The following is a 54,831-nucleotide window of genomic DNA, read 5'->3' on the forward strand; positions in this document are numbered from 1 at the left end:
ACGCTGCGGATCCCCGGGCGTCGGGTCCCGGTCGAGGTCGAGTGGATGCCAGTCCGCCGGCCGATACCCCGCCATGTCCCCGCAACCCCCGTCGCGTAAGCACCGTCAACACGCCTGTGCACAAGCGAACTTACAAGGAACGGCCGTTCGAGGTGAAGCCCCGGTCCGCGAAGCGGAACGTCGACGTGATCGCGTCGAAGATGTCGAAGAAGGAGTCGGCCAGGTCCAGGACCTGGCTGCTGCCGGCGACCAGCGCCACCTTGCCCTCCTGCCCGGGGACCGGGATGAACGTCTGCATCAGGACCGCGCGGACCGTGCGCCCGAGGCTGTCCTCGGGGATCTGGATGTCCTCGATGCCGTAGGTGCGCGCGGCGGGGCCCACGCCGGGGATGTCGACGGTGGTCACCTTGCGCCAGGAGTCGCCCTCCCGGTGCGCCTCCTTCGGCGCGAGCTGGGAGGCGATGGCGGCCGGGTCGTTGGAGAGCGGCGCGCCCTCGCGGGTGCGGCCGCCGATCAGCGACACCGTGACCGAGCCCGTGACCGGCGTGTCCCCGCCGAAGCTCTCCGCCATGCAACCGCAGTACAGCGCGCCCGACTTCCAGGCGTCGGCAGCGGACTTGCGCAGGAAGGTGACGTAGGTGTCCCGGTACGGGACCAGCTCCGGATGCTGGGCCACGCGCTCGTCCACCATCCGCCGGATCGAGTCGTCCCGCGACTCCGGCCGCACGTCGAACTCCCACCACGACTCGGGCACCTTGATCCGGAAACCGCCGCGCTCGACGGTGAGCGTCTCTATGTAGCGGGCCATGGTGTACGTCGCCCCCGTTCCGGTGATCTGATATACGGTGCGGCCCAGACTACGAGATGCGCGAACGGGGGGACGGTCACGTGGGCAAAGGCAAGAGCGACCTCGCGATACCGCTGAGCGAGCTGGAGGACTACGGCCGCCAGCTGCGCTCCATCAAGGAACGTCTCAACCACACCAAGAAGATGTTCGAGTCCTACCGGGACGACATCGGCAGCGGTACGGTCTACGACGCCCTCGACGACTTCGAGTCCAACTGGCACGACGGCCGCGAGGACATCAGCAAGCAGATCGACTCGCTCGCCGACATGTCCGACACCGTGGTCCGCGAGTTCAAGAAGCTGGACGACGACCTCGCGAAGAAGGCGAAGGACGCGGTACGGCCGGAGGAACGGCAGCAGGGTGGCGGCGGCCCGAAGGTGCAGTAGCGACCGCTCGGGCCTCGTGCGTGAAGCGGGCGGGGTGGCCGAGCGGGATGCGGTCGAGTGCGGGGGCGACCGCGGGCCAGGACGTGACGACGGGGCGGCAGCCCGTCGACTGGTCGCTGCCTTCACCGACCAGCCAGTGCCCCGCCTCGCGTACGAAGGTGATCCCTCCAGCGCCCAGTGCCATCGCGCCTCCCGCACAGGCCACGTGCTCGCTCCGGCGCGGAGCCAGCCGTAGCCCGCCGTCGAGGCCGACGGCGTAGGTGAACGGCTCGGCCGGCTCCGTCGGCGACTGCCGTCCGGCCCACGAGTCGACATCGGCGGCAAACGTGATGCGGGTCCCGGTGCCGGTGGACCCCGGCACCGCGACGGCCGGTTCGGCGGGGCCGACATGGCGGTAGCTCCGCTCCGGTGGACTCGTGAGCGACTCCTCCAGCGCCTCGTCGTGCGGGCGGTGGCCGGCCTTGACGCGGCGGACCAGAGGACGATATCCGGCGGAGACAGCTTGTAGTCCCGGAAGCAGCCCGTCTCGTCGGCGGCCGCCCTCGCCTCGTCCTCGTCGAAGGCGCAGAGCGCGCAGACGGCGGCGAGGAGACGGTCCACTGCTGCCGTCTCTCCGCCAGGAACGCACCGGCCGACACGTCCGCGAGCGACCAGGTGCCGGTGGCAGTCGTGGCGCCGACGGCCACCACTTCCCCGAGCGGCGCCAGGAGTTCGCGGACGTACCTCACTCGCCGCCGGCCACGGCCGCGCAGCAGAGGAACGCGGTCCAGGCGGCGGACGGGAAGGCGAGGCGGGGGCCGCGGGCAGGGGGGTTCTTGGAGTCGCGGACGTGGATGGTGTCGGGGGTGGTGGCGACCTCGACGCAGGAGTCGCCCTCACTGCCGCTGCTGTAGCTGCTCTTGAACCACGTCAGACCGGAGGCGTCCTCGGCCGTGGTCGTGCGGATCATCTCTCCCCCAGCAGTTGTTCGATGAAGGCCGCCGACTCACGCGGCGTGAGCGCCTGCGCCCGGATGACGCCATACCGCAGTTCAAGGATACGGAGCTGCTTCGGATCGGACACCGGTCGGCCGCCCGACACCGCAGGCGAGCGCCCTACCGCCGAACCGTCCTCGGACTTCAGCACCTCGATCCCGCCGTCGACCCCCGCGTGCTCCTCGCGGTCCATCGGCATGACCTGGAGCTCGACGTCCCGCAGCCGGGCCGCCTCCAGCAGGTGTTCCAGCTGCTGACGGAGCACCGCCCGTCCGCCGAGCGGCCGCCGCAGCGTCCATTCCTCCAGAACGAAGCTGAGTTCGGGCGCCGGGTCCCGCTCGAAGACGGCCTTGCGGGCCACCCGCGCGGCGATGAACCGCTCCGCCTCGTCCCCGCTGTACGCCGGGCGGCGCATCAGAAGCAGCCCGCGCGCGTATTCGGGCGTCTGCAACGACCCGTGAATGTGGAGCGGGTCGCAGAGCTGCAACTCGACTGCCTTCGCCTCCAACTGCGCCAGGTCACGTACCTTCTTGGGATACCGGACCCGCCGCACGTCCTCCTTCATCGCCCAAAGCAGCCCGCCCGCGTCCAACACCTCGTCGGCCCTGTCCAGATACTCCGGCCGGGGAATCCGTTTTCCGCCCTCGATCTTGTAGACCATGTCCTCCCCGTAGCCGACCGCCTCCCCGAACTCCGCGGCCCGCATCTCCACCGCCTCCCGCCGGAGCTTCAGCCGGCGCCCGACCGTGGCGATCACCGCGACGCCCCACTCGTCGTCGGGATCCGCCTCCCAACCAGGCTCGTCCGCCTCGCTCCTGAGCCGTTCCGCCACGCCGTCCACACTCATCCCACGCTCCTCCGCCGAACGACCGTGCCACGACGACGCGCCGCCTCCACGGTGCGTGACGACGCCGTCACTCCGCACCGTGGGGGCTCACGGCCATGCCGAGTGACGTGAACCGGGAAATCTCCACCCGGCCCGCAGGCCGATCCGCTTCAGGAAAAGGAAAGGTGAATTCCACGTTATTCGAAGCGGTTGCCGCGCTGAATAACAGCTCGCACCTGCCTGCGAGCGGTCCTTACGGAATATTTCCGCACCCTGTGACAATCTCTGGCCCTGGCTTTACCATCGCCCAATGCGTATTTCCGAGGTCGAAGCAGCCAATGCCCGCATGCTGGCCCACGCACCATCGGTCCGGCCCGTTTCCACCGGCGACATCATCCGCGTGCACCGCAAGAAGTTCCCGTACCGCGGCTACGTCGAGATCGATTCGCCGCACTGTCCGCCGTTCGTGATGTTCTGCGTGAACGACGATGCGGTGGCCATGGACACCCTGTGGAACGGGACGTTCGGTTACGAGCCCGGCACCCTCGCCACCTGGGCCCGGCTGGCGGCGCGGAGCACGACGATCGCGGACGTCGGCGCCCATGTCGGTTACTTCTCGATGATCGCGGCCCATGCGAGCCCGAAGGCGAAGGTGCACTCGTTCGAGCCGGTCGACCAGATCCACTCCCGGCTGTCCGTGAACGTCCGCTCCAACGGCGTCCCGAACGTCAAGCTCTACCAGGCCGGTGTCTCCAGCGAGCCCGGCTGGGCCGACATCAGTGTCCGGTTCTCCGGGAACCTGCTGTCCACCGGTTCGACCCTGGAGGGCGCCGCTCCCGACGCCCAGCTCAAGCGCATCCGGCTGGTCACGCTCGACGAGGTGTTCGCCGACACCAAGCTGGACCTCGTCAAGATCGACGTGGAGGGCCACGAGATGTCGGTGCTGCACGGGGCCCGTCAGGTGCTCAAGCGCGACCGGCCGACCCTGGTCCTGGAGGCCCTGGTCGACGCCTCCCTCGACGAGTTGTTCGCCGAGTTCGCACCGCTCGGCTACGACGCCCACTGGATCACCGAGGCCGACGGCGCGCTGGTGCACTGGCGCGAGCCCCGGCCCGCCCACACCCGGAACCTGCTCTTCGCACCGCGGGACTGAGACACTTCACAGCCGCCGGCTCTCCAGTCGGCCCAGGCAGATCACGGTCAGCCCGCCCGTGTCGATCAGCAGCCGCTGCACCACCACCGTGGGGTCCACCGCCCAGAACTCCAGGCGATACCGCCCGGGCCCACCGTGCGCGGGTACCGTCCGATCGGCCCCGGCCCGCGGACAGGGGACCTGTGAGTCGCATGGGGCGCATGGGGCCCGAGCGCCCCGTCGCGGGGACGGATACGCCCGCACCGTAACCTCACCCGCCGACAGCGGGGTCACCCCGTGCTCCAGCCGGGGCCACGCCTTCCCCAGCCGCCCGTCACCGGCCACGCCGGCGCCCTCGCGCCGGTCCGGCCGACGCCGTGGGGCAGCGGCACCGGCCTTCCCGGCCCGCTCGCGGCGGAACGCCAACGGCGAAGGGGCCCGTACGACCGAAGTCGTACGAGCCCCTTCAGATACCTGCCTGGTCAGCCCTTGCGGGCCGAGATCACTTGTTGATCTTGGTGACCTGGCCGGCGCCCACCGTGCGACCACCCTCACGGATGGCGAACTTCAGGCCCTCCTCCATGGCGATGGGCTGGATCAGCTCCACCTTCATGTCGGTGTTGTCGCCCGGCATGACCATCTCGGTGCCCTCGGGGAGGGTCACGACGCCGGTCACGTCCGTGGTACGGAAGTAGAACTGCGGGCGGTAGTTGTTGAAGAACGGCGTGTGACGGCCACCCTCGTCCTTGGACAGGATGTACGCGGTCGCCTCGAACTCGGTGTGCGGCGTGACCGAACCCGGCTTGATGATGACCTGGCCGCGCTCGACGTCCTCGCGCTTGATGCCACGGAGGAGCAGACCGACGTTCTCACCGGCCTGGCCCTCGTCGAGCAGCTTGCGGAACATCTCGATGCCGGTGACCGTGGTGGTGGTCTTCTCGGTCTTGATGCCGATGATGTCGACGGTCTCGTTGACCTTGAGGACACCACGCTCGATACGACCGGTGACGACGGTGCCACGACCGGTGATCGTGAAGACGTCCTCGATCGGCATCAGGAACGGCTTGTCGACGTCACGCTCGGGCTCCGGGATGGACTCGTCGACGGCCTTCATCAGGTCGAGGACGGACTGGGTCCACTCGGCGTCGCCCTCGAGGGCCTTGAGCGCGGAGACCTTGACGACCGGCAGGTCGTCGCCCGGGAACTCGTACTCGGAGAGGAGCTCACGGACCTCGAGCTCGACGAGCTCCAGGATCTCCTCGTCGTCCACCATGTCGGCCTTGTTCAGGGCGACGACGATGTACGGCACGCCGACCTGGCGGGCCAGGAGCACGTGCTCCTTGGTCTGCGGCATCGGACCGTCGGTGGCGGCGACGACGAGGATCGCGCCGTCCATCTGCGCGGCACCGGTGATCATGTTCTTGATGTAGTCCGCGTGACCCGGGCAGTCGACGTGGGCGTAGTGACGGGTCTCCGTCTGGTACTCGACGTGCGCGATGGAGATGGTGATACCGCGCTGACGCTCCTCGGGCGCCTTGTCGATGTTGTCGAACGCGGTGGCCTCGTTCAGGTCCGGGTACGCGTCGTGCAGCACCTTGGTAATGGCGGCCGTGAGGGTCGTCTTACCGTGGTCGATGTGACCGATGGTGCCGATGTTGACGTGCGGCTTAGTCCGCTCGAACTTCGCCTTCGCCACTGGGGTCCTCCTGGGAGTGGTTCTGTACGCCTTGATTCGATCGGCGCCAGGTGATCTTTGCTGTTGGTTCCCGGGCCCCGGGCCATTCCGCCACGAATGCGGAGGAACGGCCCGTGAGGCTCCGGGGTCAAGCCTAAAGCGTCGTAGCGCGGTGCGTTACTCGCCCTTGGCCTTCGCGATGATCTCCTCGGCGACGTTCCGCGGAACCTCGGCGTAGGAGTCGAACTGCATCGAGTAGCTTGCGCGACCCGACGTCTTGCTGCGGAGGTCTCCGACGTAACCGAACATCTCCGAGAGGGGCACGAGGCCCTTCACGACGCGGGCACCGGACCGCTCCTCCATGGCCTGGATCTGGCCACGGCGGGAGTTGATGTCGCCGATGACGTCACCCATGTAGTCCTCGGGCGTGACGACCTCGACGGCCATCATCGGCTCGAGGAGCACGGGGGACGCCTTGCGCGCGGCCTCCTTGAAGGCCTGCGAGCCGGCGATCTTGAACGCGAGCTCGGAGGAGTCCACCTCGTGGTAGGCACCGTCGAGAAGCGTGACGCGGACGCCCGTCATCTCGTACCCGGCGAGGATGCCGAACTGCATGGCCTCCTGCGCACCGGCGTCCACCGAAGGGATGTACTCCTTCGGGATACGGCCACCGGTCACCTTGTTCACGAACTCGTACGAGGCGTCGCCGCTCTCGATGGGCTCGATCGCGATCTGCACCTTGGCGAACTGACCGGTACCACCGGTCTGCTTCTTGTGGGTGTAGTCCACGCGCTCGACGGCCTTGCGGATCGTCTCACGGTAGGCGACCTGCGGCTTGCCGACGTTGGCCTCGACCTTGAACTCACGGCGCATCCGGTCGACCAGCACCTCGAGGTGCAGTTCGCCCATACCGCCGATGATGGTCTGGCCGGTCTCCTCGTCCGAGTGAACCTGGAAGGAGGGGTCCTCCTCCGCGAGACGCTGGATGGCGACACCCAGCTTCTCCTGGTCACCCTTGGACTTGGGCTCGATGGCGACCTGGATGACCGGCGCCGGGAAGTCCATGGACTCCAGGATCACCGGCTGCTTGTCGTCGCACAGCGTCTCACCGGTCGTGGTCTGCTTCAGACCCATGACGGCGATGATGTCGCCGGCGCCCACCGACTCGATCTCCTCACGCTTGTTCGCGTGCATGCGGTAGATCTTGCCGATGCGCTCCTTCTTGCCCTTGACGGAGTTCAGCACGGCGGTGCCGGACTCCAGGCGGCCCGAGTAGACCCGGACGAAGGTGAGCTTGCCGAGGTGCGGGTCGCTCATGATCTTGAACGCCAGCGCGGACAGCGGCTCCTCGTCGGACGGCTTGCGCTTGACCACGACCTCCGGGTCCTTCACGTCGTGGCCCTCGATGGCCTCGACGTCAAGGGGGGAGGGCAGGTAGCGCACGACCGCGTCGAGCAGGGGCTGAACGCCCTTGTTCTTGAACGCGGTACCGCAGAACACCGGGGTGACCGTGATGTCCTTGGACTTGCCGGACGCGATGGTGATACGACGGATCGCGGCGTACAGCTGCTCCTCGGAGGGCTCCTCGCCCTCCAGGTACAGCTCCATGATCTCTTCGTCGTTCTCGGCGACGGCCTCCAGCAGCTTGCCGCGGTACTCCTCGGCAGCCTCGGTGTGCGTGGCCGGGATGTCGACGACGTCGTACATCTCACCCTTGGTGGCCTCGGCGGACCACACGAGCGCCTTCATGCGGACCAGGTCCACGACGCCCTGGAAGTCGGCCTCGGCACCGATCGGGAGCTGCATGACGATCGGCTGCGCGCCCAGACGGTCCTTGATCATGTCCACGCAGCGGTGGAACTCGGCACCGGTCCGGTCGAGCTTGTTGACGAAGCAGATACGCGGCACGCCGTAGCGGTCCGCCTGACGCCAGACGGTCTCGGACTGGGGCTCGACACCAGCGACGCCGTCGAACACCGTCACGGCACCGTCGAGCACGCGGAGCGAACGCTCCACCTCGACGGTGAAGTCGACGTGGCCCGGGGTGTCGATGATGTTGATCGTGTGGTCGACGTCTTCCAGCGGCCAGTGACAGGTGGTGGCAGCAGAGGTGATCGTGATGCCACGCTCCTGCTCCTGCTCCATCCAGTCCATGGTGGCGGCGCCGTCGTGAACCTCGCCGATCTTGTACGACACACCGGTGTAGAACAGGATCCGCTCGGTAGTGGTCGTCTTGCCCGCGTCGATGTGGGCCATGATCCCGATGTTGCGGACCTTGGCCAGGTCAAGTGAAGTGGTAGCCATAAGGCTTCAGTCTTCTCTCGGTCTCGATGTGGGTAGCGACTACCAGCGGTAGTGCGCGAAGGCCTTGTTGGACTCGGCCATCTTGTGGGTGTCCTCGCGCTTCTTGACGGCCGCACCGAGGCCGTTCGAAGCGTCGAGAAGCTCGTTGAGCAGACGCTCGGTCATGGTCTTCTCGCGACGGGCGCGGGAGTAGCCGACCAGCCAGCGCAGCGCCAGGGTGTTGGCGCGGCCGGGCTTGACCTCGACCGGCACCTGGTAGGTGGCGCCACCGACACGGCGGGACTTGACCTCAAGCGTGGGCTTGATGTTCTCCAGCGCGCGCTTGAGCGTGATGACCGGGTCGTTGCTGGTCTTCTCGCGCAGGCCCTCCATGGCGCCGTACACGATGCGCTCGGCGGTGGAGCGCTTGCCGTTCAGCAGCACCTTGTTGATGAGCGACGTGACAAGAGGAGAACCGTAGACCGGGTCGATGATGACCGGGCGCTTCGGGGCAGGGCCCTTACGAGGCATTCTTACTTCTCCTTCTTGGCGCCGTAGCGGCTGCGGGCCTGCTTGCGGTTCTTGACACCCTGGGTGTCGAGCGAGCCGCGGATGATCTTGTAGCGAACACCGGGCAGGTCCTTCACACGGCCGCCGCGCACGAGCACGATGGAGTGCTCCTGCAGGTTGTGTCCCTCACCCGGAATGTAAGCAGTGACCTCGATACCGCTGGTCAGACGCACACGCGCGACCTTACGCAGGGCCGAGTTCGGCTTCTTCGGGGTGGTCGTGAACACACGCGTGCAGACGCCACGACGCTGAGGGGAACCCTCGAGTGCGGGCGTCTTGTTCTTCTCGACCTTGTCCTGCCGGCCCTTGCGGACCAGCTGCTGGATCGTAGGCACTACTTCTCCGGTTTCTGTGTGCCGAATGGTGAAGCTAACCTGGAACGTCGCCGACCCACGCGGTCGGGTGTGTCGGATTCCGTGGACTCCTGCCGAACGGCAGAAGGGGGCGCGGATCGCGGTGGCCACTTCGTCACTCCGGTGCGGTTTGAAGGCACGCACGAGGATCAGGGCACACCCCAGGCACAAGGTCTGAGCGTACCCAGCGCAGTCACTTCGGTCAAAACCAGGAAGCCGGGACCGGTCACGGAGGCTCTGATCAGCGGTTTCGAGGCCGCCTTCCGATATACCACGAAGACGAACGACACGCGAACGGAACGCGTCGCGAGCTGCCGGTGGCGGGTTTCACAGACGGGCGGGAGTGTGGCGCAAGGCGCGTGGGGACTGCCTGACCAGCCCCCACGCACCCCCGGGTGCCCGCCCGCGCCGAGGCGCACCCCTGGTCGTCACGGACGGCGGGACGCCCTGCGTTCCGCCGCGAAGACGTCCTCCAGGCGGAACAGGGCCGACCGGCCCGCCTTGCCGGCGGCCGTCAGGTGGCCCAGCTGCACCCATTTCCTGATGGTGGCCGGCGCGACGCCGGCCTCCTGGGCGGCGAGCGGCCCGGGAACGAGAGTGGGCGGGTCGGCGTGCGTGGACTTCATCGGCGCCGCCACTCCCCCTCGGCCCAGGCGTGCCGGCAGGCCGGGTCGTCGTGGCAGCCGCAGTCCGGGTCCGTGCAACGGCAGGCCGGGTTGACGCAGAGGACGGCGGCCCGGTCCGGGAAGGCCCGCAGCGAGACGGAGTCGCACCAGGGGCAGCGCCCGGAGACACGGACGACGGTCTCGGTGTCACCGAGGGCACGGGCGCAGCGCCGGGCCATCCGGCGGGCCTCGTCCCGGACGTGGGCGGCGAGAACCGCGTCGGCGGCGATGTCGTCGAGGAGACCGGCGATCCGCCGCAGCCGCTCCGGTACGGAGGCGCGGCGGACGCGGGGCAGCCCCAGCCGGTCCCGTACCGCCTCCTCGAGCTCGACCACGCCGTCGGTGACGTCCCGGATGGTGTCGGAGATGTGCAGCCGCAGCGGGGCGGCGCCGTGGCCGGGGGCGACGAGACCGTGGACCTGCTGGAGCCGCAGGGCCTCGGCGCGCTCCGTACGGAGCCGGCCGGCGAGGTCCGCGGGCGGCGGCGCGGGCGTGGGCCGGTGGTCCGGGGCGGCGCGGCCGGGGGCGAGCTCGACGGACAGCTCCGGGAACTGCCGCAGGAGCAGGCCGATCCACAGGGCGGCGCGCTCGGCGGCGTTGCGGGCGGGGCGGTCGTCGGAGGGAGCGTCAGAAGAAACAGGAGAAGCAGGGGTCGTACGGCGGTCAGGCAACGGAGCCTCCGCGGCGCAGGGCGCCCCGTACGACCGGGCCCTGCATGACCGGCAGCAGTTGGGCCGGTATCGCGACGGCACGGCCCCGGCGCCAGAGGCGGCCGCCGCAGACGCCGTCGAACCAGTTGTCGGCGGGGGCGACGGCCTCCTCGCAGTGACGGCGCACCGGGCAGCGGGTGCAGGCCCGCAGGGCGGGCGCGGCCTCCGTGACCTTCCTGGAGAAGACGATCCGGGGCGGGAGCCCCGCGCAGGCGGCCGCGGCCTGCCAGGCGGGTGGTGGACATGAACCGGTGACGGAGACGGACATGGGGCCTCCCAAGGTGGCTCCGGTGGGGCTGATGTGAGGCGAGCGCCGTCAAGACTTACAGATTGCGCGCGCGCTCGCAACAAATATGCCAGTGGCCCTTTCGGCCGATCATGGAAGAATCAGGACCACCCGGGCGTCGCCCCCCCACGGAATCTCCCCGTATCGCACGGACTTTCCTCGTTGCTTGCACGAGAGCACGTAATTCCGTGCGCGCAAGCAAGCTAAACTTGCCGCACCCCGAAGGAAGCGAGCCCTCAGATGACCAGTCAGGACCTGGAGTCGTTCGCCGCATGGGTCGAAGACCTGCTGCGCGAGCGCGGCTACGACATCGACAGCCCACGCGGCGGCGGCAAGTCGCGCATAGCGGACGAAGCGGGGGTCCACCGGGCCGCCGTCACCCGCCTGCTGCAGCGCCAGAGCATGCCGGACCTGGAGACCACACGCAGGCTCGCCCGCGTGCTGGGCGTCCCGGTCCGCGAGATGCTGATCCGCTCCGGTCGCCTCACGGCGGAGGAACTCGCTGACCCGCACGACCACCTGACCGCACCGGCGCCGAGCGCGGAGTTCGGCCGCCGGCCCACCCTCGAGGAGGTGGCCGACCTGCTGGGAGTGCCGGCGGACCGACGGGAGATGTTCGTGCGCGTGGTGGAACAGTTCCTGCCGGCCGAGGTGGCGACGGCCGTCGGACACGGCCAGGAGGAGGGCCGCCCCCTGGCGGATGCGGCGACCGCCGGCGACTGAGCCCTTCCCCCGACCCCTCTCTCCGACTCCCTCCCCGACTTAGTTGCGTGCGCGCACGCTCTCTGTCACAGTTGGTGCAGCGGCGGAGCTGTGTCCGCAGGCCGGCCGCACTCATCCCGACGCTGCCCCGAGGTGATCCGGCATGACCACACCCACCCCACCCGCCTCGTTCCCCGACATCGAGGCGATGATCGTCGACGTCCTCGACGACGACTCCAGACTCTCCGGCGCCACCGTCGCCGTGCAGGCACCGGCCGGCTTCGACGGCACGACCCCCGCGGTCTTCGTCAACCGCCGCGGCGGCGCCTGGGCCGGCGAGCGCCATGTCGACCAGCCGCTGATCGAGCTGGAGGTGTACGGCCCGACGAAGCAGGCCGCGCACGTGCTGGCCAACGACGCCCGCCAGATCCTGCTGTCGATGGCGGACCACCGCTACGGCACCAACCTCGTCACGGAGGTCGAGGAGCAGGACGGCCCGCGCTGGCTGCCTGACTACCTCTACTCGGCCGCCAACCGCTACGTGACCGTGATGAAGGTGTACGTCGACGTCTACTGACGCCCCCGCCTCACCCCCCACCCCACAGACCGAAGGCCCCGCCACCCCGGCGGGGCCTTCGTCGTACCCGGACAGGACCCGGTACGGCAGCCCACCCCGACAACGACCCCACCACCAAGGAGAACGACCATGGCAGGAACCAACTCCTCCGAGATCCGCATCGCCGGCGTAGGCCGCCTCTACGTCGCCACCGCCGGCACCGACGTGCCGACGACCTTCTCCACCGACACCGCCACCGACTGGGCGAGCTGGCAGAACCTCGGCTTCACCTCGGGTGACGGCGTGACCTTCTCCAAGAAGGACAAGCTGGAGCCGGTCGACGTGTGGCAGGCCGTGAGCCCGGTGCACTTCGTGTACTCGGACCGCGACCTGACCCTGAAGTTCTCGCTGATGCAGTTCAACGAGGACACGCTGCCGTTCTTCATGGGCGGCGGCACGGTGGACGCGGTGACCGGCTCGACCGGTGTCTACAAGTACGACATCGCCGACCGTCCGTTCGCCGACGTGCGGGCGCTGGGCCTGGAGTTCACGGACGTCAAGGCGAGCGACGGCACCGCCGTCACCTACCGCTTCGGCATCCCGCGCGGCCAGGTCACCGCGGCCGACGACATCAAGCTGGCCCGCAAGTCGGCGGCCCAGCTCGGCATCACCTTCACGGCGATGGCCTCGGCCGACGGTTCGGCGCTGGCCGGCTTCGTGATGAAGGACTCGGCGTACGCCGCCTCCTGATCCGCCGGGGTGGGACGGACACCTCGGTCCGTCCCACCCCGGACCCGCCCCCCGCCTCTCACACAAGGAGCACCATGACCCGTTTCGACGTCAACGCCGCCCGCGCCCAGCGCCTGGAGGCCCTCGGCCGTACCTGGTCGTTCGACATCGACGAGGAGAGCTACACCCTGCCGACCGAGCTGACCCGCGCGACCGCGAAGGCCCTGCGCAAGCTCGACGACAACGACGTGGACGGGCTGCTGCGGCTGCTGCTCGGCGAGAAGCAGTTCGCCCGTTTCGAACAGCACGAGGTCACCATGCAGGACATCGCCGCCGTCCTGGAGGCCTACGGCAAGGAGACCGGGCTCGGCCTGGGGGAAGGCTGAGCCTCGTCGGGTTCGTGGACGAACACGCCGAGGCCCTCGAAGCGGACCTGCTCCGCTACTACGGCATCGACCTGCTCGACTGGCATCGCCAGACGCTGTCCGCCCGGCGTCTCGCGCTGCTCGTCAAGCACCTGCCGCGCGACAGCGCCCTGAACCGGGAGCTGCACGGCGAGGCCGCGGAGTGGTCGGTGTCCGACCACCTCCTGGCCGCCGCCGTGGACCATCTGGCGGCCGCGAACTGGATGTTCGCGTCCGTCAACTCGGAGGAGGGCGACCAGCCGGATCCGCCGACGCCGGTACCGAGACCGTCGTACGACGACGCAACACCGCCGGCCGCCGAGAGCGCACCGGGCCCGGCCGCGGCCTCGCCCGCCTCCGACGCGGCACCGTCGGCCGCGCAGCTGGCCCGCTTCTTCGGCTGACCCGCCCCGCAGCCGGCAGGTCACTCGTCCCGGCGCCGGCCGGGGGCCCGGCCCTCCAGCTCGTCCGCGAGGGCCCGGGCCTTCTCCGAGAGCCGCGCCCCGGTCACCGGATCGCCCTCCTCCTGCTGCTCCCCGGCGTCCGGCCGGCGCACCTTGTCCCGGCCGCCGGCCGCACCCTCACGATGCAGCGGAGGCACGCTGGGCCGCCCGTTCCGCCGTACGACCGAACGCCGTTCGGCGGCGGCCGGCACCACCCGCTTCTCGCGCACCTCGCGGGCGGAGAGCAGGGTGTCGGTGCCGGGACCGGCGTCCATGTCCGCGTCCGCGTCCGCTTCCGCCTCCGCGTCCTCGCAGACGCCGGGGTCGGCCCACGGTCCGCCGTCCGCCGTCCGCCGTCCGCCGTCCGCGACGAACCGCTCCCGCTCCCCGCGCTGTTCCACCCGCGTCCATTCGGACGGCGGGTGCAGGAGTCGGACATACGGCAGGTGAATGACCTCACCGCGACCGCCGGGCTGCCCTTCCGGCCTGCGGGCCCGCCGGGGCAGCCGCCCGGTCCGGGCGTCCTCCTGGCCCTGGAGACAGGCGGCCGTGATCCGTTGCTCGTACGCCCGCCGGACGACCGGAAGCTGCTCGTCGGCCACGTCGGCCCAGCCCGCGCTGTGGGCGGCCGTCTCCCGCCGGTCGAGTTCACCGCGCGGCAGGATGACCAGGTCCTGCGGCCGGTGGCCGAGGCTCAGGACCAGCTCGGAGAGACGAGCGATGAGATGTGGCAGATCGGCGGCCTGTTCGAGCCAGTCGATCACCTGCCGTTGCCGCGCGTTACCCGCGTCCGCGTCCCCGTCCACCCCGTAGGCCTTGCTCTCGTCCCTGCCCCATCGCGCCCCCCGCGCGAGGACGGCCGCCCTGTGGCCGTCCACCGTCGCATGACAGGCCCTCAGGTCCCTTGCGAGGCCACACCGTTCACTTTCACTTCACCGACGGGAGAACGGCCGGATCCCAAGCCACGGATCCGACACAACATCCACTGCACCCCCGCATCGCCGCAGGTCCGGCCCCGGTGACGACAGAGAGTGAAACCAATCGGCTTCGGCAAACACGGAGCGACACCACGGGATTACTCGTACACTAGTTCGAACAGACGCTCGAGCGCGTCAGGAGCGCACCTGTACCACCAGCCCAGCGGACAGACCGGAAAGCAGGCCGACAGACATGGCGACTGGCACGAGCAACTTCCCGCAGCAGCCGATCGACACCTACTCCCGCCTCGCCCACCTCCTGCACTCCCCCGCGCCCGACCGCGAGGCACTGCTCGACCGGCTGTACGAGGAACTGCTCACCCGCGAGTCCCGGGCCTACGCGGCCGGCTGGACCGACGCGCTCACCGAAGCCCGCCGCGTCCGCCGCTGACGCCCTCGGGGAACGCGCACCACACCGGCTTCTCGCCATACGCCGCCCGGCGCCGTCCCGACCCCCCGCGACACCGCCTCGACCAGCCGCAGCCCCCTCCCGCCAGCCCGCCAACGGGTCGCTGCTGACCGGCAGTCGAGGCATCCGGGCCGGCTCCCGGTCGAGCGCGCGACCACCCGAAGCGACGGCGGCGCGATCCACCGCCCCATTCCCGGGACCCCGTGGTGCCGCCCGGTTCCCGCCCGGTACGACCGACAGCCGCAGCGAGCACCCGACCGGACCGCGAGGACGGCGAAGGCCGCCGCGCGCCGGCCACGCGCTTTCGGCCGAAGGTCGTCAGAAGAACGGACGGGACAGGGCCACCATCAAAATCCCGGCGGCAAACAGGGCCAACCCGCCGTACCCGAAGAGGAAGACCATCATGCGCTCATCGCGGTAGTCGATGTCGCCGCGGGTGCCGGTTCTCGCCCGCGTCGGCCTTTCCGGGTCATAGATGACGGGCACCTCGTCACCCGGCGATCCGATCGGTTCCAGCATCACCTCTTCGAATTCCTCCGAAGACCCTCCTCCGGACAGGCGGACCTGAAGGTACAGGCGCATCTGTCCGCCCACGGGCTCCCAACGGGCAATGGTTGCCGCACCCTCCACACCACTGCGCTCCAACTTCCTCAGGCGCCGATAATCCCAAAAGCTGTTCAGCTGAAGAATTAGACCGCACGTCCCCAGGAATACGAAAAGTATTCCCAGGAGGTCGACCACACCGCCTGGCCTCACCAGACCCCCCCTTCTGCAATTGAATATCCGCCTGCAATCAAAAAAGCTAACAGGCGCTGATCGGCGGAGTCAACCGTTCATCGACTTTCGAAGTGAGGTGGAAAATGGCCAGCGATTCAAACGCACAGGTCCTGGAGAAAATCGCCGAACTCAAGCAAGACATCAGTACGGTAAGTGTCACACTCAACACACACGTGAAGAACGGCGACAATCTAAATCAAAAGGACAAGAAGGACATCCTTGACGCCATCAAGGAGGGGCCGGACGAGCAGAAGAAGCCCTGGGAAGCATTCCTTGAGTCGATCGGCTTCAAGGACCTGATGGACGCTTTCAAACAATTGAGCGGCTGGAGCATCCTCATCCTCGCGAGCGCCGCCGGGATCACCTTCCTCAAGGACAGGGTCCTCAACTACGGGGCCATTCTCAACGCGATCTCGAATCGTCTGACGGGCAAGGTCTTCACTATCGGGGAGAACGGCCTGCCGGCCAGGCGGACACGCGCCCAGGTCGAGGCGGACAACGCCGTCTCCATCAACCCGCACGGTATCCAGCCGCAACTGCTGAACGACCTCAAGACCGCACTCAGTGGACTCCCGCCGAAAATCCACGCGTTCAACACCGAGATGGCACAGACGAAGTCCGCGAGCACGATCAAGAAGATCTCCGACGCCATCGGGAAGCTGGCTGAAAAGCTGGAGCCGGATCCCACACACACCATCAAGGACGTGGCGGGGGCCGTCGGCGAACTCCACACGAAGCTCCAGTCCTTCGATCACGAAAAGCTTCCGAAAGCGACGACCCTGCGAGGCATCGCCGAGGCCGCCAGGGATCTCAGTCGCAACGCCGACAACGTCAAGAGGATGTTCCAGGACCTGGGGGTCGCGTTCACCGAGACCGCCAACCGTATCGGCGCCTGACCCGGCTCTCTCCCAAGGAGGTGTCCCATGAGTCTCGTTAGTTCCCTGAAGAAGGCCTCCGGTTCGCTGGAGGACTTCAAGTCCAGGGCCTCCGGTGCCGGCACCGCGGCCAAGGGGATCGGCAGTGACAGTCAGAAGAGCGCCGGTCAGCTGAAGGCGCTGAAGACGGCCGCCGACGGGTCCGGGAAGGAGTTGAAGGACCTCAAGACCGCGTCGGACCAGGCCGAGAAGTCGCTCGGCAAGGCCGGCAAGACCGGTACCAGTGCCGGGAAGAACCTCGGGAAGTACGAGTCCGGGGCGAGCAGGGCGGCCAAGGGCCAGGACAAGATGAACAAGTCGATGAAGGGCAACTTCTTCGGCCTGCTCATGCAGTTGCTGCAGCCGCTCATCGACAAGGTCATCGACATGGTGACCAACTCGAAGACCATGCAGAAGGTCCTCAAGCAGGCCTTCGAGGTCATCAAGAGCGTGATCAGCGACGTCATGAAGGCCATCGGGCCGATCATGAAGAACGCCGGCAAGCTGATCAAGTCGGTCTGGAACGGCATCAGGACGGCGATCACCACCATCGTCAAGGCCGTCGCCACCGTCATCCGCACCTACGTCACCATGTGGAAGACGATCATCACCGGCACGCTCAACGCCATCCGCTCGGTCGTCTCCGGGGTGTGGAAGGGCATCAAGGCCGTCGTCTCGCCGGTCGTCAGCTGGATCAGGTCCGCGATCCCGAGCGCCTTCCAGACCGTCAAGAACCGGCTCTCCAGCATCTGGGGCGGCCTCAAGGGCATCGCCGGCCGTGCCTTCGACGGCATCAAGGGTGCGGTCCGCGGTCCGGTCAACGGCGTCATCGGCCTCATCAACTCGGCGATCGGCGCCCTCAACGGCATCCACGTCTCCATCCCCGGCTGGGTCCCGATGGTCGGCGGCAAGACCTTCGGTGTCAGTCTGCCGAGGATCCCCGCGCTGGCCACCGGCGGTGTCGTACTGCCCCGCTCCGGCGGTGTCCCGGCGCTCCTCGCCGAGGCGGGTGAGGCGGAGGCCGTACTGCCGCTCAGCAAGCTCGACCGGCTGCTGAAGCGTGCGGCCGCCCGAGGCACCACGAGCGGCTCCACCGCAGACGGTGGCGCGCTCCACATCGAGCACTACTACGCGGCCGAGACCAGCAGCCCGCAGCGCACCGCCGACGCGCTGATGTTCCTGGCGAAGGCGCGCGGATGAGCAGCACGGTCGCAGGCAACCCGTTCAAAGGGGCCGTTCCCGCCCTGCGTGCGTTCCGGACCAGGACGGAGCAGACCCAGTCCAGGCTGCGGTCCCTCTCCGATCGCGTCAAGGATGCCGACGACGACCTCAGCCGCGTCGGTGCTGCAGCCGGCCAGGGCGCCACCGCGGTCCAGAACATCAAGGCGAACGCCGCCACCGCGGCCCGCTCCGTCGCCAGGGCCGGACGGACCGCCACCGGATCGGCCTCGGACCTCAGGTCCGTCGGCAGCGGGGTGAGGAGCGCCGGGAGATCCCTCGGCAAACTCAAAGCCGGGCTCGGCGGCGTCTTCGCGATCGTGGGCGCGCTGATCTCCGCCTCCGGCGTCCTCGGCGGTCTCCTGGACACCTTCGGCACCGCCATGACCATCGGCTCCGGCGTGATGATCGTCGTCAATGCCCTGACCCGCGCCAACCCGATCGGCTTCGTCACCGGCCTGCTCCTCCCGGTGGGCGGCTGGCTGCTGGACATCGCCCTCAACTCCGAGACCGGGCAACGGCTGATGGACCAGCTCGCCAAGCTGATCCTCCAGTACGTCACCGGCTACCTGGCCGTCCTCGGCCCGGTCCTCAGGGCCGTCGCCGCTGCCGTGAACCTGTACGTCACCGGCTACCTCACCCTGATCACCGGCGTCCTGACCACCCTCGGCACCCTCATCGGCACCGGCTTCGCCGTCCTCAAGGCGCTCACCACCGGGGACACCCGCGCACTGAGCGGCAGGGTGTCGGCGGTCTGGAACGGGCTGAAGAGCGCCGTGCGGCCCGTCCTCGACTGGATCACCAAGGACATCCCCCAGGGGTTCACCCGGATCAAGGACGCCACCTCCCGCACGCTCACCGCGATGGGGCAGTTCGTGACCACCGGCGCCCAGACCGTCGCCGGGGTGATCAAGGGACCTCTCCAAGGGCTCGTCGCCTTCGCGAACTGGGTGATCGACGGGCTGAACAAGCTCAGCTTCAGCCTCCTCGGCAAGAAGTTCGGCGTGCACCTGAGCAGGATCCCGATGCTGGCGGAGGGCGGGGTCGCCGTGCCCGGAGCGGCCCGGCCGGGCAAGGTGCTCCCGCTCACCGCCCTCGCCCGCACCCGGCCCACCCGGGCCGTCCGCGATGCCCACCGTGTCAAGGAGTTCCACGAGAGCCACGGCGCCGGCGCCCACGCCACCGCGACCGACCTGCTCTTCCTGGCCTCCGCACACGCCTGCCCATGACGACAGTCAAGTGAGGTGACGGCCCGATGGCCGACCTGACCACAACCGCATACGCCGACGACGTTCCCCCCGGCTCACTCATCACCCGCGACGGGCAGATGCAGTGGGCCGGACTGCTGCTCGGCCCCGGTACGCCGTACGAGATCGGCAGTGACGGGCTGACCGGCTGGGAGGACCTGCCGGACTACGACACCACCGACGCCGACCACCCCACCGCGCACGGCGCCTGGCCGGGGGCGCGCTACGCCAAGCCCCGCAAGGTCGGCGCCACGATGTGGACCGTACCGCCGTCCGACGACAGCGCCTCCTACCTCGCCGCGACGCGCACGCTGCGCCAGGCGCTGCTGCTCGGGGACGCGGAGCGCTGGCTGGCGGTGCGGCTGCACGGCGAGACGCTGGCCGTCCGGGCCCGGGTCGCCCAGCGCGTGCTGGGCGCCGACCGGACCTACACCACGCAGGGCGTCTCCAGGGCCGCCGTGCAGTGGTACGCCACCGACCCGCGCCGCTACGCCGTGGACGAGCAGGCGGCCGTGACCGGCGCCCCGCAGCCGGAGAGCGGGCTCACCTGGCCGCTGACCTGGCCGCTCCACTGGGGGCAGGCGGCCTCGACCGGTGACGTCAGCGCCGACAACAACGGCTCGGCGCCCACCCATCCGACCCTCGTCTTCACCGGCCCGTGCGCCAACCCGACCGTCACGGACCGGACCTCGGGCCGCAAGCTGCGCTACCTCATCACACTCGCGGCCGGTGACGAGCTGGTCGTGGACACGGCGGAGGGCACGGTCACCCTCAACGCCACCGCCTCCCGCCGCCACACCGCCGGCACGGACGGCAGCCCCGAGGAACTGTTCGCCTTCGAGCCCGGCCGCGCCCAGCTGGCGTTCCGCCCCGACGCCTACGACACCGGCGCCCGGCTGACCGTCCGCTGGCGCTCGGCGGAGTGGTGAGCAACGCCCCTGCCCACGTCGACACACCACGGGAGAACCGCAGATGAACCTCCGCAGCTCATGGGTGGCCGAGACCGGTCAGACCCGCGAGGACACCCGACTGACCCAGCTCGGCGCGACCACGCCGGCCAACCCGCTCGAGGTCCGCTCCGGCATCCTGCCGGGGTCGTACGACGGTCTCTCCCGGCTGTCCGGCCTGTCGCTGGAAGGCGCCTCGGGCGCCATGACGGCGACCGTCCGCGAGGGCCGGGCCGTCATCGCGGGCTCGGCCGCCCAGGGCGCCTACCCGGTCACGCTGTCCGAGCCGACCGCCCTCACCTTCGCCGACGGCGACGCCGCCAACTCCCGGACCGACCTGGTCGTCCTGCGGATCTACGACTCGCTCTACGACAACTCCGGGCAGACCAGGGCAGCCCTGGAGATCGTCCAGGGCACCCCGGCCGCCGTCCCGGCCGTGCCCGCCGCCCCGCCCATCGCGCTGCCGCTCTACCGGGTCACCGTCCGCGCCGGTATCAGCGCCGGCAAGGGCGGCATCAACTGGAGCACCGACGTCACCGACCTGCGCACCCCCACCGTGGCGGTCGGCGGCATCCTGCCGGTGGTCGGCGAGACCGGCAACGGCGCCTACCCCGGCCAGTACCGCGACTCCGGAGGCGCGTTCCAGCGCTGGGACGGCTCGGCCTGGGTGTCGTACCCGAGCGCCCTGGGCGGGATCGCCCCGGCCGGGGCGGTCACCACCGCCGGCTACACCGGGCAGTACCGGGACTCCTCCGCCGGACTGCTCCAGCGCTGGAACGGTTCGGCGTGGGTCTCGTACCAGCCGGTGCCGACCTGGACCGACTACACGCCCGTCTGGCGTGCCGAGACCGGCGCCGCGCCCGTCCTCGGCAACGGCACGCTCGCCGGGGCGTACGCGAAGACCGGCACCATCGTGCACGTCAGGATCTATCTGCTGATCGGTTCGACGACCAACCTCGCCGCCCAGGACGCCAACGCCAACTGGACGTTCTCACTGCCGGCCGTGCCGGTGTCCACCGGGTGGAAGCTGGACGGGCGGGTGCTGACCGCGGTCGCCTACGACCAGTCGGCCCAGCTCTTCTACCAGGGCAGCGGGCTGCTGGCGACGACCAACGGGGGCGTCGTCCGCTCGCTGCGCGACGGCTTCGCCGCCACCACCGCCATCTGGGACAAGTCGGCGCCCGTGACCTGGGGCGCCGGTGACGTGCTGTCCGTCTACGGAACCTACGAGTCCGCCTCCTGACGCAGGCGCGCCGCGCGGCCGCCCCCTCGCCCCCGGCTCCCCCGATCCAGCAAGGAGTTCACCATGCCCGTACGCTCCGGCTGGCTGTCCCCGGACAGCCAGACCCGTGAGGACACCCGGCTCGCCGCCCTCGGCGTCCTCACCCCGACCTCCCCCGTCGCCACCCGCTCCGGCATCCTGCCGGGCTCCCCCGACGGCCAGTACCGCATCTCCGGTTTCACCCTGACGGGCGCCACCGGCACCATGACGGCCACGGTCAGCCCCGGCCGGGCCCTCGTCCAGGGCGCCGACGCGCAGGGCGCCTACCCGGTCGCGCTGACCGAGTACCTGCCCCTGACCTTCACCGACGGCGACGCCCAGTACGGCCGGATCGACCTGGTCGTCCTGCGCGTCTACGACGACGCCTACGACGGCTCCGGTCGCACCGAGGCCACCGTCGAGATCGTCCGGGGCATCCCGGCCGCCACGCCGGCCGTACCCGCGACACCGGCCCTGTCGATCCCGCTGTACCAGGTCGCCGTGGCCAAGGGGGCCGGCGCCGGCGGCAACGCCATCGACTGGACCGGCGCACTGACCGGTATGCGTACCGCCACCGTCGGCCTCGGCGGCATCCTCCCGGTCACCACCGACAGCGCGGGCGGCGCCTACCCGGGTCAGTACCGTGACGTCAACGGCCAGTTGCAGCGCTGGAACGGCACCGCCTGGGCCAACTACCCGGTGCTGCCCGTCTGGCAGGACTGGACGCCGGCCTGGACGACCAGCAGCGGCAACGCGCCGCCCGCGTTCGGCAACGCCGCCGTCAGCGGCCGGTACGTCAAGTTCGGCACGACCGTGCACCTCAACTTCTCGATCACCTTCGGCAGCACCACCGGCTTCGGCGCCGGGGCGACCACCAGTGACAACTGGCGCTTCTCGCTGCCGACCGCGGCCGTCGCGACCCGCCCGCTGATCGGCTTCGCCGAACTCGCCGTCGACGCGCCCAACCGCGTCACGGCCAGGGTCTCGCTGGCGACCAGCACGGCCTTCGAGCTGATCGTCTCCTCCGGGCGGCCCTCCGGCGCCGCCTTCACCAACACCGGCGGCGTGGACTCCCTGACCCCCTGGACCTGGGCGAGCGGCCATGCCGTGGTCGGCAGCGCCACCTACGAGGCGGCCTCATGACCACGTCCGTCAGCACGCCCTACCGGGCGATCTTCTGCGACCTGCTCACCGACAGGACCATCGACATCCTGCCGCTGCGCGATGTCACCGTCGACGACTACATCGGCAAGGCCGGGTCGCTGTCCGGCACCGTCCCGGTCCCCAACGCGGAGGTGGCCGCCCGGGTCCGCAGGATCGAGGAGGGCCGTACCTCGGTCTACCTCCAGCGCGGCACCGACCTGTGGTGGGGCGGGATCATCTGGACCAGCACCCTGCAGAGCGACGACCAGGGCATCCTCACCCTCGGCATCCAGGCGGCCACCTTCGAGTCGTACGCGGGGCGGCGGGTGATCCGGGCGGACACTCCCGCCTACGACCCCTTGTTCAAGCTGCCCTTCACCGACGCCGACCAGCTGGACGTCGCCCGCGGCCTGTGGGACCACATGCAGACCCAGCTCGACGGCGGGAACATCCTCGTCACCTCCGGCACCGAGACCTCCCCGGTGCCGCGCACGATCACCTACCGGGACGGCGACGAGACCTCCTACCAGGACGCGCTGGACGCGCTGGCCGCCCTGGAGAACGGCTTCGAGTACCACGTCAGCGTCTACACCGACCCGGTCACCGGGACCCGGGTACGCCGGCTGGTGCTGGGCTGCCCGCGGATCCAGACCGGCTCCACGCCCCTGGTCCTGGACCGGCCCGGCTCGATCCTGTCGTACTCCTTCCCGCGTGACGCCACCCGCGGCGGCACCACCGCCCGGGCCCGGGGCGCCTCCGTCAACGACGACCAGTCCGCCGAGTCCCGGCCCCTGGCCTCCACGGTCGCCGTCGCCGACCGGCTCATCGGCGCCGCCGGCTACCCGCGCATCGACCTCACCTCCGACCACAACGACGTCAGCGACCCGGCCACCCTGAACGCCCTCGCCCGTACCGAACTGACCGCCGCCACCGGCGCGGTGGTGGTCCCGGAGATCAGCATCCGGCTCGACGACCTGGTGCCGACCGCGCTGCTCGGCCGGACCGCGCGCATCCGCATCACCGACGAGTGGTTCACCGAGGGCCTGGACGCCGGCTACCGGATCATCGGCGTGAAGGTCAGCCCGGCGCAGCGCGGCCGCCCCGACACCGCCGAGCTCTACCTGGAGGAGGCCGCCTGATGCCCCAGCTCCCCGAAGACATCATCGACCGGCTCACCCAGATGGAACGCCGGATCCAGCAGCTGTCCACCGCCGTCAACACCCGGCCGCCGCTCAGCACGGTCTCCGGCTCCCTGTCGGTCGGACCGTCCGGCGGGGCCGCCATCTTCCGGGTCGGCAACTGGAACGGCGGCGAGTACCAGATGGAGCTGCGCCGTCAGACCGGCGAACGCGCCCTGAGCATGTACAACGGGGACGGCACCGCCGGCTCGCTGCAGCCGCTGCGCATCTACGACTCCGCCGAGCGCGAGCTCATCTCCGACGACATCGGAGCCGGCGGCCTGGCCCGGCCCTGGCTGAACATGCTGCCGCCGCAGGACACCGCCCTGTCCCGCTGGCCGCAGACCACCACGACCAGCGGCTTCACGACGGTCGCGATGTCGTACAACGTCGTCTGGCAGCCGAACATGCGCCTGCTGGTCAACACCCGGGCCAGCTCCGGGGCCACCGGTCAGGTCAAGGTGCTGGTCAACGGCGTCCAGTGGGGCGGTGTCGCCGACACCCCGGCGGACTTCGACTACTCGGGCCCGCTCAGCGCCGACTTCGCGTCCGTCTACAACACGCTGCTCAAGGTCGAGATCCAGGCCGTGGTCACCAGCGCGTCCGGCACCGTCTACGCCAGCCCCGTGCTCATGTACGGCCGCCAGACCTGACCCGCTGCCAGGAAAGGACCCCCCTCCCATGGACATCGACACCAGCCAGCCCTGGGGCCTCGCCATCGACTTCGCCGGCCGGGCCACCCTCACCGAGGCGGGCCACACCATCCACGTCAACGTCTCCGACACCAGCCTGAGCGACGTCATCGGCCCGGACTCGATCACCGGCACCTACTCCGCGGTCAACGTCATCGCCCAGTTCACCGAGTCCGGCACCGACAACGCCGTGCTCCGCGGCATCGGCCGGGTCACCGTCCCACCGGTCGGCACGGCCCCGGTGGTCCCCGACCAGACGGCGGTCCAGCGAGCGGTGGCCGCCGCCCTCGCCAACTTCGCCCAGAACACCGCGGCTTACACGGCCCTGTGCGCCACCTGGACGCCCGCCGCCGACGGATCGGGCGACGGGCCGACGGACACGGCCTCCGGGTCCGGTACGGAGACCGGCGCCTGACCGTCCGCCCACCCCACGGCGCGCCCCAGCCGCACCCCGAGCCGCCTCGCGCCGGCCGGGGTTTTTTCATGCCCGCATCCCACCCGGAAGGATCCCGATGGCCACACCCCTCTCCGCCGAAGTCCTCCTTTCCGCTCTCAGGGCCGATGGCGTCACCGTCGTCGAGCACGACGGCTGGCGCACCCACAACAGGGCCGGACACGGTGCCTGGGGCCCGGTGAACGGCGTGATCATCCATCACACCGTCACCTCCGGCACCAGCACCTCCGTCAGCATGTGCTTCAACGGCCGCTCCGACCTGCCCGGCCCGCTCTGCCACGGCGTGATCGCCAAGGACGGCACGGTCCATCTCGTGGGCAACGGCCGCGCCAACCACGCCGGCAGCGGCGACGGCGACGTCCTGCGGGCCGTCGCCGCCGAGAGCGCCTCGCTCCCCGCACCCCACCGGAACGACACCGACGGCAACGCCCACTTCTACGGCTTCGAATGCGTCAACCTCGGTGACGGCAAGGACCCGTGGCCCGCCGTCCAGCTGGAGGCCATGGTCCGGGCGTCGGCCGCGCTGTGCCGGGCGCACGGCTGGAGCGCCCGTTCGGTGATCGGCCACAAGGAGTGGACCAACACCAAGATCGACCCCAAGGGCTTCGCGATGGCCGGCTTCCGCGGCCGGGTCGCGGCCCGGCTGGAAGCGAGGACCCCACCCGGCAAGCCCGCCTACCAGCCCTTCCCCGGTGCCGACTGGTTCCGGAAGCAGCCGAGGTCGGCGGTGGTCACCGCGCTGGGCAGGCGGCTCGTCGCCGTCGGCTGCTCCGCGTACTCCGACGGCCCCGGGCCGCAGTGGACCGAGGCCGACCGGGCGTCGTACGCGAAGTGGCAGCGCAAGCTCGGCTACACCGGCTCGGCGGCCGACGGCTGGCCGGGTGCCGTCTCCTGGGCGGCGCTCAAGGTCCCGTACAGCTCCTGAACGCCCTCCGAAGAAACGAGGCACCCCATGTCAGAGGCCGCCAGGCGGACCCTCCGTACCGTCGTGCAAACCGCTGTCGGCCTGAGCGTCCTGCTGCCGACGGTCGTCGACACCGCCGGCATCCCGGCCACCCTGCCCTGGGCCGCCGGCGCACTGGCCGTCGCCGCCGGCGTCACCCGGGTCATGGCCGAACCCGCCGTACAGCCGCTGCTGCCGTCCTGGCTGCGGACGGGAGGCGCTGATGACCGACGCTGACCCGAACGACCCGATCGCCGTGGCCCTGGAACTGGAGCGGCTGCGGGGCACCCTGGAGGCCGGGTTCGCCCGCGTCGACGGCTCCCTCGCACTGCTGGTCCAGCGCAGCGACCAGACCGACAAGCAGCTCGCCGACCACGAGCAGCGCCTGGACGCCCTGGAGCGGTCGCGCTGGCCGCTGGCCAGTGTCGGCGTGCTGGCCGCCGTCGCGACCGTGGTCGTCGCCGCGCTGGAACTGACGGCACGGTGAGACGCCGAAGGGCGGTCACCCCGCAATCGGGGTGACCGCCCTTCAGAACCCGCTACTACTGGTTGTACGGACCGTAGTCGTAGTCCTCCAGCGGAACGGCCTGGCCGGAGCCCGTGCCGAACGGCGAGTAGTCGATGTCGTCGTAGCCGACGGCCGAGTACATCGCGGCCTTCGCCTCCTCGGTCGGCTCGACCCGGATGTTGCGGTAGCGGGACAGACCCGTACCGGCCGGGATGAGCTTACCGATGATGACGTTCTCCTTGAGACCGATGAGCGAGTCGGACTTGGCGTTGATCGCCGCGTCGGTGAGGACTCGCGTCGTCTCCTGGAAGGACGCCGCCGACAGCCAGGACTCCGTGGCCAGCGAGGCCTTGGTGATACCCATGAGCTGCGGACGACCGGAGGCCGGGTGACCGCCCTCCTGGACCACACGACGGTTCTCGTGCTCGAACTTCGAGCGCTCGACCAGCTCGCCGGGCAGCAGCTCGGCGTCGCCGGACTCGATGATCGTCACACGGCGCAGCATCTGCCGGATGATGATCTCGATGTGCTTGTCGTGGATCGACACACCCTGCGAGTTGTAGACCTTCTGGACCTCGCCGACCAGGTGGACCTGGACGGCACGCTGACCCAGGATGCGCAGCACGTCGTGCGGGTTGGTGGCACCCACGGTGAGCTTCTGGCCCACCTCGACGTGCTCGCCCTCGCTGACCAGGAGCCGGGCGCGCTTCGAGATCGGGAACGCCGTCTCGTCGCTGCCGTCGTCCGGGGTGATGACGATCTTCTTGGTCTTCTCGGTCTCCTCGATCCGCACGCGGCCCTGGGCCTCGGAGATCGGAGCGACACCCTTCGGGGTACGGGCCTCGAAGAGCTCGACGACACGCGGCAGACCCTGGGTGATGTCGTCACCGGCCACACCACCGGTGTGGAAGGTACGCATCGTCAGCTGGGTACCGGGCTCACCGATGGACTGGGCGGCGATGATGCCGACCGCCTCACCGATGTCGACCAGCTTGCCGGTGGCCAGCGAACGGCCGTAGCACATGGCGCAGGTGCCGACGGCGGACTCGCAGGTCAGGACCGAGCGGGTCTTGACCTCGGAGACGCCACGGGCGACGAGCTCCTCGATGAGGACGTCACCGAGGTCGGTGTTGGCCGGGGCCAGCACCACACCGTCGACGACGATGTCCTCGGCCAGCGCACGGGCGTACACGCTGGTCTCGACGTTCTCCGCCTTGCGCAGCACGCCGTCCGCGCCGACCTCCGCGATGTGCAGCTTGAGGCCGCGCTCGGTGCCGCAGTCCTCCTCGCGGATGATGACGTCCTGGGAGACGTCCACCAGACGACGGGTGAGGTAACCCGAGTCGGCGGTCCGCAGGGCGGTGTCGGCGAGACCCTTACGGGCACCGTGCGTGGAGATGAAGTACTCCAGCACCGACAGGCCCTCACGGAAGGACGCCTTGATCGGACGCGGGATCGTCTCGTTCTTCGCGTTCGACACCAGACCGCGCATACCGGCGATCTGCCGCATCTGCATCATGTTTCCTCGGGCACCCGAGTCAACCATCATGAAGATGGGGTTGGTCTTGGGGAAGTTCGCGTTCATCGCCTCGGCGACCTCGTTGGTCGCCTTGGTCCAGATCGCGATGAGCTCCTGCGTGCGCTCTTCCTTGGTGATCAGACCGCGCTCGTACTGCTTCTGGACCTTCTCGTCCTGAGCCTCGTAGCCGGCGACGATCGCCTTCTTCGCCTCGGGGACGACGACGTCGGAGATGGCCACGGTGACACCGGAGCGGGTGCCCCAGTAGAAGCCGGCCGCCTTCAGGTTGTCGAGCGTCGCCGCCACGATGACCTTGGGGTAGCGCTCCGCCAGGTCGTTGACGATCTCGCCGAGCTGCTTCTTGCCCACCGAGTAGTCGACGAACGGGTAGTCCTCGGGCAGCAGCTCGTTGAAGAGCGCGCGGCCCAGGGTGGTGCGCAGCCGGAAGGTGTCACCGGTCTGGTACTCCGGCTCGCCCTCCTCGACAGCCGGCGGGGTCCAGCCGCGCGGCGGGATGGTGCCCACCGGGAAGCGGATGTCGATCGCCGACTGCAGCGCCAGCTCGCCGGCGTCGAACGCCATGGTCGCCTCGGCCGTGGACCCGAACGCGCGGCCCTCGCCCTTGGTGTCGCGCAGCTCGCCGTCGGTGGTGAGGAAGAACAGACCGAGGACCATGTCCTGGGTCGGCATCGTCACCGGACGGCCGTCGGCGGGCTTGAGGATGTTGTTCGAGGACAGCATCAGGATGCGGGCCTCGGCCTGCGCCTCCGCGGACAGCGGCAGGTGCACGGCCATCTGGTCACCGTCGAAGTCCGCGTTGAACGCGGTGCAGACGAGCGGGTGGATCTGGATGGCCTTGCCCTCGACCAGCTGCGGCTCGAAGGCCTGGATGCCCAGGCGGTGCAGGGTCGGCGCACGGTTCAGCAGCACCGGGTGCTCGGCGATGACCTCTTCGAGGACGTCGTACACGACGGTGCGGCCGCGCTCCACCATGCGCTTGGCGGACTTGATGTTCTGCGCGTGGTTCAGGTCGACCAGGCGCTTCATCACGAACGGCTTGAACAGCTCCAGCGCCATCGCCTTCGGCAGACCGCACTGGTGCAGCTTGAGCTGCGGACCCACGACGATCACGGAACGCGCGGAGTAGTCCACACGCTTGCCGAGCAGGTTCTGACGGAAGCGGCCCTGCTTGCCCTTGAGCATGTCGGACAGCGACTTCAGCGGACGGTTGCCGGGACCCGTCACCGGGCGGCCACGACGGCCGTTGTCGAAGAGCGCGTCGACGGCCTCCTGGAGCATGCGCTTCTCGTTGTTCACGATGATCTCGGGCGCACCGAGGTCGAGAAGGCGCTTCAGGCGGTTGTTGCGGTTGATCACACGGCGGTACAGGTCGTTCAGGTCGGAGGTCGCGAAGCGGCCACCGTCCAGCTGCACCATCGGGCGAAGGTCCGGCGGGATGACCGGGACGCAGTCCAGGACCATGCCCTTGGGGCTGTTGGACGTCTGCAGGAACGCGGAGACGACCTTCAGCCGCTTCAGGGCACGGGTCTTCTTCTGGCCCTTGCCGGTGCGGATGATCTCGCGGAGCTTCTCGGCCTCCTCGTCGAGGTCGAAGGACTCCAGGCGCTTCTGCAGCGCCGCGGCACCCATCGAGCCGTCGAAGTACGTGCCGAAGCGGTCACGCAGCTCGCGGTAGAGAAGCTCGTCGCCCTCCAGGTCCTGGACCTTGAGGTTCTTGAAGCGGGTCCACACCTCGTCGAGGCGGTCGATCTCGCGCTGCGAACGGTCGCGCAGCTGCTTCATCTCACGCTCGGCACCCTCGCGCACCTTGCGGCGCACGTCGGCCTTGGCACCCTCGGCCTCCAGCTCGGCCAGGTCGCTTTCCAGCTTCTTGGCGCGGGCCTCGAGGTCGGAGTCGCGGCGGTTCTCGACCTGCTGGCGCTCCACCGAGACGTGCGCCTCCAGGGAGGGCAGGTCGCGGGTACGGCGCTCCTCGTCGACGAACGTGATCATGTACGCCGCGAAGTAGATGACCTTCTCCAGGTCCTTCGGGGCGAGGTCGAGCAGGTAGCCCAGGCGCGAGGGGACACCCTTGAAGTACCAGATGTGGGTGACGGGCGCGGCCAGTTCGATGTGGCCCATCCGCTCACGGCGCACCTTGGCGCGGGTCACCTCGACGCCGCAGCGCTCACAGATGATGCCCTTGAAGCGGACGCGCTTGTACTTGCCGCAGTAGCACTCCCAGTCCCGGGTGGGGCCGAAGATCTTCTCGCAGAAGAGCCCGTCCTTTTCCGGCTTGAGGGTGCGGTAGTTGATGGTCTCGGGCTTCTTGACCTCGCCGTGGCTCCACTGACGGATGTCGTCAGCGGTGGCCAGGCCGATCCGGAGCTCGTCGAAGAAGTTGACGTCGAGCACTATGCGTCAATCCCTCTCAGGGTTGTGAGTCTTTGGTCTGAAACGGGGGCCTGGGGGTCGGCGGGGGCCTCACACGGTGGCGAGGCCCCTACCGGACTCCCGTCAGACCTCTTCGACGCTGCTCGGCTCGCGCCGGGACAGGTCGATGCCGAGCTCCTCCGCAGCGCGGAAGACGTCCTCGTCGGTGTCACGCATCTCGATGGACATACCGTCGCTGGACAGCACCTCCACGTTCAGGCAGAGCGACTGCATCTCCTTGATGAGGACCTTGAAGGACTCGGGGATGCCGGGCTCGGGGATGTTCTCGCCCTTGACGATGGCCTCGTAGACCTTCACGCGGCCGGTCACGTCGTCGGACTTGATGGTCAGCAGCTCCTGGAGGGCGTACGCGGCGCCGTAGGCCTCCAGCGCCCACACCTCCATCTCACCGAAGCGCTGGCCACCGAACTGGGCCTTACCACCCAGCGGCTGCTGGGTGATCATCGAGTAGGGGCCGGTCGAGCGGGCGTGCAGCTTGTCGTCGACCAGGTGGTGGAGCTTGAGGATGTACATGTAGCCGACCGAGATCGGGTCCGGGAACGGCTCACCGCTGCGGCCGTCGAACAGCCGCGCCTTGCCGGACGGGAGGACCAGGCGGTCACCGTCGCGGTTCGGGATGGTGTGCTGCAGCAGACCCGCCAGCTCGTCCTCGCGGGCACCGTCGAACACCGGGGTGGCGACGTTGGTGCGCGGGGCGACCTGGTCGGCGCCGATGACCTGGAGCCGCTGGGCCCACTCGTCGGCGAGGCCGGAGACGTCCCAGCCGCGGCTGGCGAGCCAGCCGAGGTGGATCTCCAGGACCTGTCCCGGGTTCATTCGGGACGGGACACCCAGCGGGTTGAGGATGATGTCGACCGGGGTGCCGTCCTCCAGGAACGGCATGTCCTCGATCGGCAGGATCTTGGAGATGACACCCTTGTTGCCGTGCCGGCCGGCGAGCTTGTCGCCGTCGGTGATCTTGCGCTTCTGCGCCACGTAGACGCGGACCAGCTGGTTCACGCCCGGCGGGAGCTCGTCGCCCTCTTCGCGGTCGAAGACGCGGACGCCGATGACCTTGCCGATCTCGCCGTGCGGGACCTTCAGCGAGGTGTCACGGACCTCACGGGCCTTCTCACCGAAGATCGCGCGCAGCAGGCGCTCCTCCGGCGTCAGCTCGGTCTCACCCTTGGGCGTGACCTTGCCGACGAGGATGTCACCGGCGACGACCTCGGCACCGATCCGGATGATGCCGCGCTCGTCGAGGTCGGCGAGGACCTCCTCGGAGACGTTCGGGATGTCCCGGGTGATCTCCTCGGGGCCGAGCTTGGTGTCACGGGCGTCGACCTCGTGCTCCTCGATGTGGATCGAGGAGAGGACGTCGTCCTGCACGAGGCGCTGCGACAGGATGATCGCGTCCTCGTAGTTGTGACCCTCCCACGGCATGAACGCCACGAGCAGGTTCTTGCCGAGGGCCATCTCGCCGTTCTCGGTGGCCGGACCGTCGGCCAGGACCTGGCCGGTGATGATCCGGTCGCCCTCGTTGACGATGACCTTCTGGTTGACCGAGGTGCCCTGGTTGGACCGGGAGAACTTGGCCAGGCGGTACGTGATGTACGTGCCGTCGTCGTTGGTGGTGGTGATGTAGTCCGCGGAGACCTCCTGGACCACACCGTCCTTCTCGGCCTTGACCACGTCACCGGCGTCGACGGCGGAGCGGTACTCCATGCCGGTGCCGACGAGCGGGGCCTCGCTCTTGATGAGCGGCACGGCCTGGCGCATCATGTTCGCGCCCATGAGGGCACGGTTGGCGTCGTCGTGCTCGAGGAACGGGATCATGGCGGTCGCGACCGACACCATCTGGCGCGGCGAGACGTCCATGTAGTCCACGTCTTCACCGGCGACGTAGTCGACCTCGCCGCCACGGCGGCGGACCAGGACGCGGTTCTCGGAGAAGCGCAGGTCGTCGTTGAGGCCGGCGTTGGCCTGCGCGATGACGAATCGGTCCTCTTCGTCGGCGGTCAGGTAGTCCACCTCGTCGGTGACCTGGCCGTCGACGACCTTGCGGTACGGGGTCTCGACGAAACCGAACGCGTTGACGCGACCGTAGGAGGCGAGCGAGCCGATCAGACCGATGTTCGGGCCTTCGGGCGTCTCGATCGGGCACATACGGCCGTAGTGCGAGGGGTGCACGTCACGGACCTCGAAGCCGGCCCGCTCGCGGGAGAGACCACCCGGGCCAAGAGCCGACAGTCGGCGCTTGTGGGTGAGACCCGACAGCGGGTTGTTCTGGTCCATGAACTGGGACAGCTGGCTGGTGCCGAAGAACTCCTTGATGGAGGCGACGACCGGCCGGATGTTGATCAGGGTCTGCGGCGTGATCGCCTCGACGTCCTGGGTGGTCATGCGCTCGCGCACGACGCGCTCCATACGGGCCAGACCCGTACGGACCTGGTTCTGGATGAGCTCGCCGACGCTGCGCAGGCGACGGTTGCCGAAGTGGTCGATGTCGTCGGTCTCGACGACGATCGAGCCGCCGCTGTCGCCGACCGTCTCGGTCTCGCCGGCGTGCAGCTTCACCAGGTACTTGATCGTCGAGATGATGTCCTCGACGGTCAGGATGCCGGCGTCCAGCGGAGCGTCCGCACCGAGCTTCTTGTTGACCTTGTAGCGGCCGACCTTGGCGAGGTCGTAGCGCTTCGGGTTGAAGTACAGGTTCTCCAGGAGCGTCTGCGCGGCCTCACGCGTGGGGGGCTCGCCCGGACGCAGCTTGCGGTAGATGTCGAGCAGCGCGTCGTCCTGGCCCTGGGTGTGGTCCTTCTCCAGGGTGGCGCGCATCGACTCGTACTCGCCGAACTCCTCGAGGATCTGCTCGGTGGTCCAGCCGAGCGCCTTGAGCAGGACGGTGACCGACTGCTTGCGCTTGCGGTCGATGCGGACACCGACCATGTCGCGCTTGTCGATCTCCATCTCCAGCCAGGCACCCCGGGAGGGGATGATCTTGGCCGAGAAGATGTCCTTGTCGGACGTCTTGTCGATCGAGGAGTCGAAGTAGACACCGGGTGAACGGACCAGCTGCGACACCACGACACGCTCGGTGCCGTTGATGACGAAGGTGCCCTTGTTGGTCATGAGCGGGAAGTCGCCCATGAAGACCGTCTGAGACTTGATCTCGCCGGTCTCGTTGTTGGTGAACTCGGCCGTGACGAAGAGCGGGGCGGCGTACGTGAAGTCGCGCTCCTTGCACTCGTCGATGCTGTTCTTCGGCGGCTCGAAACGGTGGTCGCGGAACGTCAGCGACATCGACCCGGAGAAGTCCTCGATCGGGGAGATCTCCTCGAAGATCTCCTCCAGACCGGACTTGGTGGGGACGTCCTGACCTGACTCCAGAGCCTCCTCGACCCGACTCTGCCAGGCGGTGTTGCCGAGCAGCCAGTCGAAGCTCTCGGTCTGCAGCGCGAGCAGGTTGGGAACCTCGAGAGGCTCCTTGATCTTTGCAAAGGAGATGCGCAGCGGGGCGGTGCTGGCGCCGTTGTTCATATTCGCGTTCGAGGCAGTGCGCGAGGCGGCCAAGAGGGGGTCCTTCCGAGGGCTCGGACTCACTACGCGCTCCCCGGTCCCTTCCCGGACACAGAGACGGAAACCCCAGTTCAGAGGAGGTTCGGTCGTCGGCATTCGGGTGAGGGCAGACCCCTGGTGACGGGCAGGGGACAGCTAACAGGCAGCGCAAAGGGTCAGTGTAGCCACTTGGCACACTGATGTCCAGTCTCCATTTTCTGAGACCCTCATCATCGTCAACGCCTGCGTCATCCCTGCCCTCAACGCACGTTCATGCTGCCCTCTTCAACGCACGTTCATACTGCCCTCTTCGTCGCCGATCCATGCCTCGGATTCGGACCGTTCTGGCGACGCGTCCTGAGAATTGCGCGCTGCGTGCGGTTCGTCAAGGCCCCGCTGCGCAAACCCGGTGCGCCAGGGACACGACGAAGATCACCATACCCCCCGCCGGAGCGGGTGCAAGGCAACCGTGGTCGGCCTCCCGGGAACGCCGAAGAGCGACCACCCGGATGGATGATCGCTCTTCGCGGTCCGCGCGTTACAGGCCCGAGGGGCGTGTTTCAGCGCACAGAGGTCTGCGCGACCTCAGAGGCCTTACTTGACCTCGACGGAGGCGCCGGCGCCCTTGAGGGACTCGGCGGCCTTCTCGGCGGCGTCCTTGGCGACCTTCTCGAGGACGGGCTTCGGGGCGCCGTCCACGAGGTCCTTGGCCTCCTTCAGGCCGAGCGAGGTGAGCTCACGCACGACCTTGATGACCTGGATCTTCTTGTCGCCGGCACCGGTGAGGATGACGTCGAACTCGTCCTTCTCCTCAGCGGCCTCGACCGGGGCGCCCGGGGCGGCGGGGCCCGCGACGGCGACCGCGGCGGCGGCGGTGACGTCGAACTTCTCCTCGAACGCCTTCACGAACTCGGAGAGCTGGATGAGGGTCATGCCCTCGAACTCGGCGAGCAGTTCGTCCTGGGTGAGAGCCACGATGGCTTTCCTTCCACTAATTTCGGCTGGTGCCGGATGTACATGTCTGGCGGGCGTACGTTCGGCCCGCTACGACCTCTGCCTCAGGTGCTTCGCTTGCGACGGCGAACCTCAGGCGGCGGTCATTTCGGGAGCCGAATTACTCGGCACCGCCCTGCTCGTCCTGCTTGGCACGGAGCGCGTCCACGGTGCGGACGAGCTTCGAGGGAAGCGCCTGGAAGAGCTGAGCAGTCTGCGTCTGCTTGCCCTTCATGGCGCCCGCCAGCTTGGCGAGCAGAACCTCGCGGGACTCGAGGTCCGCAAGCTTCTTGATCTCGTCGGCGGACAGCGCCTTGCCGTCAAGGACACCGCCCTTGATGACGAGGTTCGGGTTGTCCTTGGCGAAGTCACGAAGACCCTTCGCCGACACCACCGGGTCACCGGTGACGAAGGCGACCGCCGTCGGACCGTTGAACAGGTCGTCGAGCGTCGAGATCCCGGCCTCGTTGGCCGCAATCTTGGTCAGCGTGTTCTTCACCACGGCGTACTGGGCGTTCTCACCGAGCGAACGGCGCAGCGTCTTGAGCTGCGCCACGGTGAGACCCCGGTATTCGGTCAGCACGGCGGCGTTCGAGCTGCGGAACTGCTCCGTCAGCTCGGCTACCGCGGCAGCCTTGTCGGGCCTTGCCATAGAGCGTCGGCCTCCTTCCGGGTGATGAGGACCGCTCAGAAGGGGCTGAGAAAACGAAACGCCCCGGCGCAGGCGCACGGGGCGTAGCTCGACCGATCACACACACCTGAGCATGTGTCCCGGGAACACTTCCACAGTCACCTGCGCGGGTCGTCCGCGGTTCAGCGGATCCTTCGGCCACCGCGCCCTCTTACGAGCACACGGCAACGACCAGCGGTCTTTGGCTTCTCCAGGAGAGTACGGGACCGGTGCACTGTCGAGCAAATCCGCTCCGAACGGCCGCTCTCACGAGGTCGATCCGGTGCCGCCCTGCTTCTTCAGCAGGGTCCTGAAGTCCTCGGTGTCGCCGGCCGGCGGCTGCTCGGCGGCGACCGGCACGCCGTAGTCGCTGTAGTAGGCGGTCTGGGCCATCGCGCCGCTCGCCGTGGCGGCCCTCTCGACCTTCTTGACCAGCAGGTTCTTGTCGTCGACCCAGATGTCGACGGTCTCGGTGCCGACACCGGCCTCGGTGAGCTGGCCGCGCAGTTCGCTCTCGCCGCTCAGGTCGGAGACGCTCACCGTGCCCGAGTAGTGCGTGGTGTGCACGCCGGAGACCTGCTCCTCGCCCGTCCTGCGTACGTCCCCGGAGGCGAGCAGCAGCCGCACCGACCGGTTGGGCGTGGTGTTGCGCATCAGGTCGGTCATCATCGCGCCCGAGCCGCCGCCCAGGGTCGCGAGGTAGTCGTAGGGGTACTTGATCCAGTGCTTGCCGCCCAGCTTCCGGGCGAAGGCGGGACCGACCTTGGCGTAGTAGGCGTCGTGGAGGTAGCGGGTCTCCAGGGACGTCGAGTCGAGCCTGCGCATCAGGTCGGCGGTGCTGCCTCCGGTGTAGGTGATGGTCAGCGTGCCGGTGAGGCCGTCCGCCCAGCCGAGGGCACCCTCGGCCCTCGTGGACATCAGGGAGCCCAGGGCCGTGGTGGAGCGGACCCGCACCGACCGGGCCCGCTGCGTGGACCGCTCGGCGGAACGCAGGGCGGCCAGGGCGCGGGCGTGGTGCGCGCTGCCGCCGCTCCCGGTGTCCGGGCCGGACGAGGAGGTGCAGGCGGCCGCCCCGGTCAGCGTGATCGCCACCGCTATCGCCGGGACCACCCGGCGCACCCTCGGCCTCGTCATCTCGGCCCACCCCCCTACGACTCCCGCACCCCCGACGCTAACCCAGGCCACCGACAGCCGGGGCCGAGGTCCTGCGACGCGGGAGCCCGCGCGGCCGGGAAACGGGACGGGCCCCGCAACCCTCCGGGGTTGCGGGGCCCGTCCTGGTGGTGACGCGTCCCTGACGCGGCTGCCGGACCGAGCGCGGGGCTCAGACGGCGGCCGGGTCCTCCTCGGTGAGGAGGTTGCGGGTGCGGTTCGAGTCGACCGGAATGCCGGGGCCCATCGTGGTGCTGATGGCGGCCTTCTTGATGTAGCGACCCTTGGCCGCGGACGGCTTCAGACGGAGGATCTCCTCCAGCGCGGCGCCGTAGTTCTCCACCAGCTTGTCGTCGTCGAAGGACGTCTTGCCGATGATGAAGTGCAGGTTCGAGTGCTTGTCGACGCGGAACTCGATCTTGCCGCCCTTGATCTCGGTCACAGCCTTGGCGGTGTCCGGGGTCACGGTGCCGGTCTTCGGGTTCGGCATCAGACCACGCGGGCCGAGGACGCGGCCGAGGCGGCCGACCTTGCCCATGAGGTCCGGGGTGGCGACGACGGCGTCGAAGTCCAGACGGCCCTTCGCCACCTCGTCGATCAGCTCGTCGGCGCCGACGATGTCGGCGCCCGCGGCACGCGCGGCCTCGGCACGGTCACCGGTCGCGAAGACCAGGACCCGGGCGGTCTTACCGGTGCCGTGCGGGAGGTTCACGGTGCCACGGACCATCTGGTCGGCCTTGCGCGGGTCGACACCCAGGCGGAAGGCGACCTCGACGGTGCCGTCGAACTTGGTCGTGGAGGTCTCCTTGGCGAGACGGACGGCCTCGAGCGGGGCGTACAGCTTCTCCCGGTCGATCTTCTCGTCCGCAGCGCGAAGGGCCTTGCTGCGCTTGCTCACAACTTGCTCCTGTGGGTTCTGAAGGAGTCGTGGTGTACGGGCCGAGCAGGCCCTACCACGGTGGTTCTACGAAGGTGGGGATCAGCCCTCGACCGTGATGCCCATGGAACGGGCGGTGCCGGCGATGATCTTCGACGCGGCGTCCAGGTCGTTGGCGTTCAGGTCGGGAAGCTTGGTCTGGGCGATCTCCCGGACCTGCTCCTGGGTGATCTTGGCGACCTTGGTCTTGTGGGGCTCGCCGGAGCCCTTCTCGACACCGGCGGCCTTGAGGATCATCTTCGCGGCCGGCGGGGTCTTGGTGACGAAGGTGAAGGACCGGTCCTCGTAGACCGTGATCTCGACCGGGATGACCCAACCGCGCTGCGACTCGGTCGCGGCGTTGTAGGCCTTGCAGAACTCCATGATGTTGACGCCGTGCTGACCGAGCGCGGGGCCGACCGGCGGGGCCGGGTTCGCCGCACCGGCGTTGATCTGGAGCTTGATAAGCCCCGTGACCTTCTTCTTCTTGGGAGGCATAGCTCTCCGGGTCCTTTCCATTCGGGTCCTGCCCGCACCCGGGGACCACCCGGACGCAGGCATACCGCACAACGATAACGGGTATGGATGCGCGGCCAAAAACCGAGCAGGTCAGGCGAGGCCTGACCTGCTCGGAAGTGCGATCTCCAGAAGGGACTAGTTCTTCTGGATCTGGTCGAAGGACAGCTCCACCGGCGTCTCCCGACCGAAGATCTCCACCAGACCCTTGACCTTCTTGGAGTCGGGGTTGATCTCGTTGATCGTCGCCTGCAGCGTCGCGAACGGACCGTCGGTCACCGTCACCGAGTCGCCCACCTCGAAGTCCAGCACCTGGACCTCGACCTTGCGCTGCGGCGCCGGCTTGCCCTCGGCCTCCGCCGCCTCGCGCGCCGCCTTCTCCTCGGCCTCCGGCGCGAGCATCTTGACGATCTCGTCCAGGGTCAGCGGGTAGGGGTCGTAGGCGTTGCCGACGAAGCCGGTGACACCCGGGGTGTTGCGGACGACACCCCAGGACTCGTTCGTCAGGTCCATGCGGACGAGCACGTAACCGGGCAGCTTGTTCTGCTTGATGGTCTTGCGGTCGCCGTTCTTGATCTGGACGACCTCTTCCTGCGGCACCTCGGCCTGGAAGATGTAGTCCTCGACGTTCAGCGAGACGGCGCGCTGCTCCAGGTTGGTCTTCACGCGGTTCTCGTACCCGGCGTAGGTGTGGATGACGTACCACTCGCCCGGCAGCAGGCGGAGCTCCTCGCGGAGCGCCTGGACGGGGTCGACCGGCTCGGCGGGCTCTTCCGCGACGGCCTCTTCGGCCTCGTCGGCGTCTTCCTCGGCGTCCTCGTCGGTCTCTTCCGACTCCTCCGCGCCGACAGCCTCGTCCTCGTCCTCGACGTGGACCGCGGTCTCCTCGGCCGGCTCCCCCAGTTCGGCCTCCGCAGCCTCGAACTCGTCCTGCTCGTCCGCGCCCTCGACGATGTCGAGCTCGTCGTCGACCGTCTCGGCCGCCTGCCCGCGGGGCTCGGTGGCGTCGTCGTTCAGGTTCGGGTCAGACACGATGGCTGCTTCTTCCTGGATACATAGGGGTGGAACATGCGAAAACGGGCGCCGGTACCACGGCGCCCTTCGCTCTGTGCTCAGCCGAAGACGTACTTGGCAGCGTGGTTGAGTCCATAGTCAATCACGGTCACCAGAGCGATCATGATGGCGACGAAGAAGATCACCACGGTGGTGTACGACGTCAGCTGGTTACGAGTCGGCCAGACGACCTTGCGGAGCTCCGCGATGATCTGGCGGTAGAAGGTGGCAAGGCGCTTCAGCGGGCCCTTCTTGGCACGCTTACCGCCCTTGCGGGCCTTCTTCTTGGACTCCGACACCTCGTCCTGGGCATCAGGCGTATCGATGGAGCCCACGGCGTCCGTCATTCATCCTCACCTGATCCCGGGTCGTGGCCGTGCCGCGCCCGGTCCTGAGCCGCACGGCGGTGCAATACTTGTACGTACATGCGCACACATCCTGGCGGTGTGTGTAGCAGGGCCGGAGGGACTTGAACCCCCAACCGCCGGTTTTGGAGACCGGTGCTCTACCAATTGAGCTACGACCCTTTGCTGTGTCCACCAACGTACCGCATCCGGCCGAGTGCTCGGAGTGCACTCGCTCGGTCGCGCCCGCTGAAGGCCAACGAGGAGTGAGTGTACGTGGTCCACGGCGCCGCGTCGAACAGAAAGTGGCAGTCCGGGGCGACCGTACGGAAGATCGTCCTGGCCGCGGCCGGGATTCGGACGCTTGTTCACGGCCTGGCCCGTGGTTGTTCAGTCTGTGAAACCGGCGTGCCACGCAGGTTTCCGGTCTGAAACGATGGACCCCATGAGCGCTGCAACCCCTCCCACCGAGCGCCGGGTCTCCGCCCGAGTCGGCGCGATCTCCGAGTCCGCCACCCTCGCCGTGGACGCCAAGGCCAAGGCCCTGAAGGCCGCCGGACGCCCGGTGATCGGCTTCGGCGCCGGTGAGCCCGACTTCCCGACCCCGGACTACATCGTCGACGCCGCGATCGAGGCCTGCAAGAACCCGAAGTACCACCGGTACACGCCGGCCGGCGGTCTGCCCGAGCTGAAGGCCGCGATCGCCGCGAAGACGCTGCGCGACTCCGGTTACGAGGTGGACGCGGGCCAGGTCCTCGTCACCAACGGCGGCAAGCAGGCGATCTACGAGGCCTTCGCCGCGATCCTGGACCCGGGCGACGAGGTCATCGTCCCCGCCCCGTACTGGACGACGTACCCGGAGTCGATCCGGCTGGCCGGCGGTGTCCCGGTGGAGGTGGTAGCCGACGAGACCACCGGCTACCGCGTCTCCGTGGAGCAGCTGGAGGCGGCGCGCACGGAGAAGACGAAGGTCGTGCTCTTCGTCTCCCCGTCGAACCCGACCGGCGCGGTCTACAGCGAGGCCGAGACCGAGGCGATCGGCCGCTGGGCCGTCGAGCACGGCCTGTGGGTGCTGACCGACGAGATCTACGAGCACCTCGTCTACGGCGACGCGAAGTTCACCTCGCTGCCGGCGATCCTGCCCGAGCTGCGCGACAAGTGCGTCGTCGTCAACGGTGTCGCCAAGACGTACGCGATGACGGGCTGGCGGGTGGGCTGGGTCATCGGCCCCAAGGACGTCGTCAAGGCGGCCACGAACCTCCAGTCGCACGCCACCTCGAACGTCTCCAACGTGGCGCAGGTCGCCGCCCTGGCCGCCGTCTCCGGCGACCTGGCGGCCGTGGCGAAGATGCGCGAGGCCTTCGACCGGCGCCGCAGGACCATCGTGCGGATGCTCAACGAGATCGACGGCGTGGTCTGCCCGGAGCCCGAGGGCGCCTTCTACGTGTACCCGTCGGTCAAGGGGCTGCTCGGCAAGGAGATCCGCGGCAGGCGGCCGGCCTCCTCGGTGGAGCTGGCCGAGCTGATCCTGGAGGAGGCCGAGGTCGCGGTCGTACCCGGTGAGGCCTTCGGCACGCCCGGCTACCTGCGGCTGTCGTACGCGCTCGGTGACGAGGACCTCGCCGAGGGCGTGAGCCGCATGCAGAAGCTGCTGGCCGAGGCGCAGGACTGACCTCTTTTTTTCCGCGCTGCACGCGCGCGTGCGGGCCGTCTCCCTCCGGGGGAGGCGGCCCGTTCGCGTGTGCGAGCAAGGCCACTAAAGGGGAATCGGCTACCGGTGCACCGGTCGTGTGCGGCAGGATCCTGGAATGGAGCACGTACGTGATGTCACTGAGCTGCCGAAGGCTCACCTGCATCTGCACTTCACCGGTTCGATGCGGCCGGCAACCGTCCTGGAGCTGGCCGACAAGTACGGTGTACGCCTTCCCGAGGCGCTGACCGACGCCCTGACCAGCGGCGAACCACCCAGACTGCGGGCCACCGACGAACGCGGCTGGTTCCGCTTCCAGCGGCTCTACGACGCCGCGCGCTCCTGTGTGAGAGAGCCCGAGGACATCCGGCGACTGGTCCGGGAGGCCGCCGAGGAGGACGTCAGGGACGGCTCGGGCTGGCTGGAGATCCAGGTGGACCCGACGTCGTACGCACCGCGCCTGGGCGGGCTGATCCCGGCGCTGGAGATCATCCTGGACGCGGTGGAGACGACGTCCCGGGAGACGGGCCTCGGGATGCGCGTCCTGGTCGCCGCGAACCGTATGAAGCACCCTCTGGACGCGCGCACGCTCGCGCGGCTGGCCGTGCGGTACGCGGACCGCGGTGTGGTCGGCTTCGGGCTCTCCAACGACGAGCGGCGGGGCATGGCCCGGGACTTCGACCGGGCGTTCCACATCGCGCGCGAGGGCGGACTGCTGGCGGCCCCGCACGGCGGCGAGCTGACCGGGCCGGCGTCGGTACGGGACTGCCTGGACGATCTGCACGCCTCCCGGATCGGGCACGGTGTGCGGGCGGCGGAGGACCCGAGGCTGCTCCGGCGTCTGGCGGACCGCGGCATCACCTGCGAGGTGTGTCCGGCCTCCAACGTGGCCCTCGGCGTCTACGACAAGCCCGGGGACGTCCCGCTGCGCACGCTGTTCGAGGCGGGCGTCCCGATGGCGCTGGGCGCGGACGACCCACTCCTGTTCGGCTCCCGTCTGGCCGCCCAGTACGACATCGCGCGCGTGCACAACGGTTTCACGGACGCGGAACTGGCGGAGCTGGCCCGGCAGTCGGTACGGGCTTCGGCGGCGCCGCAGGACGTGAAGGCGAGGCTCCTGGCGGGCGTCGACGCATGGCTGGCCGCCCCGGCGTCCTGATCGGCCTCTTCGTCAGGGCCTTCGGAAGTGGGCGTAGGGCGGGTACGCCTTGAAGCAGACCAGGACCTCGACCGGGTGCCCGCCGCCGGGCGGCTGCCTCAGCCCCCACAGTCCCGACACCAGTGCCGCCTGCCCCTCGGACACCCTCTTCTGACGCGGCCCCCAGCCGGCCGCGCGGGCGAGCGACATGGCGGCCTCGGCGAAGACGTCCCGGCTGCCGAAGAGGCAGAACGTGCTCGCGTGGACGGTGTGGCGCAGCTCGTCCCGGCGGTCGGTGTGCCGCTGCCGGGCGAGCAGGCCTGCGGCGTCCCGCGCGGTGCGCGCCTCGTCGGTGCGGACGGTGAGCGGGACCCCGTCGCCCCGCCGCAGCCGTCGGCGCAGCCCGGGCCACCGCGAGGCGCGCAGGCCGAGCGAGCCGTGGGCCAGGACGAGATCGACGAGCGGCCCTCGGCCCTCGTCGGGCGGCACCCCGTCCCGCAGGGGCACGTGGACGATCGTGTGCGGTGAGTGGGCGGCGAACGAGAACAGCCCCGCGAGCCGGCTGAGCCCGTCGTGGTCGCCCATGAGGGTGCCGACAGGCGCGGGCCGGCGCAGGGAGGTGTGGCGCAGGGGCTGTCGGGGCTGGACGACCCGGCGCTCGTGCGGGCCGGTGCGGGGCCGGAACTCGCGGAGTCTCAGCCGCATGGGGCGTGCCTCATGGCATCAGGGTCGCGGGCCGCGGGGCTCCTCGGCAACGGAGATTCCGTCGAGCAGGGTGCTGACGAGCCGGGCGGCGAAGGTGTCCGGCGGCGGGCGTCCGCCGGTCGGGGCGCCTCGAAGGCGAAGCCCCGCTGGACGCGGGCGCCGAGCAGCGCCGAGCAGCAGGGAGGCGGCGGCGAAGGTGCAGGCGCCCCTACCGCACGGTGATCGGCGGCTTCCCGGCGAAGGGCAGCTTCATCGCCCGGGCGGAGGTGGCCCAGGCGATGAACCAGCGGGTGGGTGGTGTGGCGTACTGAAGTCCCACGCGAGCGGGGGCGCCGTACCGCCCACGGCCGGCAGGGCCGCTACAGACTCACTCCCACGGTCACCGGCTCGTTGACGAGCGTCACGCCGAACGCCCGGTGGACACCCGCCACAACCTCCCGTGCCAGCTCCAGCAGGTCCTCGGTGGTGGCCCCGCCCCGGTTGGTCAGCGCCAGCGTGTGCTTGGTGGAGATCCGGGCCGGCCCGCTGCCGTATCCCTTGGCGAACCCGGCCTTGTCGATCAGCCAGGCCGCCGAGGTCTTGGTACGCCCCTCCCCGGCCGGGTAGGCGGGCGGCTCGGCCCCGTCCCCGAGCCGCTCGCGCACGCGCGCATGGAAGTCGGCGAGCTGCGCGTCCGTGAGGATCGGGTTGGTGAAGAAGGATCCCGCCGACCAGGTGTCGTGGTCGTCGGGGTCGAGCACCATGCCCTTACCGGCTCGTAGTTCGAGCACGGCCTCGCGGGCGCGCGCCAGCGGCGCCCGGTCCCCCTGATCCACTCCGAGGGCCCGCGCGGCCTCGGCGTACCGCACCGGCGCCGACAGCCCGCCGGCGTCCTCCAGCCCGAAGCGCACCCGCAGGACGACGTACCGGTCGGGGTCGGCCTTGAACCGGCTGTGCCGGTAGGAGAACACGCACTCCTCGTTGGTCAGTGTCACCGTCTCGCCGGCCCGCCGGTCGTAGGCGACGACCTCGGTGATGGTCGAGGAGACCTCCTGGCCGTAGGCACCGACGTTCTGGATGGGCGTGGCGCCGGCGGACCCCGGGATCCCGGCGAGGCACTCGATGCCCGCGAGGCCCGCCTCGACGGTGCGGGCGACCGCGTCGGTCCACACCTCGCCGGCCGCCAGCTCCAGCGTCGTACCGCGTGTTTCGAAACCGGTGGTGGCGATGCGCAGGGCAGTGCCGTCGAAGCCCTTGTCACCGATGACCAGGTTCGAGCCGCCGCCGATGACCAGCAGCGGGGTCCCGCTGTCGTCGGCCTCGCGGACGGCGGCGATCACCTCCGCGTCGGTGGTCGCGGTGACCAGCCGGGTGGCGGGGCCACCGAGCCGGAAGGTGGTGAGGGGGGCGAGGGGGGCGTCGTGGAGTTCCTGCACGCGCCCAAGACTACGAGACGCCACCGGCACTCCCTCCGTCACGCAGCGCACGCGCGCGTGGGGCCCGTCTCCGCCGGACGGGAACCCCACGCGCGCGTGCGGTCGGTCGCTGCCGTCAGTTGCCGACACCCTCCAGAACCGGGGCCGACTCCCCCGCGGTCACCGTCCGCGTCGCACGACGCCGGCCGGGGATGCACAGGGCGGCGATCCCGGCGAGGGCGACCACGGCCGAGCCGGTGACCAGGGCGGGCCGCAGCCCGTCCACGAAGCTCTGGGCGCTCTCGTAGCCACCCTGGGCGGCGAAGATCGACGACATGACGGCGATGCCGAGCGCGCCGCCGACCTCGCGCAGCGCGTTGTTGGCACCGGAGGCGATGCCCTGTTCCTGCGGGCGTACGGCGGACATCACCAGGTTGGCGGCGGGGGCGAAGTACAGCGCCATGCCGATACCGCTGATGATCAGACCGGGCAGCTGGACACCGTAGGAGGCATGGGCGGTGACCACGGAGGCCATGTAGCCGAGCCCGGCGGCCTGCAGGAAGAGTCCGGCGGCGGCGACCGGGCGGCCGCCTATCCGGTCGGAGAGGATCCCGGCGATCGGCGCGACGAGCATCGGCATGCCGGTCCAGGGCAGCATCCTGAGGCCCGCCTCGGTGGGCGAGTAGCCGAGGACGCCCTGCATGTACTGGCTGAGCAGGAAGATCGAGCCGAACATCCCGAGGAACATCAGCAGGCTGGCCGCGTTGATCCCGGAGAAGGCGCGGGAGCGGAAGAGCCGCATCGGCAGCATGGGGTTCTTCGCGCGGCTGCCGTGGACGACGAAGCCGACAAGCAGGGCGCCGCCCGCGAACAGTCCGGTCAGTACGAGGGAGCTGGTCCAGCCGTCGGCGGGGCCGCGCACCAGGCCGTAGACGATCCCGAAGAGTCCGCCGCTGGCGAGCAGGGTGCCGGGGAAGTCGAGCGGGGCGCCGGTGCCGTGGGACTCGGCGAGACGGAGCCGGGCGAGGGGCAGCAGCGCGAGGCCGAGCGGGACGTTCAGCCAGAAGATCCAGTGCCAGGACACGTGTTCGGTGAGGCTGCCGCCGATGAGCGGCCCGGAGGCGACCGCGAGCCCGTTGACGGCCCCCCAGATACCGTAGGCCATCCCGCGCCTGGCCTCCGGCACGGCCGCCGTCAGCAGGGTGAGCGTCAGCGGCATCATCACGGCCGCGCCGACGCCCTGCACCGCGCGGGCGGCGATCAGGGAGTCGATACCGGGTGCCATGGCCGCGGCGGCGGAGGCGCCGGTGAAGACGGTGAGTCCGGCGAGGAAGAGCCGGCGGCGGCCGAAGCGGTCACCGAGGGCCGCGCCGAACATCAGCAGGACGGCGAAGGTGAGCGTGTAGGCGCTGACGGTCCATTCGAGGTCGTCCAGCGCGCCGCCGAGGTCCTTGCGGATGGAGGGCAGCGCGGTGGTGACGACGAGGTTGTCGAGGGCCGCCATGAATCCGGCGACACTGGTGATGACGAGCGCCCATGCGGCGCCCCCCTGACGTGCGGTCTGCTGTGCGGTCTCTTGTGACATCGCTCCCCCAGAGCGTGTGTGACAGTCGCTTAGTTATTGATCACTAATTTTTGGGCCCATGAAGAGGCCCGCAAGGAAGCGGCCGGGCGCCCCTTCACTCGTCGTCGCACCCGTCCAGCCGTCCCGTGGTCGCGGCCTTCGCGTACATCCCCTGCCAGACCCGGTGCTCGGGCGGAAAGCCCATGGCCGCGTAGGTGTTGATGAGCATGCCCTTGGCCAGGAAGGTCGTCGTGCGGTCGACGTCGGCCCCCGAGAGCAGGTGGACGGTGTCCCACAGACGCCCCCAGCCGGCCCGCACCAGTTCGCCGAACTCGTGCTCGCCCTCCGCCTCGGCGGCCGACACGGTGATGTACGTCTGCATCTGCATCTGGAGCCACTCGGGCCGCTCCTGGATCAGCCGCACGTACGTGTCACCCATGGCATGCAGGGCCTCCTCGCCCTGCACCCCCTCGGCCGCCCCCTCGAAGAGTTCGCACATCTCGTCGATGCAGCGCTGCGAGGCGGCGGCGAAGATCGCCTTCTTGCCGGGGAAGAGCCGGAAGAGGTACGGCTGGGAGACACCGACCCGTTTCGCGATCGCCTCGGTGGAGGTGCCGTAGTAGCCCCTCTGCGCGAACTCCGTGATCGCCGCACGAACGACGCTCTCACGCCGCTCCTCAGCACTCATCCTGACCATGCGGAGAAGTTAGTACTCAATCACTAACTAAGTCAAGCAGCCGGAACACCAGCTCCCCCTCGGCCGTTCGACGGGCAGGGGGCCGCACATGCGTAAGGGACGCCCTGCAAGGGAGAGCGCCCCTTACCGCGCTGTGGGACCCGCCGGGTCAGGCCAGTCTCACGAGCCGGGTTCAGGCCAGCCGTACGACCGCCCGTGACATGCCCAGCACCTTCTGTCCCGCGCTCGTCGCCGTCAGGTCGACGCGCACGGTGTTGTCGTCGAGCTTGGCCGCGACCTTGCCGCTGACCTCGACCAGGGCGCCCTGGTCGTCGTTCGGGACGACGACGGGCTTGGTGAAGCGGACGCCGTAGTCGACGACCGCTCCCGGGTCGCCGATCCAGTCGGTCACCACGCGGATCGCCTCGGCCATGGTGAACATGCCGTGCGCGATGACGTCCGGCAGGCCCACCTCCTTGGCGAACTTCTCGTTCCAGTGGATCGGGTTGAAGTCCCCGGAGGCACCCGCGTACCGCACCAGCGTGGCACGGGTCACGGGGAAGACCTGGGCGGGCAGTTCGGTGCCGACCTCGACGTCCTCGTACGCGATCTTCGCCGTCATCGGATGCTCACGCCCCCTCTTCCACGTCCGCCGCACGGGCCACCAGCTTGGTCAGTGCGCTCACCACGAGTTCACCCGTCTCGTCGCGGACGTCGCCGCGGATGTCGATGACGTCGTTGCCCGCGAGGGACTTGACGGCTTCGATCGTCGAGACGACGGTCAGCCGGTCGCCGGCACGCACCGGGCGCCGGTAGGCGAACTTCTGGTCGCCGTGCACCACGCGGCTGTAGTCGAGGCCCAGCTGCGGGTCCTCGACGACCTGCCCGGCCGCGCGGAAAGTGATCGAGAAGACAAAGGTCGGCGGAGCGATCACGTCGGAATGGCCGAGCGCTTTGGCGGCCTCCGGGTCCGTGTACACGGGGTTGGTGTCGCCGACCGCCTCGGCGAACTCACGGATCTTCTCCCGGCCCACCTCGTAGGGCTCGGTGGGTGGGTAGGTCCGTCCCACGAAGGACTGGTCGAGCGCCATTGGCCCGGCACCTCCTGATGTCTGCTGTGATGCCCCACAAACTAGCGGGAAAGCCGACTGCCGAAACGCCGTGAGGCCGCCCCCGGGATGGGGACGGCCTCACGAACGAGCCTGTTGTTACCGCGTTTCGCGATGCGCGGTGTGCGCATTGCAACGCGGGCAGTGCTTCTTCATCTCAAGACGATCCGGGTTGTTACGCCGGTTCTTCTTGGTGATGTAGTTCCGCTCCTTGCACTCCACGCAGGCCAGCGTGATCTTCGGGCGGACGTCGGTGGCAGCCACGTGAGTGCTCCTAAGACGAACGGATGGACTGATTCAACGCAAAAAGAGTAGCCGATCGAAGGACCGACCCCGCAATCGGCTACTGTCAGTAGCGGTGACCGGACTTGAACCGGTGACACAGCGATTATGAGCCGCTTGCTCTACCGACTGAGCTACACCGCTTTGATGAGATCAGTCCCGCCTCGCGACGGGACCTCTCACACCAGAGCCCCAATACGGAATCGAACCGTAGACCTTCTCCTTACCATGGAGACGCTCTGCCGACTGAGCTATTGGGGCGAGCGATGAAGACATTACACGCTCGGCCGCCGTTCACCCAAATCCGTTTCCCGCCGCTCCACCGGGCCCCTTCCACCTGGCTCACTGCGGCCTCCGGGGCCCCTCCAGAAGCTCCTCACGCGCGCGTGTCGAAGCGTTCCCGACCGGTCCGACCAGGCCGGTACGACTATTGCGCTCCTCCCCGCCGCGCACGGTTCGCCACCCTAGGCTCGACTCACTCTGCGTGATCTTGAGTCCCCCGCCCGGACCGACCCTCCTGGAGCGCGATGCCTGACAGCCAGCCGCAGCCGCCCTCGTCGTCGTCCAACTCCCCGGGCTCCTCGGGACAGCCCGAGCCGGCCGGGCTCCTGCTGTGCGGGGCACGGCTCACCGACGGCCGCACCGTGGACGTACGGCTGGGCGGCGGGCGCATCGAGGCGGTCGGTACGGCCGGCAGCCTGGCACCGGGTCCGTCCCGCCCGGGCGGCACGCGCGTGGACCTCAGCGGCTACCTCCTGCTCCCGGCCCCCGCCGAACCGCACGCCCACGGCGACACCGCCCTCTCCGCCGACCGGGGCGGTCCCGTCCCGTACGACCCCGACGACGTCCAGCGCCGCGCCACCGAGGCCGCCCTGCTGCAACTCGGCCACGGCGCGACGGCGGTACGCGCGCACGTGCGCGTGGGCGACGTCCAGGGGCTGGCCGCCCTCGCCGCCGTTCTCCAGGCCCGCCGTTCGCTGCGCGGACTCGCGGAGCTGACGACGGTCGCGATGCCGCGCGTGCTGACCGGAGTCGCCGGCGTCGAGGGGCTGGCGCTGCTGCGGGACGCCGCGAAGATGGGCGCGTCCGTGCTGGGCGGCTGCCCGGACCTGGACCCCGATCCGACGGGCTACGCGGAGGCCGTCCTGGAGGTGGCCTCCGAGCACGGCTGCCCCGTCGATCTGCACACGGACGCCGTGGACGCGGCCCGGCTGGCGAGGCTCGCGACGATGGCGGGCGGCATGCGCCCCGGCGTGACGCTCGGTCCGTGCGCCGGGCTCGCGCGCCTGCCCGCCGAGGCGGCGAACCGGGTCGCGGACCAGCTCGCCGCGGCCGGCGTCACGGTGGTGTGCCTGCCCCAGGGCGGCTGCGGCTCCGTCGACCGCCGCGGCACCGCCCCGGTACGGCTGCTGCGCGCTGCCGGTGTACGGGTCGCCGCAGGCAGCGGCGCCCTGCGCGACCTGTCGAACCCCGTCGGCCGCGGCGACCCCCTGGAGGCCGCCTACCTCCTCGCCTCCCGCCACGGCCTGCGCCCCGAGGACGCCTACGAGACCGTGAGTACGTCCGCCCGCGCCGCCCTCGGCCTTCCCGAGGTGCGTGTCGAGGCGGGTTTCCCCGCCGAACTCCTCGCCGTACGAGGCGACCACCTGGCAGGCGTCCTCTCACTCGCCTACAGCCGGATCGTGGTGCACCGGGGGCGCGTGGTGGCACGCACGAGCGCGGTCCGCGAGTACTGCAACTCGGCGGCGACAGCGGAACTGGGGCTGCCCAGGCAGGGACGGGGCGAGGTGTCCTGAGGGGCGCACCGGGGGCGAAGGGGCCGGGCGGGTGCCGGCGGTCCGAGCGGATACCTGAGCCGAAAAGCCGGCGTGCGGTGACGACCGTGCGCGGGAGCGCGTCCGTGAGGACGACCCCCACCCGGCCAGGCACTTCACGGGCTCGGCGCGGACGCGCGGGGCGCATGAAGTCGTGCGGCGGATGCGGGGCTTCGGGCGTACGGTCGGAGACATGCGCATTGTCATCGCTGGTGGTCATGGTCAGATCGCGTTGCGGTTGGAGCGGCAGCTCTCCGCGCGCGGGGACGAGGTCGCGGGAATCATCCGGAAGGCCGAACAGGGCGACGGTCTGCGGGCGGCCGGCGCCGAACCGGTGCTGCTCGACCTGGAGTCGGCGTCGGTCGAGGAGGTCGCGGCGTGTCTGCGAGGAGCGGACGCCGCGGTGTTCGCGGCGGGCGCGGGCCCGGGCAGCGGCACGGCCCGCAAGGAGACGGTCGACAAGGGCGCGGCGGTGCTGTTCGTGGACGCGGCCGTCCGCGCGGGCGTGCGCCGCTTCGTGATGGTCTCGGCGATGCGCGCGGATCCGGCACACCAGGGTGACGACGTCTTCGACGTGTATCTGCGGGCCAAGGGCGAGGCCGACGCGTACGTCAGCCGGCAGACCGCCCTGGACTGGACGATCCTGCGCCCCGGCTTGCTGACGGACGAGCCGGGTACGGGACTGGTGCGTCTGGAGGCGCACACGGGCCGGGGACCGGTCACGCGTGACGATGTGGCCGCCGTGCTGGCGGAGTTGGTGGACACGTCGGCGACCGCCGGTCTGACCCTGGAGCTGATCGGTGGTTCGACGCCGGTCACGGTGGCCGTGAAGTCGGTGGCCGGGAACTGAGCCCGCCGCCCGGCCGTTGGGACTTGTGACGGTGACGACAGCCGGGCGCGCTCGTCAGAACAGCGGCAGCTGTCCGGGAAAGGCCGGCACGGCGTAGCCGTCCAACGACGGCTGGACCGCGCCGAGTTCGGCCTGCCGCCGCGAGCCGGAGCAGGAGACCAGGTCGCCGGTGTCCCGCGCCCCGGGCGGGTCGTGCCGCGCGAAGCGTCCCGCGACGACGGCGATTTCGCGGTGGCACACCGGACAGGTTCTGCGTCGGGAGGGCATGATCCCAGTGTGCCCCGGGGCGTGCCACACGTGCCGGGGGCCGCGGGGTCCCGGGCGGCTGATCGAGCGCCCACGGCGTCTCCGGCGCCCACACCGGCCGCCGCGACCGGGGAGGCGCACCGCTGCCGGTCACGAGGGCCCCGCCAACCGCACCTGCCCGACGGGGGACAGGGATTCCGCGGACGCGGCGCCGGGGCGGGGATGTCGTCGCGCCTCCGCTCGCCGCATCCATGGCACGACAAGCCCCCACGGCACAACAAAAAGAGACCCCCTCCGACCTGTGTTTCCACAGTCCGGAGGGGGTCTTCCCCAAAGTGGCGGCGCCAGGATTCGAACCTGGGAAGGCGAAGCCGGCAGATTTACAGTCTGCTCCCTTTGGCCGCTCGGGCACACCGCCGGGGTCTGCCACCAAGTCGAACCGTTTTTCGGCGGTGCTCCCTGGCAACGACGTAAACAATACCCGATCCCCAGGGGTGCTCCGCCACCCGATTGATCTGCGCTCACGAGACGTGGGGTGGCTAGGCTGGTGCGGATGCGGCCCGGTCCCCACACCAGGCGCTGTCGCCGTCGCGCGCCGGAACGCATCCCGTTACGCCCCCCCGATACAAGGAGCCACAGGACATGGCCGACTCCAGTTTCGACATCGTCTCGAAGGTCGAGCGGCAGGAGGTCGACAACGCCCTCAACCAGGCCGCCAAGGAGGTCTCGCAGCGCTATGACTTCAAGGGCGTCGATGCTTCGATCGCCTGGTCGGGCGAGAAGATCCTGATGCAGGCGAACTCCGAGGAGCGGGTCAAGGCCATCCTCGACGTCTTCCAGTCGAAGCTGATCAAGCGCGGCATCTCGCTGAAGGCGCTCGACGCGGGTGAGCCTCAGCTCTCCGGCAAGGAGTACAAGATCTTCGCGTCGATCGAGGAGGGCATCTCCCAGGAGAACGCGAAGAAGGTGGCGAAGATCATCCGGGACGAGGGTCCCAAGGGTGTGAAGGCCCAGGTCCAGGGCGAGGAGCTGCGCGTCAGCTCCAAGAGCCGCGACGACCTCCAGGCCGTGATCGCGCTCCTGAAGGGCCAGGACTTCGACTTCGCGCTCCAGTTCGTGAACTACCGGTAGTCGCCCCCGGGCCGAGACACGACGACCAGGCCGAGACGGACGAAGGGTGGGCGCCAGGGGCGCCCACCCTTCTCGTTTCCCGTCCGTCGGCCTGCCGGGCGATCAGTCGCGCGAATTGCCGAAGAGAAGGCGGTAGAGGATCAGCAGCACCAGCGAGCCGCCGATCGCCGCCACCCAGGTCGCACCGTCGTAGAAGTTCTTGGTGACGGGGTGGTCCAGCCAGCGGGCCGAAATCCAGCCGCCGAGGAACGCGCCCACGATGCCGATGAGAGTCGTGCCGATGAAGCCGCCCGGGTCGCGTCCCGGCAGCAGGATCTTGGCGATGGCGCCGGCCAACAGTCCCAGGATGATCCAACCGATGATGCCCATGCGCTGAACCTGCCCTTCCGCGCTGTGTTCGCACTGATCCGGCCCTGTGATTTCGTTCTCTGCCGGCTGTGCCGGACAAGTTGTCCGAGTCATCCACAGATGGCCGTCGCGCACATGTGTTCGCGCCCTGTCTGCTAAGAGGACGCCACGGCGACACCCTGCGGTTGCGGCGATCAGTAGGGTGCGCGCATGTCCTCCTCCCCTCCCGGCCTGCGGCGCACGCTGGGTCTGCACGACGCTGTTCTCATCGGCCTCGGCTCGATGATCGGGGCGGGCGTGTTCTCGGCTCTGGGCCCGGCGGCCCGCGCGTCCGGTGCGGGGCTGCTGCCCGCGCTGGCTGTCGCTGCCGTCGTCGCCTACTGCAACGCCATGTCCTCGGCCCGCCTCGCCGCCCGCTACCCGCAGTCGGGCGGCACCTACGTGTACGGACGGGAGCGGCTCGGCGCCTTCTGGGGGTACCTCGCGGGCTGGGCGTTCGTCGTCGGCAAGACGGCGTCCTGCGCCGCGATGGCGCTGACCGTGGGCGCTTACGCCTGGCCGGGGCAGGCACACGCGGTCGCGGTCGCGGCCGTGGTGGCACTGACCGCCGTGAACTACGGCGGTATCCAGAAGTCGGCCTGGCTGACGCGGGTGATCGTGGGCGTGGTGCTGGCCGTCCTCGCCTGCGTGGTGGTCGCGTGCCTGACGTCCGGGCGAGCGGACGCCGGGCTGCTGCACATCAGTCTGTCGTCGGGTGCGGGCGGCGTACTTCAGGCGGCCGGCCTGCTGTTCTTCGCGTTCGCCGGGTACGCGCGGATCGCGACCCTCGGCGAGGAGGTACGGGACCCGGCGCGCACCATCCCGCGCGCGATTCCACTGGCCCTGGGTATCGCGCTGGTGGTGTACGCGTGCGTGGCGGTGGCCGCGCTCTCCGTGCTCGGCGCCGACGCGCTGGGGCGGACGGCGGCGCCGCTGGCGGACGCGGTGCGGGCGGCCGGGGTGCCAGGGCTGGTGCCCGTGGTGCGGGTGGGGGCCGTGGTGGCCGCGCTCGGTTCGCTGCTGGCGCTGATCCTGGGCGTGTCACGGACCACGCTCGCCATGGCCCGGGACGGTCATCTGCCCCCGGCGCTGGCCGCCGTGCATCCGCGCTTCGAGGTCCCGCACCGCGCGGAGCTGGCCGTGGGCGCGGTGGTCGCCGTCGCCGCGGCTACCGCGGACGTCCGAGGCGCCATCGGGTTCTCCTCCTTCGGTGTGCTGGTGTACTACGCGGTGGCCAATGCCTCGGCCTGGACGCTCGATCCGGCGCCGCGTGCCCGCGTGGTACCGGTGGTGGGCCTGCTGGGGTGCGCGGTGCTCGCCTTCGCCCTGCCGGTGGTGTCGGTGGCCGCGGGGGCGGCCGTGCTGGCCGCGGGCGCGGTGGCGTATGCGGTGCGGCGGCGGGTGACGGCTCCGTAGCCGGCTGCCGCCTTCCGGGAGGCCCGGTCGTTCAGGGGGCCTGCCGCGGGGCCGGTGCCGTGCGTATCCGCAAGTCGTCCCACGGGGCCAGATCCGTGCCCTCGTCGGTCTCCTCGTACCAGCCCGTGCGGTTCATCCAGACGCACAGCCAGTCGGTGAGGGTGGCCGCGTCCACGAACCAGGCGCCGTCGGCGCCGTCGCCGTTCGGTTCGTAGAGCAGGACTGTGGCCTGCGGGGTACGGCAGTCCACGCACGCGTACATGCCACAACCCCAGTGCGAGATGGGCAGGACGCCCTCCGGCCAGGGCCACTGCGGGTTCTTGCGGCCGTACTCGCGGTTGGTGAGGTACTGGGCGACGGCGGCCGGTTCGCCGGACGGGGCGGCGTCCAGCAGGGGCAGCAGACCGTACGACGGGCCGAAGCCTCCGTCGCCGACCTCCTCGTACAGCGCGGCGAGGAGGGGTGGCAGGGGGAAGCCCAGGGCCTCCCGGGCTCGGTCGAGGGTGGCTGCGTCTACGGGTGCGGGAAGCGACGGCCAGCCCCACGGGCGGGTGTCGCGGGCCCGCAGGGCCACCTGTGTCAGCAACTGCCCGATCTCGGTCATGGCTTCATGATGCAGGCCGCCGCTGACAATCGCGGCGGCCTGTGGACAACCCTTGGCCCGGATGCGGGCCTGTGGACAACTCGTGTGCGGCGGGAGCCGCATGAGGTGTGGTCAGCGGGTCGCGGGGGTGGTCAGCGAGTCGCGAACGGCTGGTCGGTGGGCACGATCTCGCGTCCCAGCGGAAGCAGCGAGACCGGGATCAGCTTGAAGTTGGCGATGCCGAAGGGGATCCCGATGATCGTCAGGCACATCGCGACACCGGTGACGATGTGGGCGAGTGCCAGCCACCAGCCCGCCAGGATCAGCCACAGAACGTTGCCGACGCAGGAGGGGGCGCCGGCGTCCCGCCGCTCGACGGTCGTGTACCCGAAGGGCCACAGGGCGTAGACGCCGATACGGAAGGCCGCGAGGCCGAACGGGATCGTCTCGGGACGTTCCCAATCACGCTACAAGGGCGCTGAGGTT

General features: G+C 69.6%; 59 protein-coding genes and 4 tRNA genes. 26 read left to right on the forward strand and 37 right to left on the reverse strand.

All coding sequences use genetic code 11. The features are described 5' to 3' along the window. Positions 1-130: 130 nt before the first annotated feature. A complete protein-coding gene (locus tag ACZ4O3_RS41775; protein ID WP_467727596.1) occupies positions 131-808 on the reverse strand; it encodes a hypothetical protein in 678 nt (225 codons plus the stop codon). 80 nt (positions 809-888) lie between these two features. Between ACZ4O3_RS41775 and ACZ4O3_RS41780 the strand changes: the two genes are divergently transcribed. Next, positions 889-1,233: a hypothetical protein gene (locus ACZ4O3_RS41780; protein WP_467727597.1), complete on the forward strand. Its 345-nt coding sequence runs from the start codon at positions 889-891 to the stop codon at positions 1,231-1,233. 724 nt (positions 1,234-1,957) lie between these two features. Here ACZ4O3_RS41780 and ACZ4O3_RS41785 read toward each other — a convergent pair. Then, a complete protein-coding gene (locus ACZ4O3_RS41785) occupies positions 1,958-2,182 on the reverse strand; it encodes a DUF397 domain-containing protein (protein WP_362717002.1) in 225 nt (74 codons plus the stop codon). Then, on the reverse strand, positions 2,179-3,054 hold the full coding sequence (locus ACZ4O3_RS41790; RefSeq protein ID WP_467727599.1) for a helix-turn-helix domain-containing protein: 876 nt from the start codon (positions 3,052-3,054) through the stop codon (positions 2,179-2,181). The genes ACZ4O3_RS41785 and ACZ4O3_RS41790 overlap by 4 nt, the downstream gene beginning before the upstream one ends. Before the next feature lie 289 nt (positions 3,055-3,343). Here ACZ4O3_RS41790 and ACZ4O3_RS41795 point away from each other — a divergent pair, with 289 nt between their 5' ends. Then, positions 3,344-4,186 (forward strand): FkbM family methyltransferase, encoded by an 843-nt coding sequence (locus ACZ4O3_RS41795; RefSeq protein ID WP_362716996.1) that lies wholly within the window; start codon positions 3,344-3,346, stop codon positions 4,184-4,186. Between the two features lie 6 nt (positions 4,187-4,192). Here the strand turns inward: ACZ4O3_RS41795 and ACZ4O3_RS41800 are convergent, their stop codons facing one another. From ACZ4O3_RS41800 to ACZ4O3_RS41835, 8 genes are all read right to left on the reverse strand, one after another. Further along, positions 4,193-4,720, reverse strand: coding sequence for a hypothetical protein (locus tag ACZ4O3_RS41800; RefSeq protein ID WP_467727601.1), 528 nt, complete (start codon positions 4,718-4,720; stop codon positions 4,193-4,195). Further along, positions 4,668-5,861: an elongation factor Tu gene (gene tuf, locus ACZ4O3_RS41805; protein WP_351693772.1), complete on the reverse strand. Its 1,194-nt coding sequence runs from the start codon at positions 5,859-5,861 to the stop codon at positions 4,668-4,670. The genes ACZ4O3_RS41800 and tuf overlap by 53 nt, the downstream gene beginning before the upstream one ends. A 156-nt stretch (positions 5,862-6,017) precedes the next feature. After that, positions 6,018-8,144, reverse strand: a complete 2,127-nt coding sequence (gene fusA / locus ACZ4O3_RS41810; protein WP_362716989.1) for an elongation factor G — start codon at positions 8,142-8,144, stop codon at positions 6,018-6,020. A gap of 39 nt (positions 8,145-8,183) precedes the next feature. Continuing rightward, complete coding sequence (gene rpsG / locus ACZ4O3_RS41815; protein WP_007384059.1) at positions 8,184-8,654, reverse strand: 30S ribosomal protein S7; 471 nt, start codon at positions 8,652-8,654, stop codon at positions 8,184-8,186. Positions 8,655-8,656: 2 nt separating this feature from the next. Then, entirely contained in the window at positions 8,657-9,028 is a 372-nt protein-coding gene (rpsL, locus tag ACZ4O3_RS41820) for a 30S ribosomal protein S12 (RefSeq protein WP_003948652.1), read from the reverse strand. 446 nt (positions 9,029-9,474) lie between these two features. Next, positions 9,475-9,672: a hypothetical protein gene (locus ACZ4O3_RS41825; RefSeq protein WP_362716985.1), complete on the reverse strand. Its 198-nt coding sequence runs from the start codon at positions 9,670-9,672 to the stop codon at positions 9,475-9,477. Beyond that, positions 9,669-10,382, reverse strand: coding sequence for a hypothetical protein (locus ACZ4O3_RS41830; RefSeq protein WP_467727602.1), 714 nt, complete (start codon positions 10,380-10,382; stop codon positions 9,669-9,671). The genes ACZ4O3_RS41825 and ACZ4O3_RS41830 overlap by 4 nt, the downstream gene beginning before the upstream one ends. Beyond that, positions 10,375-10,689 (reverse strand): WhiB family transcriptional regulator, encoded by a 315-nt coding sequence (locus tag ACZ4O3_RS41835; RefSeq protein ID WP_362716979.1) that lies wholly within the window; start codon positions 10,687-10,689, stop codon positions 10,375-10,377. Before ACZ4O3_RS41835 ends, ACZ4O3_RS41830 begins: the two co-directional genes overlap by 8 nt. A 258-nt stretch (positions 10,690-10,947) precedes the next feature. On the opposite strand from ACZ4O3_RS41835, the gene ACZ4O3_RS41840 reads away from it, so the two are divergent. The 5 genes from ACZ4O3_RS41840 to ACZ4O3_RS41860 all read left to right on the forward strand — a co-directional run bounded on the left by ACZ4O3_RS41840 (position 10,948) and on the right by ACZ4O3_RS41860 (position 13,502). Continuing rightward, complete coding sequence (locus tag ACZ4O3_RS41840; protein WP_362716976.1) at positions 10,948-11,430, forward strand: helix-turn-helix domain-containing protein; 483 nt, start codon at positions 10,948-10,950, stop codon at positions 11,428-11,430. A gap of 142 nt (positions 11,431-11,572) precedes the next feature. After that, positions 11,573-11,986 (forward strand): hypothetical protein, encoded by a 414-nt coding sequence (locus tag ACZ4O3_RS41845; protein ID WP_362716973.1) that lies wholly within the window; start codon positions 11,573-11,575, stop codon positions 11,984-11,986. A gap of 129 nt (positions 11,987-12,115) precedes the next feature. Beyond that, positions 12,116-12,715 carry a phage tail tube protein gene (locus ACZ4O3_RS41850; RefSeq protein ID WP_362716970.1) on the forward strand — a complete coding sequence of 200 codons (600 nt, stop codon included), beginning with the start codon at positions 12,116-12,118 and terminating at the stop codon, positions 12,713-12,715. Positions 12,716-12,789: 74 nt separating this feature from the next. Continuing rightward, entirely contained in the window at positions 12,790-13,080 is a 291-nt protein-coding gene (locus tag ACZ4O3_RS41855) for a hypothetical protein (protein WP_362716968.1), read from the forward strand. A gap of 65 nt (positions 13,081-13,145) precedes the next feature. Next, complete coding sequence (locus ACZ4O3_RS41860; protein ID WP_467727637.1) at positions 13,146-13,502, forward strand: hypothetical protein; 357 nt, start codon at positions 13,146-13,148, stop codon at positions 13,500-13,502. A gap of 20 nt (positions 13,503-13,522) precedes the next feature. On the opposite strand, the gene ACZ4O3_RS41865 is transcribed toward ACZ4O3_RS41860, so the two are convergent. Further along, positions 13,523-14,419 (reverse strand): hypothetical protein, encoded by an 897-nt coding sequence (locus ACZ4O3_RS41865; RefSeq protein ID WP_467727605.1) that lies wholly within the window; start codon positions 14,417-14,419, stop codon positions 13,523-13,525. 292 nt (positions 14,420-14,711) lie between these two features. Between ACZ4O3_RS41865 and ACZ4O3_RS41870 the strand changes: the two genes are divergently transcribed. Continuing rightward, positions 14,712-14,909: a hypothetical protein gene (locus ACZ4O3_RS41870; protein ID WP_467727607.1), complete on the forward strand. Its 198-nt coding sequence runs from the start codon at positions 14,712-14,714 to the stop codon at positions 14,907-14,909. Between the two features lie 336 nt (positions 14,910-15,245). Here ACZ4O3_RS41870 and ACZ4O3_RS41875 read toward each other — a convergent pair whose 3' ends face one another. Next, on the reverse strand, positions 15,246-15,668 hold the full coding sequence (locus tag ACZ4O3_RS41875; protein WP_362728166.1) for a DUF3592 domain-containing protein: 423 nt from the start codon (positions 15,666-15,668) through the stop codon (positions 15,246-15,248). Between the two features lie 119 nt (positions 15,669-15,787). On the opposite strand from ACZ4O3_RS41875, the gene ACZ4O3_RS41880 reads away from it, so the two are divergent. The 12 genes from ACZ4O3_RS41880 (at position 15,788) to ACZ4O3_RS41935 (ending at position 26,188) form a co-directional block, all read left to right on the forward strand. After that, positions 15,788-16,600: a hypothetical protein gene (locus ACZ4O3_RS41880; protein WP_467727608.1), complete on the forward strand. Its 813-nt coding sequence runs from the start codon at positions 15,788-15,790 to the stop codon at positions 16,598-16,600. 27 nt (positions 16,601-16,627) lie between these two features. Continuing rightward, positions 16,628-17,818 carry a phage tail protein gene (locus ACZ4O3_RS41885; protein ID WP_467727609.1) on the forward strand — a complete coding sequence of 397 codons (1,191 nt, stop codon included), beginning with the start codon at positions 16,628-16,630 and terminating at the stop codon, positions 17,816-17,818. Continuing rightward, positions 17,815-19,065 carry a phage tail family protein gene (locus tag ACZ4O3_RS41890; RefSeq protein ID WP_467727611.1) on the forward strand — a complete coding sequence of 417 codons (1,251 nt, stop codon included), beginning with the start codon at positions 17,815-17,817 and terminating at the stop codon, positions 19,063-19,065. The genes ACZ4O3_RS41885 and ACZ4O3_RS41890 overlap by 4 nt, the downstream gene beginning before the upstream one ends. Positions 19,066-19,091: 26 nt before the next feature. After that, positions 19,092-20,012, forward strand: coding sequence for a phage distal tail protein (locus ACZ4O3_RS41895; RefSeq protein ID WP_467727613.1), 921 nt, complete (start codon positions 19,092-19,094; stop codon positions 20,010-20,012). Between the two features lie 43 nt (positions 20,013-20,055). Then, complete coding sequence (locus ACZ4O3_RS41900; RefSeq protein WP_467727614.1) at positions 20,056-21,273, forward strand: hypothetical protein; 1,218 nt, start codon at positions 20,056-20,058, stop codon at positions 21,271-21,273. A 63-nt stretch (positions 21,274-21,336) separates the two neighbouring features. Further along, the gene (locus ACZ4O3_RS41905) at positions 21,337-22,434 is read left to right on the forward strand and encodes a hypothetical protein (protein WP_362726637.1); all 1,098 of its coding nucleotides are present in this window, start codon (positions 21,337-21,339) and stop codon (positions 22,432-22,434) included. Next, entirely contained in the window at positions 22,431-23,573 is a 1,143-nt protein-coding gene (locus ACZ4O3_RS41910; RefSeq protein WP_467727616.1) for a hypothetical protein, read from the forward strand. Before ACZ4O3_RS41905 ends, ACZ4O3_RS41910 begins: the two co-directional genes overlap by 4 nt. Next, positions 23,573-24,265, forward strand: coding sequence for a hypothetical protein (locus ACZ4O3_RS41915; protein ID WP_362726632.1), 693 nt, complete (start codon positions 23,573-23,575; stop codon positions 24,263-24,265). The genes ACZ4O3_RS41910 and ACZ4O3_RS41915 overlap by 1 nt, the downstream gene beginning before the upstream one ends. A 28-nt stretch (positions 24,266-24,293) precedes the next feature. After that, a complete protein-coding gene (locus tag ACZ4O3_RS41920) occupies positions 24,294-24,719 on the forward strand; it encodes an ATP-binding protein (protein ID WP_362726629.1) in 426 nt (141 codons plus the stop codon). A gap of 97 nt (positions 24,720-24,816) precedes the next feature. After that, positions 24,817-25,683, forward strand: a complete 867-nt coding sequence (locus tag ACZ4O3_RS41925; RefSeq protein ID WP_467727618.1) for a peptidoglycan-binding protein — start codon at positions 24,817-24,819, stop codon at positions 25,681-25,683. A gap of 27 nt (positions 25,684-25,710) precedes the next feature. Further along, positions 25,711-25,938 (forward strand): hypothetical protein, encoded by a 228-nt coding sequence (locus ACZ4O3_RS41930; protein WP_384990644.1) that lies wholly within the window; start codon positions 25,711-25,713, stop codon positions 25,936-25,938. Further along, on the forward strand, positions 25,925-26,188 hold the full coding sequence (locus tag ACZ4O3_RS41935) for a hypothetical protein (RefSeq protein WP_362564606.1): 264 nt from the start codon (positions 25,925-25,927) through the stop codon (positions 26,186-26,188). Before ACZ4O3_RS41930 ends, ACZ4O3_RS41935 begins: the two co-directional genes overlap by 14 nt. A gap of 55 nt (positions 26,189-26,243) precedes the next feature. Here ACZ4O3_RS41935 and ACZ4O3_RS41940 read toward each other — a convergent pair whose 3' ends face one another. From ACZ4O3_RS41940 to ACZ4O3_RS41985, 10 genes are all read right to left on the reverse strand, one after another. Further along, the gene (locus ACZ4O3_RS41940) at positions 26,244-30,143 is read right to left on the reverse strand and encodes a DNA-directed RNA polymerase subunit beta' (RefSeq protein ID WP_362719895.1); all 3,900 of its coding nucleotides are present in this window, start codon (positions 30,141-30,143) and stop codon (positions 26,244-26,246) included. A 102-nt stretch (positions 30,144-30,245) separates the two neighbouring features. Then, complete coding sequence (rpoB, locus tag ACZ4O3_RS41945; RefSeq protein WP_362719898.1) at positions 30,246-33,731, reverse strand: DNA-directed RNA polymerase subunit beta; 3,486 nt, start codon at positions 33,729-33,731, stop codon at positions 30,246-30,248. A 579-nt stretch (positions 33,732-34,310) separates the two neighbouring features. Next, complete coding sequence (gene rplL / locus ACZ4O3_RS41950) at positions 34,311-34,694, reverse strand: 50S ribosomal protein L7/L12 (protein ID WP_351318980.1); 384 nt, start codon at positions 34,692-34,694, stop codon at positions 34,311-34,313. Positions 34,695-34,830: 136 nt separating this feature from the next. Beyond that, on the reverse strand, positions 34,831-35,361 hold the full coding sequence (rplJ, locus tag ACZ4O3_RS41955; RefSeq protein ID WP_362719901.1) for a 50S ribosomal protein L10: 531 nt from the start codon (positions 35,359-35,361) through the stop codon (positions 34,831-34,833). Positions 35,362-35,646: 285 nt separating this feature from the next. Then, on the reverse strand, positions 35,647-36,513 hold the full coding sequence (locus ACZ4O3_RS41960; protein ID WP_467727620.1) for an SCO4651 family lipoprotein: 867 nt from the start codon (positions 36,511-36,513) through the stop codon (positions 35,647-35,649). A gap of 190 nt (positions 36,514-36,703) precedes the next feature. Continuing rightward, positions 36,704-37,429, reverse strand: a complete 726-nt coding sequence (gene rplA, locus ACZ4O3_RS41965; RefSeq protein ID WP_351748951.1) for a 50S ribosomal protein L1 — start codon at positions 37,427-37,429, stop codon at positions 36,704-36,706. 81 nt (positions 37,430-37,510) lie between these two features. Then, positions 37,511-37,945 (reverse strand): 50S ribosomal protein L11, encoded by a 435-nt coding sequence (gene rplK / locus ACZ4O3_RS41970; protein WP_132857189.1) that lies wholly within the window; start codon positions 37,943-37,945, stop codon positions 37,511-37,513. Positions 37,946-38,101: 156 nt separating this feature from the next. Continuing rightward, entirely contained in the window at positions 38,102-38,995 is an 894-nt protein-coding gene (gene nusG / locus ACZ4O3_RS41975) for a transcription termination/antitermination protein NusG (RefSeq protein WP_467727622.1), read from the reverse strand. Between the two features lie 80 nt (positions 38,996-39,075). Beyond that, a complete protein-coding gene (gene secE / locus ACZ4O3_RS41980; RefSeq protein WP_071385039.1) occupies positions 39,076-39,363 on the reverse strand; it encodes a preprotein translocase subunit SecE in 288 nt (95 codons plus the stop codon). A 107-nt stretch (positions 39,364-39,470) separates the two neighbouring features. Further along, positions 39,471-39,543: transfer RNA gene (locus ACZ4O3_RS41985), tRNA-Trp, on the reverse strand. A gap of 262 nt (positions 39,544-39,805) precedes the next feature. Here ACZ4O3_RS41985 and ACZ4O3_RS41990 point away from each other — a divergent pair. Together ACZ4O3_RS41990 and ACZ4O3_RS41995 are read left to right on the forward strand one after the other, a co-directional pair. Then, positions 39,806-41,032 (forward strand): pyridoxal phosphate-dependent aminotransferase, encoded by a 1,227-nt coding sequence (locus ACZ4O3_RS41990; RefSeq protein ID WP_362725344.1) that lies wholly within the window; start codon positions 39,806-39,808, stop codon positions 41,030-41,032. Positions 41,033-41,168: 136 nt separating this feature from the next. Beyond that, on the forward strand, positions 41,169-42,209 hold the full coding sequence (locus ACZ4O3_RS41995; protein ID WP_362725342.1) for an adenosine deaminase: 1,041 nt from the start codon (positions 41,169-41,171) through the stop codon (positions 42,207-42,209). Positions 42,210-42,221: 12 nt separating this feature from the next. On the opposite strand, the gene ACZ4O3_RS42000 is transcribed toward ACZ4O3_RS41995, so the two are convergent. The 9 genes from ACZ4O3_RS42000 to ACZ4O3_RS42040 all read right to left on the reverse strand — a co-directional run bounded on the left by ACZ4O3_RS42000 (position 42,222) and on the right by ACZ4O3_RS42040 (position 48,179). Further along, positions 42,222-42,893, reverse strand: coding sequence for a hypothetical protein (locus ACZ4O3_RS42000; RefSeq protein WP_467727623.1), 672 nt, complete (start codon positions 42,891-42,893; stop codon positions 42,222-42,224). A gap of 359 nt (positions 42,894-43,252) precedes the next feature. Next, entirely contained in the window at positions 43,253-44,308 is a 1,056-nt protein-coding gene (locus tag ACZ4O3_RS42005) for a UDP-N-acetylmuramate dehydrogenase (protein WP_467727625.1), read from the reverse strand. Positions 44,309-44,423: 115 nt separating this feature from the next. After that, complete coding sequence (locus ACZ4O3_RS42010) at positions 44,424-45,872, reverse strand: DHA2 family efflux MFS transporter permease subunit (RefSeq protein WP_467727627.1); 1,449 nt, start codon at positions 45,870-45,872, stop codon at positions 44,424-44,426. Positions 45,873-45,966: 94 nt separating this feature from the next. After that, positions 45,967-46,548, reverse strand: coding sequence for a TetR/AcrR family transcriptional regulator (locus ACZ4O3_RS42015; protein WP_467727629.1), 582 nt, complete (start codon positions 46,546-46,548; stop codon positions 45,967-45,969). A gap of 172 nt (positions 46,549-46,720) precedes the next feature. Next, the gene (locus ACZ4O3_RS42020) at positions 46,721-47,149 is read right to left on the reverse strand and encodes a MaoC family dehydratase (protein WP_362725925.1); all 429 of its coding nucleotides are present in this window, start codon (positions 47,147-47,149) and stop codon (positions 46,721-46,723) included. Between the two features lie 7 nt (positions 47,150-47,156). Then, positions 47,157-47,618, reverse strand: coding sequence for a MaoC family dehydratase N-terminal domain-containing protein (locus ACZ4O3_RS42025; protein ID WP_362725923.1), 462 nt, complete (start codon positions 47,616-47,618; stop codon positions 47,157-47,159). 117 nt (positions 47,619-47,735) lie between these two features. Further along, positions 47,736-47,900 (reverse strand): 50S ribosomal protein L33, encoded by a 165-nt coding sequence (rpmG, locus tag ACZ4O3_RS42030; protein WP_003948671.1) that lies wholly within the window; start codon positions 47,898-47,900, stop codon positions 47,736-47,738. 89 nt (positions 47,901-47,989) lie between these two features. Then, positions 47,990-48,062 (reverse strand) — tRNA-Met (locus ACZ4O3_RS42035). Positions 48,063-48,106: 44 nt separating this feature from the next. After that, positions 48,107-48,179 (reverse strand) — tRNA-Thr (locus ACZ4O3_RS42040). Positions 48,180-48,445: 266 nt separating this feature from the next. On the opposite strand from ACZ4O3_RS42040, the gene ACZ4O3_RS42045 reads away from it, so the two are divergent. Then, on the forward strand, positions 48,446-49,714 hold the full coding sequence (locus ACZ4O3_RS42045) for an amidohydrolase family protein (RefSeq protein ID WP_384990623.1): 1,269 nt from the start codon (positions 48,446-48,448) through the stop codon (positions 49,712-49,714). 211 nt (positions 49,715-49,925) lie between these two features. Continuing rightward, complete coding sequence (locus ACZ4O3_RS42050) at positions 49,926-50,582, forward strand: SDR family oxidoreductase (protein ID WP_362716167.1); 657 nt, start codon at positions 49,926-49,928, stop codon at positions 50,580-50,582. 54 nt (positions 50,583-50,636) lie between these two features. Here the strand turns inward: ACZ4O3_RS42050 and ACZ4O3_RS42055 are convergent, their stop codons facing one another. Beyond that, a complete protein-coding gene (locus tag ACZ4O3_RS42055; RefSeq protein ID WP_467727632.1) occupies positions 50,637-50,849 on the reverse strand; it encodes a hypothetical protein in 213 nt (70 codons plus the stop codon). Between the two features lie 315 nt (positions 50,850-51,164). Next, a tRNA-Tyr gene (locus tag ACZ4O3_RS42060) sits at positions 51,165-51,246 on the reverse strand. 224 nt (positions 51,247-51,470) lie between these two features. Here ACZ4O3_RS42060 and ACZ4O3_RS42065 point away from each other — a divergent pair. Next, positions 51,471-51,959, forward strand: a complete 489-nt coding sequence (locus ACZ4O3_RS42065) for a YajQ family cyclic di-GMP-binding protein (protein WP_362716161.1) — start codon at positions 51,471-51,473, stop codon at positions 51,957-51,959. A gap of 102 nt (positions 51,960-52,061) precedes the next feature. Here ACZ4O3_RS42065 and ACZ4O3_RS42070 read toward each other — a convergent pair whose 3' ends face one another. After that, positions 52,062-52,328 carry a GlsB/YeaQ/YmgE family stress response membrane protein gene (locus tag ACZ4O3_RS42070; RefSeq protein WP_362640547.1) on the reverse strand — a complete coding sequence of 89 codons (267 nt, stop codon included), beginning with the start codon at positions 52,326-52,328 and terminating at the stop codon, positions 52,062-52,064. A gap of 189 nt (positions 52,329-52,517) precedes the next feature. Between ACZ4O3_RS42070 and ACZ4O3_RS42075 the strand changes: the two genes are divergently transcribed. Then, positions 52,518-53,762, forward strand: a complete 1,245-nt coding sequence (locus tag ACZ4O3_RS42075; protein ID WP_362716158.1) for an APC family permease — start codon at positions 52,518-52,520, stop codon at positions 53,760-53,762. Between the two features lie 31 nt (positions 53,763-53,793). Here ACZ4O3_RS42075 and ACZ4O3_RS42080 read toward each other — a convergent pair whose 3' ends face one another. Further along, complete coding sequence (locus ACZ4O3_RS42080; protein WP_362716156.1) at positions 53,794-54,366, reverse strand: SMI1/KNR4 family protein; 573 nt, start codon at positions 54,364-54,366, stop codon at positions 53,794-53,796. A gap of 131 nt (positions 54,367-54,497) precedes the next feature. Next, positions 54,498-54,788, reverse strand: coding sequence for a YccF domain-containing protein (locus ACZ4O3_RS42085; RefSeq protein WP_467727639.1), 291 nt, complete (start codon positions 54,786-54,788; stop codon positions 54,498-54,500). Positions 54,789-54,831 lie beyond the last annotated feature (43 nt).

This window comes from Streptomyces sp. NPDC026515 (genome assembly GCF_055567595.1).

Bases quoted from the DNA above. Each gene is read 5' to 3' on its own strand.
- ACZ4O3_RS41775 (WP_467727596.1), bottom strand. From the start codon at position 808: ATGGCCCGCTACATAGAGACGCTCACCGTCGAGCGCGGCGGTTTCCGG.
- ACZ4O3_RS41785 (WP_362717002.1), bottom strand. From the start codon at position 2,182: ATGATCCGCACGACCACGGCCGAGGACGCCTCCGGTCTGACGTGGTTC.
- ACZ4O3_RS41790 (WP_467727599.1), bottom strand. From the start codon at position 3,054: ATGAGTGTGGACGGCGTGGCGGAACGGCTCAGGAGCGAGGCGGACGAG.
- ACZ4O3_RS41795 (WP_362716996.1), top strand. From the start codon at position 3,344: ATGCGTATTTCCGAGGTCGAAGCAGCCAATGCCCGCATGCTGGCCCAC.
- fusA (WP_362716989.1), bottom strand. From the start codon at position 8,144: ATGGCTACCACTTCACTTGACCTGGCCAAGGTCCGCAACATCGGGATC.
- rpsG (WP_007384059.1), bottom strand. From the start codon at position 8,654: ATGCCTCGTAAGGGCCCTGCCCCGAAGCGCCCGGTCATCATCGACCCG.
- ACZ4O3_RS41825 (WP_362716985.1), bottom strand. From the start codon at position 9,672: ATGAAGTCCACGCACGCCGACCCGCCCACTCTCGTTCCCGGGCCGCTC.
- ACZ4O3_RS41835 (WP_362716979.1), bottom strand. From the start codon at position 10,689: ATGTCCGTCTCCGTCACCGGTTCATGTCCACCACCCGCCTGGCAGGCC.
- ACZ4O3_RS41840 (WP_362716976.1), top strand. From the start codon at position 10,948: ATGACCAGTCAGGACCTGGAGTCGTTCGCCGCATGGGTCGAAGACCTG.
- ACZ4O3_RS41845 (WP_362716973.1), top strand. From the start codon at position 11,573: ATGACCACACCCACCCCACCCGCCTCGTTCCCCGACATCGAGGCGATG.
- ACZ4O3_RS41850 (WP_362716970.1), top strand. From the start codon at position 12,116: ATGGCAGGAACCAACTCCTCCGAGATCCGCATCGCCGGCGTAGGCCGC.
- ACZ4O3_RS41855 (WP_362716968.1), top strand. From the start codon at position 12,790: ATGACCCGTTTCGACGTCAACGCCGCCCGCGCCCAGCGCCTGGAGGCC.
- ACZ4O3_RS41870 (WP_467727607.1), top strand. From the start codon at position 14,712: ATGGCGACTGGCACGAGCAACTTCCCGCAGCAGCCGATCGACACCTAC.
- ACZ4O3_RS41880 (WP_467727608.1), top strand. From the start codon at position 15,788: ATGGCCAGCGATTCAAACGCACAGGTCCTGGAGAAAATCGCCGAACTC.
- ACZ4O3_RS41885 (WP_467727609.1), top strand. From the start codon at position 16,628: ATGAGTCTCGTTAGTTCCCTGAAGAAGGCCTCCGGTTCGCTGGAGGAC.
- ACZ4O3_RS41890 (WP_467727611.1), top strand. From the start codon at position 17,815: ATGAGCAGCACGGTCGCAGGCAACCCGTTCAAAGGGGCCGTTCCCGCC.
- ACZ4O3_RS41895 (WP_467727613.1), top strand. From the start codon at position 19,092: ATGGCCGACCTGACCACAACCGCATACGCCGACGACGTTCCCCCCGGC.
- ACZ4O3_RS41900 (WP_467727614.1), top strand. From the start codon at position 20,056: ATGAACCTCCGCAGCTCATGGGTGGCCGAGACCGGTCAGACCCGCGAG.
- ACZ4O3_RS41905 (WP_362726637.1), top strand. From the start codon at position 21,337: ATGCCCGTACGCTCCGGCTGGCTGTCCCCGGACAGCCAGACCCGTGAG.
- ACZ4O3_RS41910 (WP_467727616.1), top strand. From the start codon at position 22,431: ATGACCACGTCCGTCAGCACGCCCTACCGGGCGATCTTCTGCGACCTG.
- ACZ4O3_RS41915 (WP_362726632.1), top strand. From the start codon at position 23,573: ATGCCCCAGCTCCCCGAAGACATCATCGACCGGCTCACCCAGATGGAA.
- ACZ4O3_RS41920 (WP_362726629.1), top strand. From the start codon at position 24,294: ATGGACATCGACACCAGCCAGCCCTGGGGCCTCGCCATCGACTTCGCC.
- ACZ4O3_RS41925 (WP_467727618.1), top strand. From the start codon at position 24,817: ATGGCCACACCCCTCTCCGCCGAAGTCCTCCTTTCCGCTCTCAGGGCC.
- ACZ4O3_RS41930 (WP_384990644.1), top strand. From the start codon at position 25,711: ATGTCAGAGGCCGCCAGGCGGACCCTCCGTACCGTCGTGCAAACCGCT.
- ACZ4O3_RS41935 (WP_362564606.1), top strand. From the start codon at position 25,925: ATGACCGACGCTGACCCGAACGACCCGATCGCCGTGGCCCTGGAACTG.
- rplJ (WP_362719901.1), bottom strand. From the start codon at position 35,361: ATGGCAAGGCCCGACAAGGCTGCCGCGGTAGCCGAGCTGACGGAGCAG.
- ACZ4O3_RS41960 (WP_467727620.1), bottom strand. From the start codon at position 36,513: ATGACGAGGCCGAGGGTGCGCCGGGTGGTCCCGGCGATAGCGGTGGCG.
- rplK (WP_132857189.1), bottom strand. From the start codon at position 37,945: ATGCCTCCCAAGAAGAAGAAGGTCACGGGGCTTATCAAGCTCCAGATC.
- secE (WP_071385039.1), bottom strand. From the start codon at position 39,363: ATGACGGACGCCGTGGGCTCCATCGATACGCCTGATGCCCAGGACGAG.
- ACZ4O3_RS41990 (WP_362725344.1), top strand. From the start codon at position 39,806: ATGAGCGCTGCAACCCCTCCCACCGAGCGCCGGGTCTCCGCCCGAGTC.
- ACZ4O3_RS41995 (WP_362725342.1), top strand. From the start codon at position 41,169: ATGGAGCACGTACGTGATGTCACTGAGCTGCCGAAGGCTCACCTGCAT.
- ACZ4O3_RS42000 (WP_467727623.1), bottom strand. From the start codon at position 42,893: ATGCGGCTGAGACTCCGCGAGTTCCGGCCCCGCACCGGCCCGCACGAG.
- ACZ4O3_RS42010 (WP_467727627.1), bottom strand. From the start codon at position 45,872: ATGTCACAAGAGACCGCACAGCAGACCGCACGTCAGGGGGGCGCCGCA.
- ACZ4O3_RS42015 (WP_467727629.1), bottom strand. From the start codon at position 46,548: ATGGTCAGGATGAGTGCTGAGGAGCGGCGTGAGAGCGTCGTTCGTGCG.
- ACZ4O3_RS42020 (WP_362725925.1), bottom strand. From the start codon at position 47,149: ATGACGGCGAAGATCGCGTACGAGGACGTCGAGGTCGGCACCGAACTG.
- ACZ4O3_RS42025 (WP_362725923.1), bottom strand. From the start codon at position 47,618: ATGGCGCTCGACCAGTCCTTCGTGGGACGGACCTACCCACCCACCGAG.
- ACZ4O3_RS42045 (WP_384990623.1), top strand. From the start codon at position 48,446: ATGCCTGACAGCCAGCCGCAGCCGCCCTCGTCGTCGTCCAACTCCCCG.
- ACZ4O3_RS42050 (WP_362716167.1), top strand. From the start codon at position 49,926: ATGCGCATTGTCATCGCTGGTGGTCATGGTCAGATCGCGTTGCGGTTG.
- ACZ4O3_RS42055 (WP_467727632.1), bottom strand. From the start codon at position 50,849: ATGCCCTCCCGACGCAGAACCTGTCCGGTGTGCCACCGCGAAATCGCC.
- ACZ4O3_RS42065 (WP_362716161.1), top strand. From the start codon at position 51,471: ATGGCCGACTCCAGTTTCGACATCGTCTCGAAGGTCGAGCGGCAGGAG.
- ACZ4O3_RS42070 (WP_362640547.1), bottom strand. From the start codon at position 52,328: ATGGGCATCATCGGTTGGATCATCCTGGGACTGTTGGCCGGCGCCATC.
- ACZ4O3_RS42075 (WP_362716158.1), top strand. From the start codon at position 52,518: ATGTCCTCCTCCCCTCCCGGCCTGCGGCGCACGCTGGGTCTGCACGAC.
- ACZ4O3_RS42080 (WP_362716156.1), bottom strand. From the start codon at position 54,366: ATGACCGAGATCGGGCAGTTGCTGACACAGGTGGCCCTGCGGGCCCGC.